This is a genomic window from Vibrio fluminensis, assembly GCF_015278125.1.
Classification (GTDB): domain Bacteria; phylum Pseudomonadota; class Gammaproteobacteria; order Enterobacterales; family Vibrionaceae; genus Vibrio; species Vibrio fluminensis.
Genome location: NZ_JADILO010000031.1, coordinates 1 through 53,625, shown reverse-complemented (window position 1 = coordinate 53,625; position 53,625 = coordinate 1). Strand labels below are relative to the sequence as shown.

The following is a 53,625-nucleotide window of genomic DNA, read 5'->3' as shown; positions in this document are numbered from 1 at the left end:
TTTTACCATTTGCTTCCTTCAGATTTCACCTCACGGTGAACACCCTTGCATAGGCTAACGGTTCTCGCTCGACTGAGCCCGTAGAGGACTTTCACCTCCTAGATCAACGCCATGCTCGGCGCACGCAAAAAAAAGCCAGTCATCATGACTGGCTTCAATTATGCAACTATTGCATTATAGATTTGGACCCGTTGATGGTCGGTGCGGTTTGTTCGATTTAAGTTGCTGCATGCCTTGGAACATACGCATAAACCAAACAAGAATCGCTAAGATAGCAAATACGCCACCAATCACTGGAATTGCGTAAGCAACTTTATCCAGCAGTGTATTGTGGAACCAGTAACGTTCGATACCCTCTAATACACCATTGGTTGTCGCGACAGTCACAATAAGCACAACGAAGAATGTGAAGTACAAGAAAAACGTACGAATTATTCCGTAGTAATGTGAGGTAACAACATCATCATCTTCGCCCTTATCCAGACGGTAACCTGCATATATAATTGCGATTACACCTGAAATAAGGAATGTGAAAGGCGTAAAGCAGCTTAGGATGTACGCAACCCAAATACCATTATGAGGTTTGTTCATCAGCTTTTACTCCTTTTTGCACTGTTTCGCTCGGCTCAGCCTCGCCCATCGCTTCTTTCGCTTTAACTTCTTCATACCACAAGTCGTGGTGTTCTTTTGCCCAAGTCTCGTCAACTTCACCGGTTACCATACCTTCAAGCGCACCTTCCATACCGAATAGACCGATATAGATGTGGAAGATAAAGCCACAGATCAGGATCAATGCTGAGAACATGTGCACTAAGTTAGAGATTTCCATGTCGCGACGGGTTTGACCAAAGATTGGGAAGTCAAGGATCAAGCCACTTACCGCAGCGATAGCACCAAAACCGATTAGTAACCAGTAAATTGCTTTTTCACCACCGTTAGAGAAACCTGCAGAAGGATGCGTACCCTTGTGCTTACCAACCATACCACCCATTTTCATAAACCAACGAACGTCAGTCATGGTTGGGATAGATTTGCGCCACCATTTCAGTAGAACGAAAGCAAGTAAAACAAAGAACAGTGGGCCTACGTAATTGTGATATTGCTTGGCTAGCATAATCACAAAGCCCCAAAACTCACTTGGTACATAAGGCTTTAAGAAGTGCTTACCATAAACCAGCATCAGGCCACTGAACGCAAGCGTTAGGAATGTAAACGCCATACTCCAGTGAAGTGCTCGGTCCCAACGTGACCAACGCTTCATCTTCTTACCGGTACGTGGTTTGCTAAGCATTAGCGGACCAACAAATACGTACGCCATGATTACCATCGCGATACTACCGAAAATCGCGACTGCACCAGCCGGAGACATCCATTTCTCTTTTAGTACATACCAAGTCTCGCCTGGTGTACTAATTAGAACACCGTGCTCAGGGAACTTAGACGTTGTATAGCCAGACTCACCTTCACGTACTTCTTTCCAAAATTCAGTACCAGCAAGCTGTGCCATCTCTTTCTGTGCAGTTGGCACTGACTCTTGCGCTGCCGCTGGCAGAGAAAGAGCCATTGCCAGTGCTGCCAAAAATGGCAGCACTGCAAGAGAGAGACGTTTAAACAGATGTGTCATATCTCTCTCCAAACCTTAGCTTTTAGTTGCGTCGAAAGACAGATCTTCACCGTTTGTCCAACCTGCGTTTTCAGCACCACGCTGAACAACACGTTGACGGAAGATGTCTGATACTTTCTCTGCGTCACCCGCTAATAGCGATTTCGTTGAACATAGAGATGCACACATAGGCAGTTTACCTTCCGCGATACGGTTAGCACCGTATTTCTCCTGCTCTTCAATTGAGCCAGGTTCGGTGTTAGGACCACCTGCACAGAATGTACATTTGTCCATTTTGCCGCGTTCACCAAACGAAGCTTGTTTAGGGAACTGAGGCGCACCAAATGGACAAGCGAATAGGCAGTAGCCACAACCGATACATAGATCTTTATTGTGCAGTACGATGCCATCTTCAGTGTGTTCGAAACAGTCTGCAGGACAAACGGCCATACAAGGCGCGTCTGTACAGTGCATACAAGCTACCGAGATTGAGTTTTCACCCGGCTCACCATCATTTAGAGTAACAACGCGACGACGTTGAATGCCCCACTCTAGTGCCGAATCATTTGCGTTTTTACATGCGGTCACACAGCCGTTACATTCGATACAGCGTTTGGTGTCACATAGGAATTTCATTCGTGCCATTAGTCAGACTCCTTACGCTTTACGAATGTTACATAGGGTTACTTTAGTTTCCTGCATCAAAGTAACAGGGTCGTAACCGTAAGTGGTTGCAGTGTTTGCTGCTTCACCAATCACGTATGGGTCAGTACCTTCTGGGTACTTGTGACGAAGATCTTCACCTTCGAACTTACCGCCAAAGTGGAATGGGATGAACGCAAGACCAGGTTTAACACGACGAGTAACCATCGCTTTAACCTTGATGCGACCTTTCTCAGCACCTTCAACCCAAACGTCATCACCATCTTTAAAGCCAAGATCGTTCGCGTCTTTCGGGTTCACTTCTACAAACATCTCTTGTTGAAGTTCAGCCAACCATGGGTTTGAACGCGTTTCTTCACCACCACCTTCGTACTCAACCAGACGACCAGAAGTAAGGATAATTGGGTATTCACCTGACTTATCTTCTTGCTGAATTGTCTTGTACAAAGTTGGTACACGGAAGATCGCTTCTTTGTCATCCCAAGTTGGGTAATCAGCGACAAGATCACGACGCGGCGTGTACAGTGGTTCACGGTGTAGCGGTACGCGGTCTGGGAACGTCCAAACAATGGCACGTGCTTTAGCGTTACCAAATGGGATACAACCGTGCTTAATCGCAACACGCTGAATACCGCCAGAAAGGTCAGTTTTCCAGTTTTTACCTTCAGCTGATGCTTTTTCTTCAGCCGTTAGATCATCCCACCAACCAAGTTGTTTTAGTAGCTTGTCAGTGAACTCTGGGTAACCATCTTGGATCTCACAACCTTTTGAGTAGCTGTCTTCTGCAAGTAGGCTTTGACCTTCAAATTCAACACCGAAACGAGTACGGAAGTTACCGCCACCCTCAGCAACCGTCTTAGACGTATCGTAAAGGATGTGGGTACCTGGGTGTTTCATCTCAGGCGTACCCCAACATGGCCAAGGAAGACCGTAAGTCTCACCATTTGCAGGACCACCTTCCGCTTCAAGCGTTGTTTTGTGGAATGTGTGCCAGTTTTGTTGGTGCTCTTTAATACGCTCAGGGCTTTGACCGGTATAACCGATTGTCCACATACCTTTGTTAAACTCGCGGGTAATGTCTTCAATCACTGGTTGGTTGTTTTCAACTTTGATATTTTTGAAAAGCTGATCAGAAATACCTAGTTTTTGAGACAGTAGGTACATGATTTCATGGTCAGGTTTTGAATCAAATAGCGGCTGAATAACTTGATCGCGCCACTGAAGTGAACGGTTTGATGCTGTTACACTTCCGTAAGTCTCAAACTGAGTGGTCGCTGGCAATAAGTACACGCCGTCAGTACGGTCGTTCATTACTGCTGCCACTGTTGGGTATGGGTCAACAATTACCATCATATCCAACTTCTGCATCGCTTTTTTCATCTCAGGACCACGAGTCTGAGAGTTCACTGCGTGACCCCAGTAGAACATGGCACGGATGTTTTCGCGTTGACGAATCTTATCTTTGTCCTCAAGTACGCCATCCACCCAACGAGATACAGGAATACCTGCACTGTGCATTGGTTTTTGACCGCCGTATTCATTATTGTCGAAACGGTTTTGAACCCAATCAAACTCTAGGTCCCATACTTTAGACCAGTGACGCCATGCACCTTCAGAAAGACCGTAGTAACCAGGTAGTGTATCAGACAGTACGCCAAGGTCAGTTGCACCTTGTACGTTATCGTGACCACGGAAAATGTTTGCACCGCCACCTGATTTACCCATGTTACCTAGCGCAAGTTCAAGTACGCAGTAAGCACGTGTGTTGTTGTTACCAGTAGTATGTTGAGTACCACCCATACACCAAACAACACAACCAGGACGGTTTTCAGAAAGAAGCTTCGCAGTTTCGTATACGTCTGCTTCACTAACGCCAGTTACACGCTCAACTTCGGCTGGGTTCCATTTAGCAACTTCTGTACGGATTTCATCCATACCAAATACACGCTGTTGGATAAACTCTTTGTCTTCCCAATTGTTAGCGAATACGTGCCATAGAACACCCCAGATAAACGCAACGTCTGAACCTGGGCGAAGTGATACATAATGGTCAGATTTCGCAGCAGTGCGAGTACGACGAGGGTCTGCTACAACAATCTTACAGTTGCTTTTCTCTTTCGCGATAAGGATATGTTGCATCGCTACAGGGTGCGCTTCTGCTGGGTTTGAGCCGATAAATAGCATCGACTTACAGTTATGCATATCGTTAAAAGAGTTCGTCATCGCACCGTAACCCCAAGTGTTCGCTACACCGGCTACTGTGGTTGAGTGACAGATACGTGCTTGGTGGTCAACGTTGTTGGTACCCCATAGCGACGCCATTTTACGATATAGGTAAGCTTGCTCGTTGCTGTGCTTTGCACTGCCCAAGAAAAAGACAGCATCAGGACCCGACTGCTCGCGAATCTCTAGTGTTTTCTTACTGATCTCTTCTAGTGCTTGATCCCATGAAAGCTTTTTCCACTTACCGTTTTCAAGCTTCATTGGGTATTTTAGACGACGCTCACCGTGACCATGTTCACGGAGTGCCGCACCTTTCGCACAGTGGCCACCAGCATTAAATGGGTGATCATATGCAGGTTCTTGACCTGTCCAAACACCATTTTGAACTTCAGCGTAAACACCACAACCCACAGAACAGTGAGAACAGATAGTACGTTTTACTTCTGTTTTTGCATCTGGGTCTACAGGTTTTGCCTGCGCTTTTTTCATCATACCTGGTGCAAATAGACTTGCGCCAACTACCGCGCCACCAGCTGCTAATGAAGAATTCTTCATAAACGTACGGCGAGATACACCAAGTTGATTTTGCTCTTTGCTCACAGAATCAGAGCGTTTCACTAATTTCATGCGTTAAGCTCCAAATTACAGTGAGTCGTAATAATCGCGAACATGCTGAGTTTCACGATAGCCAGTCTTCTTTACGTCAGGTTTAATTTCTGCTGTTTCTGCAGCGGTTGCCACTTTGCTTGTACCAGCGACAACGGCACCAGCAACGGCAGCAGTTGTTAAGCCTTTCAGGAGATCCCTGCGGCTTGTATTTACTTCATTATTATCTTTCATGGTTGCTTCCTTACCCTCTTAAGGTAGTATTTTGGAGGCTTTTCGCCCCTCTTATCGATGCTATTACTCGTACTCAGTTACGTTTTTCACATCAATTTTTAAATGGGTTTTACTCTTCGTGTTTTTGCTAAATTGCACTTGCTCGATCGTACCAAAAGCACGTAATAGCTGAGCAACTGCCAAATAAAACTTTGCACTTTTCGCCTGTTCAATCTGCTTTGCTAATGACTCGTACCAAGGTGCAATGTGTTTATTGAAAAACACTTGTTGCGTGCACTCTTGCTCGCTCGTTAGCATCGACATGACTTCACACAGTGCTGCAATATGATCTTCTGGCTCTTTTACATTCTCTTCACGCTCAAAACCTAGAATATCTAGATCGTTGCGGATCTCAGCCAAAGGCTTCTCCATCAGCGCACCGGCCATATGCCACGAGCCAAATGGAACCACTTCACCACGACCAATACCAATAAATAGATCTTGGTATTCATCTTCTAATGCTTCTGCCTCACTTTCCTGAGCCGCAAGTCTTAATGATTGCCATGCTTGTTGCATCGCGCTTTCTGTTGATTCAATTTCAAGTTCAGAAAGAAACTCGATCAGCTCATGCGATGGCAATTGGCGAAACAGAGAAGCCAGAAGTAAATAGATCTCTTGGCGTAGTGTTGCTTGTTCGTTATTATTTTCCACACCTGACTCCTAGTATTTCAGTTGTTTCATTGGGTCATCAGCCATTGCTTCGAACATGTCGATAACACGGCAGTCTTCACACATCGCAATACGGTTAATCGCAGCTTCATCAGAGAAGTGAGAGTGACCGCGTAACTTAGATTGCAACATATCAATCATAGACTGTGGTGCGAAAGGTTTGTGACAACGGATACATTCCGCTGCTTTTTCTTCATGAATTACTCGAGCATCTTGACGAGAATCTTTGTCCCAGTTCATGCGTGGCGTTAGTGTTAGAACCTTTTCAGGGCACGCTTTCACACACAAACCACATTGAACACAGTCTTGTTCAACAAACTTTAATGACGGAGATTCACCATCCGTATGCAGAGCACGTGTCGGACAAACCGCGACACAACTCATACAAAGCGTACAATCACTCGATTTGCACTCAACGTTACCGTATGGCGCGTTAGTCGCGAGTTCTACCGCGTTCTCAACCGGAATTCGGGAAATTGCCAACGCATCTAAAGCAGTAAACAGACGTTGACGCTTATTACCTTCAAGATCGCCAAGAGCAAGATCGAATGAATCTGTACAAAGCGTAGGAGGACCTTCACGTAGTGACTCTAGGTAAAGGATATCGATACACTCTTTTTGGATACCAAGTTGACTTAATAGCTCTTGAGCAATTGCCACTTCGTTATTCAAAATGCGGATAATCGTTGCTGGCATAAATCGGCTAGCAGCAAAAAGCACTTGAGTCGCGCCATTAACCAGTGCTGCAAACCAAGTATCAATACCTACCGATGGAAGTTCTTCTACCACGACAGGAATAACATTCTCTGGCAATGCTTTTAGTGCCATCACGTTGTAACTTTCATGACGAGAGCTACAAATTAGAACGATAGGATCTAGACCACCCGCTTTCTCATAGTTAGCTAGCGTACGCTCAATGAATTTTTGTGTATCTTGTGGATTAGGCAGAGCGTAATGAATCGCTTCTGTTGGGCATGCTGTCGCACAAGTACCGACACCTTGACATAGGTATGGATTGATCTCGATACGGTGACCGGTTTTGTCGCTACCTTGACTTGATAGCGCACCAGCTGGACATGCATCTACACAACGCTCACAACCTTTCACGCCACGAGAGCTATGCGCACATAAATCCGTATCTAGGCGGAAGAACTTAGGCTTATCAAATGTACCCATCAGAGTCGGAATTTCTTCTAGAGCATCCGCCAGTTTGGGATAACCACGCCCTACTGGGTAATAACCAGGAACTGGAACTTCTTCAGTCATACAACTGTTAAGACATAGGTCTAAAACCACATCAAAACAATCATGACCTATTGCTACTTCCGCGAGGTTACTGCGAATTAGGTTATTTACTGTTTGAACTTCGAAAGCGCCAAGAAAACCTGATACTTCAACTGAATTAGCAAAGTAAAGCTTAGCATGAGTGCCCTTCTCACCATCTGTTGATAGCAGAGTTAAGCTATTCATCTGTTCTAGTTGTTGTGCTGCACTTTCAATAATCGCAGTCGGGCCAACAATTAGTGTATTACCGCCACTTTCATAGCTTACTGTTGGTGGGATTAAGTTAGTAAGCTCAACTGTATTTTCAAACGCGTAAAGTCTTGCTTTACCATTGTTTGATGTTGCTTCTTGTAGTAATTGTTTAAGCATTGCTCTATTCCGTTTGCAACCGGATAATTTATCTATACACCGTATTGCAAAAGGCGTACCAACTTTTATTTATCGATATATCAATCACTTGGAATAACGACAAGCGAAACATCGAGACAAAAAAACCGACTGAGACAAATTGTCGCAATCGGTATCTTCGTCATTTAGTCAAAATGTACCTAATTATTGTGTGGTATATTTTGTCTCATCTCCTTCGCTGTCAGACATTTCAGCCGAAACATTCTGATCAGCTTCGTTGCCCTCACTTTCTAGAGCAATTTCGTCACTCTCTACTGCTTCAGCTTCAGCTTCGTCTTTGGTATTTTCGGTATCGCTCTCTTGTGGCGATGAAGCCGCAGCTACAGGCTCAGCGTTTTCTGGTTGCTCTTCTGATTTGTCTTTTACCCAATCGCGAAGAGTTTCCGCCACACTTTGTGAGAGTGTTTTCAGGTTACTGTAATCTTCATCGTAATCATCCAAGCCATCACGAACATTGAATTCCTCTGATAAGAACAGTTTTCGCAACGCTGCTTTTTTAACACTCTGCTCCGCTTCTGAGGCAAGCAAATTTGCAATTGACATTTCTTGAGGTTGCTCTGACTCAACAGCCTCAGATTGCGTTGCTTCTGTCGTCTCTAATGCTTCTTCGCTCGAACTAGAAAGTTGTGAAGTTTCTTGCAGAGCTTCATCGCTGTTAACGCTATCTTCTAGTTTTTCGTCAACAACTTGAGTTTGCTCTGTCGCCAAAAGCTCTTTGGTTTTTTCGTCTAGCTTACGCTTAGACCAACGGCTAATAAAACTAGTTACCATTTGATCGACCCGCTCCTGCGCGTTTCTTACGTCTTACTTCTAAAAGTTCACCATGTCGGCCAATGAAGGCTTCCATCCAAGCATGGATAGCCAAAGGCATGTCATCAGATAGTACTAAATAGTCACCATCCATATAACGCGATGCGACACTCTGAGAAGCGGTTAACGCCACTATCTTTGGGTTGTCTTCGCCTTCAAAGGTATCCAGCACTAGAAAAAGCTTAGGTTGTTGTGAGCTCAAATTAAAGCGGTACTCGGTACGCTCGTCTTTGTGTAACTGTAGTAACACCAGACGAGCACTTTGCTGTTCAGGTTTAAGATTGAAACCGGTTAATTGCTGTTGAATCGTCGTCCATTTCCCCATAGACACTTCTTTTGCCGTCAGTTCACACTCTATCGGCCAATGTTGCTCAGTTTTCTCAAGCGTTATAGTAGACATAATTCACCATGCTGTTCGAATTTTGGTTCTGGTTGGATAGTTACTCTGCTGGGTATTAAGCAATATTCATTCCCTAATTGTAATACCTTTACGTTCCTTTGGCATTTCTCTCTTGATCAGGAACAGTTATTGCTTGTATATAATAACAGAAACTTCATTCCCTCATCGCTTGTCAGATGAACGCACAACAATAGGAATAAACGTGGTTAAACCAAATATAATTAAAACCAGTGAGAATCCATTACAAACTATCGAAGTTGAGGTATACGACGAATACGGCGAAGTGCTAACCAAAGAGGTTGCGTGTGAACGCCCTCTTACAGTGATGCTTAACTGGAAAGAAGTGGTCACCTTAATGACTTTAGGTTCACGCCCTGAGTCTTTGGTTTTAGGTTATTTGAAAAACCAAAGCTTCCTATCTGATCCAACTTCGATTGAGTCGGTGATTATCGATTGGGAAACAAGTAGTGCAGCAGTCGTTACCAACGAAAATACTGAACATGTAGAAAGCGCGCTTAAAAAGAAAACCGTTACTTCAGGCTGTGGTCAAGGCACCATGTACGGTAATGTGATGAAGCAACTTGAGAATTACCAAGTACCGCAAACGCCGCTCAAACAATCAGAAATCTATACTGCGCTTGAAGCATTAACCCATTACAACGATACCTACAAAAAAGCCGGTGCAGTTCACGGCTGTGCGGTGTGTAAAGGCGATCAAGTATTGTCATTTGTAGAAGATGTCGGTCGTCATAATGCAGTCGATACCTTAGCCGGTGAAATGTGGATTAACGAAGAAAGCGGCGAAGATAAGATTTTCTACACTACGGGTCGCCTAACCTCTGAAATGGTGATCAAAGTGGCACAAATGGGCATTCCTGTACTGCTTTCACGCTCTGGCGTGACACAAATGGGATTAGATTTAGCTCGTAAGTTCGGGATTACCACGATTGCTCGAGCGAAAGGCTTACGCTTCCAAGTCTTTACGGGCGCTGAAAAAATCACTTTTGACGTCAAAGGCGAACAAGCCGAATAAGCGCAAAGCCCCTGAATCATCAGGGGCTTTTCATTTCACACTATGGTTGCAAAACCCCTCTCTAATGCTATTAGTTTAATATCCGCGATCACAAAAACTACTCTACGCGGCCTTTAAACGTCAGTCTCTAGGGAGAAGTTATGTTCCAAGGCACTCAATCTCAACCCGTTCCATCTAATGAAACTAAACCATCAACTCTACTTGACCGCTTTAGTATCAAAGCCAAGTTACTCACGATAAACGTCATCCTTTTGATCGGTGTTGTCTGCTATGGATTTTTCGAACAGTACAGTCTTAATAACATGCACGAGTTAGAGTTGGCATCGGTTGAAAATGCCGAAGCGGAAATCGATCTGCTCACATTAAGGCGTCATGAAAAAGACTTTATCGCTCGTCACGATATCAAGTATCAGCAGCGTTTTGACCAAACTTTTCTACAACTGACGGAGCGACTCAAACAACTCGATGAACGTATTACCACTCACGGGCTTCCTCTTGATGGGCGTATGAGTACTATCAGTCAAACGCTTGAACAGTACGGTATAAAGTTCCAACAACTCGTGACGCAGATTGAGTTGATTGACTCAAAGACTAGTGGTGAATCTTTAATTGATAAACTAACCGCCTCTCGCAGCGAATTGCGTCAAAGTGTGATTAGTCTTGATAATTTAGAAGCGAAAGTGGCGCTGTCTGAACTGATGGAAAAAGACTTTCACTATCTTGCTTATCCTTCTGAACAAACTGAACTGGAACTATCCCAATCTCTACAAACTTTTTATCAGCAGTTCGCCTACCTATCCCGTCTACAAAGTGCGTTTAACAGTTACCAATCTGATCTTGTTAACCTATTTAAAGCCAATACCCAACTTGGCTTAACGCCTAACCTCGGGATCCGTGGAGATTTAAGGAGCACCGTACACACAACAGAGCAAGAAATACTATCTCTACAAGGTGATATCGAGTCCTCTATTCTGCTGGCCGCTGACAAAGTAAAAATGCAATTGCACATTTTTGGGGGCTTACTCGCGCTTATCCTGTCGGGATTATTGATGCTAATAGGTCGCAATATTCTAGGCCGTATCCAAAGCATCAAATCCATGATGCACGATATTGCGCAAGGGAATGGGGATTTAACGGCACGAATGAATGCCTCTGGTAACGATGAACTGGCACAATTGGCGAATTCATTTGATACCTTTACTTGTAAGTTGCATAACTTAATTAAAGATGTTTCTTCGGCTAAGGATGTCCTCGACCAAAGTGCATCAATGAGTACTCAAGCGGCGAGTAAAAGTATGGAAAATGCCGAGCAACAAAAAATCGAGTCAGAGTCCGTGGCGACTGCGATTAACGAACTGGTACACACCAGCAATGAGATTACGTCGAATATTGAACAGGCTGCTGTTAGTGCGGCAAATATGAAAGACGCGTCTCAGCTCGCTAGAGACATTACCCAACAAGCCAGTGCAAGTATGCAGACCCTTTCCGGTGACATTGCCAACTCTCAACAGTTAATCGAACAACTGGAAGAGCAGAGTCGTCAAATCAACTCGGTAATATCAACTATCCAAGGAATTGCAGAGCAAACTAACCTACTAGCGCTAAACGCAGCGATAGAAGCCGCTCGTGCCGGAGAACATGGCAGAGGATTTGCGGTCGTCGCTGATGAGGTGCGAGATCTCTCGATGAAGACAGATAATTCAACTCGCCAGATTGAGTCAACTATCACCAATCTTTCTAGTCAAATCCATACCACTGTTTCAATTATGGCGGCTAGCCAAGAGCAAGCGGAAGCAACCATGCAAGACACACAGCAAGTGGTGGATGCTATCGATAGCGTGAATCAGCAGATAGAAGAGTTGTTCAATATGAACACGCAAATTGCAACCGCTTCGGAAGAGCAGTCCATGGTGTCCGGTGAGATTGACCGTAATATTACCCACATCGCCTCACTCGCCAGCGATACCTACAATGAAGTGCAAGATTCAGTGAAATACAGTAGCCAAGTGCAAGAGGTGAATCAGAAACTGGGTAGTCTGGTTGGGCAGTTCCGAGCTAAAGCATCTGGCATTTAAGAGAAGCGTAAAAAAGGGCTAGTTATTGAACTAGCCCTTTCGAATTGTGCGTTACTAATTTAAACGTTAACTAAGTAAGTAACCTTGAATAACTAACCTTGAATACCGCGTGCTTGCAGAAATTCTGCGTATGTACCACGGAAATCGTGGATCTTACCATCACGGATCTCAAGGATACGAGTAGCTAGTGAGTCTACGAATACACGGTCATGCGATACGAAGAATAGCGTACCTTTGTACTGCTCTAACGCAGTGTTCAGTGATTCGATAGATTCCATATCCATGTGGTTAGTTGGTTCGTCCATTAGCAGCATGTTTGGTTTTTTCATCATTAGCTTACCAAGCAGCATACGACCTTGCTCACCACCAGACAGAACTTTTACTGACTTCTTAATGTCGTCTTGACCAAATAGCATACGACCTAGGAAGCTGCGTAGAACTTGCTCGTCGTCGCCTTCTTGACGCCATTGACCCATCCAATCCATCAGTTTCAAGTCTTCTTCAAAATCATGTGCGTGATCTTGAGCGTAGTAACCGATGTTTGAGTTTTCAGACCATTTGTATGCGCCTGTACGTGGCTCTAGTACACCTGCAAGGGTGTTAAGTAGTGTTGTCTTACCAACACCGTTCTCACCGATGATAGCAACGCGCTCACCTACTTCAAAAATTGCATTGAAGTTTGCAAACAAATCATCTTCAAAACCTTGGCTTAGGTTTTCAACTTCTAGTGCATTTCGGAATAGTTCTTTAGACTGTTCGAAACGAATGAACGGGTTTTGACGGCTAGACGCTTTTACTTCGTCAAGTTGGATCTTGTCGATCTGCTTAGCACGTGAAGTCGCTTGTTTTGCTTTTGATGCGTTTGCCGAGAAACGCGCTACGAATGTTTGTAGCTCAGCAATTTGCGCTTTCTTCTTCGCATTGTCAGAAAGTAGACGTTCACGCGCTTGGCTTGCCGCAGTCATGTACTCGTCGTAGTTACCAGGGTAAAGGCGCAGTTCACCGTAGTCTAAGTCAGCCATGTGTGTACATACTGAGTTAAGGAAGTGACGGTCGTGCGAGATGATGATCATGGTACAGTTACGCTGGTTTAGCGTCTCTTCCAACCAGCGGATAGTGTCCATATCCAAGTTGTTGGTTGGTTCGTCTAGTAGCATGATATGTGGGTCAGCGAAAAGAACCTGCGCAAGTAGCACACGAAGTTTCCAGCCTGGAGCCACTTCGCTCATTAGACCGTAGTGCTGCTCTAGAGGAATACCTACTGCTAGTAGTAGTTCGCCGGCTTTAGATTCAGCCATGTAACCGTCCATCTCTGCGAACTCAACTTCAAGATCCGCAACCTTCATGCCGTCTTCTTCGCTCATTTCAGCTAGAGAATAAATACGGTCACGTTCCTGTTTCACTTCCCACAGTTCTTTATAACCCATAATTACAGTATCGATTACTGTGTACTGCTCGTACGCAAACTGATCCTGGTTTAGCTTAGCAACACGTTCATTTGGATCGTAGCTAACGTTACCGCCACTTGGCTCTAGCTCGCCACTAAGGATTTTCATAAACGTTGACTTACCACAGCCATTCGCACCGATTAGACCGTAACGGTTACCTTCGCCGAATTTAACTGAGATATTTTCAAATAGTGGCTTAGCGCCAAATTGTTGCGTGATATTAGCAGTAGAGATCAAAACCTGTACCTTAGCTTAAAATGAATAAAGGGGTAAAAACCGCGCAACGTTACTGATAAAGCGCCTCTACTGCAAGCGTTGTTTTCAATAGAAAACCATTAACTTAAAGATTTCGACCCGAAATACTCTTTATGATCGGTAGTACTATCCTCTTTTCATCTCGCTCATTTTTAGATTCATTGTCAGAAAAATCACTCAATTGAATAGTGTTTTTTTAACACGCCCCTGACATTGCGCAACATCTAGTCTCTAGAATTCGACGCCCATCCTTGGGTACGGAACAACCACTTCCGTCAAAACAACTACACTAAACCAAGTAGCCTCGACATTAGTGTGAGGTCACATGGGTATAAATCTAAATAACTAAAATTAAGAGTGTTCTATGCGTTATTACTTGCGCGACTTTTATTTGCGCGTATTGGTCCTTGCTAGCTTGCTTATTGCAACGCCAAGTTTGGCTAACGAGTATGGCTTTCAATCGCTACCTCAGAGCTCACCTGAAGCGGTTAAAATTGCTCAACAAATTTCCGAATTACCGGAACCCTTATTCATGACGACAAAAGATAAACGACAAGTGAATCTTTTGTTGGCGCGCGTACTGCGTATTCAGCGTGAGCAAATCACCAGCTTTTCAGACCACCTTGACGCCTATCGCGCAAACAATGCCGATCAGGAGTGGAATCAAGTTCAGAGTGTTTATTTCACTCTAACCAGCTTAAACCAGAGCAAACAAGTTCTACTGGATTTAACCAATCCAGCCAATCGCGACCGTTTGACGGGCTTTGGGCCTTATGGTGTCACACAATTCAAGCAAGAATTGCAGTTAGCGAAGTTAAACGTCGAGTATCTGGTTTACTTCCAAATCCGCAGCTTTAAATCACTTGTCGGTGAAATCTTTATTTCACCGATTCCAGTTATTTGGGCAGCAACCAAAGTGCTATTCATTTACTTTGGCTTGGTATGGTGGTTGGCAAACAGCAAACGTCTAATTGACCTATTCCGCGTAAGCCAATTAGAAAGCAAATCTAACCCACCATTATGGGTTAGATTAGTTTGGTATATCAGTCGAGCTCACCGCGCTATTGCGTGGCTAATCGCGATTACCCTATCGCTCCGCGTGCTTTCGCAGATTCCAAGCTTGCAGCATTTGATCCTGCTGGAAATCTTTACTTGGTGGGTATTGGGTGGCTCGATTGCGATTAGCTTTATTCTCGAGTTTGCTTACCGCAATAGCCGCAGTTCATCTCGTGCTGTCATTGCTCTACGCTTATCGACAATTCGTCGCTACGTTTGGAGCATTATTATTGCCGGTGTAATTCTGCAAATATCCATCCGTACGCTGGGTAAAGGCACTATTTACAGCTGGATCTACAGTGCGCTATTTTTCTGGTTTGTCCTCGTTACCGTGTCGGTATTGCGTCTATGGCGTGAAAAAGTATTCGAGTCATTAGCAACGCACACCGAACGTCCTGTATGGGTGAGCTGGGCCATAAACCGCCAAAACACATTTCTGTTAAATATTCCTGCAACCGCGCTGGGCATTGTTTGGCTCAGCTTAGACAGCGCGAAACATCAATTAATGGGACTGTTGTCGCGTTCTACATTGTTTAGCCAAGCATTGGCTTACCTATTCCGTATTGAAGTGGCTAAGCAATCTGATATTGATAAATGTCAGCATAACCTAGTGCGTATTAAAGGCGAGCAGGTATTTGACTATGTATTACCGGGTAATATTGACAGTACACTAATTGGTTACGCCAGTGATGAACTTAAGCAGCTTTCACGTTACTTAATGTCTGATAGCCCAGCGATTTGTGTGGTGTCAGGTGAACGTGGTATTGGCGCGACAACGCTATTAAATACCATGCTTAATAAGGTATCTAATGCCGAGCCGATTTATCTAAACTGCCCATATGCGGGTTATAGTGAGTTATTGTCACAGCTCGCCTTAAGTATCGGTTTAGACGAAGAAGCCAGTGAAATTCAAGTTCTTGCTCATCTTCGCAAGAGCGAAACCCCGTACTTGATCGCGATTGATAATGCCCATCGCTTAGTCAAACCAATGGTTGGTGGTTTGAGTGATCTCATGCGTATTACTAACTTGCTCCGTCGCTCGAAGAAAAACCACCGAATCGTGCTCTCGATTGTGAAATCAAGCTGGCGTTTCGTCGATCGTGCCCGCGGTGAACGTCTGCTGTTTGATCTAGTGTGTTTCCTACCCCGTTGGAGTGAGAAACAGATTGCCGAGTTGCTTGATAGCCGAATCAACAAAGAACTAGAGAAGCCACTTTCATTTGAAGGTTTAGTGGTACCAAAACAATGGGATCAAGATGATTTAAGTGAAGAAGAACGCGCGAAACTCGGTTTTTACCGTATTCTTTGGCACTACTCTGACGGTAACCCGACCGTGGCACTGCGCTTTTTCCGCTTGTCGATCAATCGCAACAAAGAGACCGATCAAGCTGTAGTGCGTCTATTCCATGTTCCTGAGTCTCAAGAACTGGAAAATATGCCTAAACCAATGTTGGCAGTATTACGCTCTATTATTCAATTGGAGATCGCTTCGCCAGAGATTCTTTCTGACTGCACCCAATTAAGTCTTGCTGAGATTACTGGCATCCTGCGCTATTTCCAAAGCCGTGGGTACATCGAATGGACAGAAGACCAAGCTCGCGTTTCAGACCATTGGTTCCGACACATTACAAACGTTCTTGATCGTCAACATTTATTGGTGAAGTAGTATGAAAACAATAATAACCTTACTATTCCTGTCGCTTTTTGCCTTACCAGCGATGGCGACAGAAGAGATAGCCAACGTCGAGAACATCTCAAAAATAGCCAGTTTAGTTCGCTGGAGTGGTGTGTTCTTTTCATTGTTCGTCATTGCCGGCACTTGGATTCTACTAAAATTCATCAATTCAATGGTTGAGAGCTTTGGTAGCCAGTTTGTTCAGTACCGCATGCTGCTACAAAAGCTGCAATCATTTATGCAATTTTTCATCTACATGACCACGGGTGTGGTGGTGTTTATGATGAGCTTTCGTATCAATGACCAAATCCTTGCGCTTATTGGTGGTACGCTCGCAGTTTCGGTCGGTTTTGCACTGAAAGACCTTGCGGCTTCGTTTATCGCTGGCATAACTGTCATGGTTGACCGACCATTCCAAGTTGGTGACCGCGTCACGTTTGAAGGGAACTATGGCGATATCATTACCATTGGTTTGCGTTCAGTGCGTATGCGCACTTTGAACGATGACATCATTACTATCCCAAACAACAAATTCTTGAATGAAGTTGTGGTAAGTGGCAACTATGGTGCACTGGATATGCAGGTAGTGATTCCGTTTTATGTCAGTATGGATGAAGATATTACCCTCGCCCGCGATCTAATTCAGGAAGCCGCATCATCAAGCCGTTACATTCATCTACCTAAGCCGGTTACGGTTCTCGTTAAACAGACTATGGCGGATAACTACTTAGCGATTCAGTTGACCTGCAAAGCTTACGTGGTGGATACCGCCTATGAAAAACTGTTTGAAACCGACATCACTCTTCGCGTAATGAAAGAGTTTCGTAAACACGGTATCAAACCGCCTAAGATTGCGGTTAACGCAGGTTAAGTAATTAGGTTTTATCTGTGGCCGTTGAGATAGATAGCAAAACGCCTTCACTTGGAAGGCGTTTTTTATGCGAGTCGATCTAATATTAAGAACTCACTGATTAAGCTTTGGTTGAAAACAACAAATCAATTTCTGCTTTTTTCGGTAAGCGGATAGTAAAACAACTGCCATGTCCATATTCCGACTCTACAGTTAACTCACCACCCGTCTGGCTCAAAATACTCTGCGATACCGACAGACCTAAGCCTGTACCGTCACGTTTAGTGGTATAGAACGGTGAGAAAATACGTTTAATGTTTTCCGGCTTAATACCGGTACCTTCATCTTGAATGTGAATCAACGCACCGCGTTCTTGTCCATCTTCCAGCCAGTCCTCACTGCGAATGGTTAACTTACCTTTACCTTGCATCGCATGGATACCATTCATTTGTAAGTTCACCAGGATTTGCAGCAACTGGTGACGGTTAATTTCCACCGAACTGTGAGCTTTAAGATCGGTCACGAATTCGATATCACGCTTTTTACTGCCTGTTTTCACTAGCGTAATGCTCTCTTCGACGATTGGGTTAACGTGTTGCCAGGTAATTTCATCCTGAACCCCGCCCTGACGGCTATATTGCAGCAAGCTACGAGTAATGTTACGTATCCGGTCAATTTGAGCGTGAATCGCGTCCAGCTCTTCCTGAACGCGCTGTGCGTCTTCACCAAGTTCAAACTGAATCAGTTCCACGTTACCCAGTATTACTGCACTCGGATTGTTGATCTCATGAGCAATCCCCGCGGTTAGCTCTCCGAGCGCGGATAGTTTTTCATGCACCACCAGCTTGTCGCGCGTCTGATTTAAGAGTTGAATATGCAGCTCTAATTCAGCGGTTTTTTCTTCGAGGCTAGCAGTACGTTGCTGAACTTTGCCTTCTAATTCAATTGCAGCGTATTTAAGCTCATTTTTCCGCTGTCTGAGCAAATCCAACATATTGTCAAATTGCTTAGCCAGTTGGGCAAGCTCATGCTCATCATCGAGCCCTAAAGGCCCGATGCGCGTTTCCTTGCCTAATTGGATCATTTTCACTACGCGATAGATATGTTCAATCGGATTAAACAAATCTCTTGAACCGCGATACACCATCACACCAGAGATAATCAGCAGTACAATGGTGGTAATACTGATTTCAGCAATATTGGTGACATAGGCTTTTAAAAATGGCCACATCAGATAACCGGTATACAGCATACCGATCACATGGTCATTCTTATCACGAATAGGTTGATAAGCACTAATATACCAAGCGTCATACACATAGGCTCTATCAACCCATTGTTGACCCTCATTGAGCACCGCTTGACGCACTTCATCAGACACACGAGTACCAATCGCTCTTCCGACATGTCCGGCACTATCTAGCGGCACATTGGTACTGACACGCAAATCGCCCAAGAATAGAGTTAGTGTGCCTAACGGGCGCAGATGATCGCGCTGACTTGGGTAAATCAGATCACGAATTTGATCGACTAAGATCGTACTGTTGTTAAGCAGTAAGCCCCCATCCATATAGCCGACAAGTATATTTTCATTGTTATAAACCGGAATAACAGTACGACTAACTAGGCCTCTATTTTCTACTTCTTCTCCGTTAAGGATCGGAACTTGCGCCCGACTTGCGAGGTTAACGTCAAGCGCTGCAAGATCTTGATTACTCAAAAGGTCAAAAAACGATTCCTGTTTTGTCAAACGAGGATAATCAAATCCTGACTCTAACTCGCCAATACGATGAAAACAGAGAAAATCGAGGTTGTAGCGTTGTTTTTGCTCAGCGACCCAACGTTTGATCTCTGCTTGCGGCTGATTACTTTCAAGGCGAACACGAAAGTCATAAGACTCAGTGAAGGCTTCAACATGGTTAGCTTGCTTTTGTTGAATCAATTCGATGCTATTGTTGGCTACTTCTAAACGCTCCGAAACGTCAATCAGAGTACTTTGCCAAGTGTAGTGAATCGACCAATAGATGGTGATACCAATCAAAGCTAATAGAGTAAGGAAAATAGGTGCCGAGGTTAAAATCATCAAACGATAACGCACCATTGTCTTAAAACGATAACGCCATTTAGCAATTAAACTTTGATGATCATAATTGCCATTATTCGGCATAATCTGAATCCTCTGAATCCCACTCTTTGTATTTTCGCTCTAATGTTTTGCGTGCGACACCAAGGTCGCGTGATGCCGCTGATTTATTGCCATCATGGAAGTCCACTAACTGCTGGATATGGGATTTTTCCACTTCTTTAAGCGTCCATGAATTTGGATATCCATGACCGGATACGCGTGGTTGAGCCTCAACATCGATCAACTGCGAACCCGTTGTAACGGTCATTGAGATGTTTGTTTGCGCCTGATTAATATTAAGCTCACGCCAATAATGTGCAGGCGGTTTGCCCAGTAAAATACAACGCTCTATCAAGTTTTTTAACTCACGGATGTTGCCAGGCCAGTCATAATTGTTGAGCGCTTCAATATCCTCATGTGCCCAGTTTGGGTCCGCTACACCCAATTCCACTGAAAGCATTTTGGTAAAAAACGGGACGAGCTCATTGAGATCTTGCTTACGCTCACGCAGCGGAGTGACATCAATTTTTAACACGTTTAAACGATAGAATAAGTCCTCGCGGAAATTCCCTTTTGTTACCTCTTGCTGCAAATTTCGGTTGGTTGCCGCTACCACACGCACATCAACACTGATCTCCTTTTCACTACCAACAGGGCGAATCGCTCGCTGCTCTAATACGCGCAACAATGCAGATTGCATTGAAAGTGGCATTTCGCCAATCTCATCAAGAAATAGTGTTCCACCATTGGCAACACGAAATAGACCTTCTCTGCCTTTTTTGGCACCAGTAAATGCCCCCGATGTATGACCAAATAGTTCACTTTCTAAAAGCTCTGGAGCAATGGCTCCACAGTTAACGGGAATAAAAGGCCCACTGCGGCCACTGGCTTCGTGAACACCACGTGCGACCAGCTCTTTACCTGTTCCAGACTCACCTTCAATCAATACTGACGCTCGCGATGGGGCAAATTGGCCAATTAAGTGACGCAATTGCTGAGTTTTTTCTGAACTGCCCGCGATCTCTGTAACAATATGTCGCTTAACATCACGACGCAGGGCAAACTGCAAACGTTCGTTAAGTCGTTTGTCCATACAGCGTTGCACCGATTGCAGCATTTGACTGAGATTAAATGGCTTAAGAATAAAGTCCGTCGCGCCAAGCTTTAGTGCTGAAATTGCGGTTTCTAGATCGGCATAGCCAGTCATAAAGATCACATCGGCTTTGCGTTCTTCATCATTAAATGCCTCTTCCCACTCAATACCTGAGCGTCCCGGCAAGTTAATGTCTAAAATTATAAGATCATAGTGATTGGCGAGGCGCAGTGTTTCAGCTTGCTCAATGCTGCCTGCGGTATCTACTTTTGAGAACCATTTGCTTAGCGCTTTTTGCAAAATTGCCTGCATCCCCGCCTCATCGTCTACCACAAGGACGGAAAATGCTTGGTATTGAAGTAATTTGCTGGCGTCTAAAGATGAAGACATATCTTTTCTCAGTCGATTTTCGGTTATTGGGTCAGAGTGTACCAAGGTTTTCTTATTGGGATCGAGTAATAGTGCGACAAATTGTCGCAAAGCCCCTTTTTGTCCACAATTTCAATCAGAATTGCTTGATATTTAGGCTAAAAAGTTGGCATTTAGTTTGCTAATGGCAACAGACCATTTTTTTGGTTCATGCCATCCCCTACGAGGCGAAATATTAAAAAGCCTTTTTGGCCCACTATATGGAAACTATAACAATGAAAGCATCATTTACTATGAAAGCAACGGTTAGTTACACGATTGCAGCAGCGTCTATTGCGCTGTTTAGCTACTCAGCTCACGCAGAAGAGCAATCACGAGTGCGTCTTGCTACCACGACCAGTACTTACCACTCTGGCCTACTTGATTACCTATTGCCAGAATTTGAAAAAGACACTGGCTACAAAGTGGATGTTATTGCTGCAGGTACCGGCAAATCACTTAAAATGGGTGAAAACGGTGACGTTGATTTGGTTATGACTCACGCACCAAAAGCAGAAGCAAACTTCGTTGAAAACGGATATGGCGTTCTTCCACGCAAACTGATGTATAATGACTTTGTCCTTGTTGGCCCACAAGCTGACCCTGCAACAGTTGGCGACGACAAAACCGTTTCAGAAGCGTTTAAAGATATCGCAGGTGTTAACGCAACATTTATCTCTCGCGGTGATGATTCAGGTACTCACAAAAAAGAACTGGGCATCTGGGCGCAAACTAAAATGGAGCCAAACTTCACTGGTTACCGCTCTGTAGGCCAAGGTATGGGTCCAACTCTTAATATGGCGTCTGAAATGCAAGGTTATACGTTGACTGACCGCGGTACTTGGTTGGCATACAACAACAAACTTGACCTTAAAATTCTTCTTCAAGGCGACAAAAACCTATTTAACCCGTACCAAGTTATCTTGGTTAACCCAGAGCGTTACCCAACTATCAACTACCAAGGTGCAAAAGTATTTAGTGACTGGCTAGTAAACCCTCGCGGCCAAGAACTGATCAACAGCTTTAAACTAAATGGTCAACAACTGTTTGTTGCCAACGCGAACGAGAAATAATCGCCCATGAGCCTTTGGCAGACAACACTAGAAGCACTAGCATTATTAGTAGCATTAGACCCCGACTTATTAGCGATTGTCGGTGTGTCATTTAGCGTTTCTTTAACCGCGATTTCTCTGGTGTTGCTGCCAGCGATTCTATTTTCGTTCATACTTGCCTACACAGATTTTCGTGGCAAATGGATGTTTTTATCCATTATCAATACTCTGCAGGCCGTACCTACCGTGGTTATCGGCTTGTTGCTTTACATGCTACTGTCTCGTGCAGGTCCTTTGGGTGATTGGCAAATGCTTTTCACCCAAAAGGCAATGGTATTGGGTCAAATGCTGATTTGCTTCCCTGTTTTGGTGGCAATGATGCATGGCGCACTTCAATCAAGCGATCGACGCGCTGTCGAAACCGCAATTACATTGGGCGCTTCCATGCCTCGCCTTGCCGCAACCATGATTTGGGAGACACGTTTCCCGCTACTTGCTGCCGCGATTACTGCTTTTTCGCGTATCGTTACAGAGGTGGGATGTTCAATGATGGTCGGCGGTAACATCATGGGTTTAACCCGTAATATTCCAACTGCAATTTCAATGGAAAGCCATAAAGGCGCTTTTGCGCAAGGTGTTGCACTTGGAATCGTATTATTATCTTTAGCCTTGCTACTAAATTTCTTTCTTAGCAGCATGCGCGGACGTGGTTATTTGAGAACTTAAGGGCAAATTATGACTATAAAATTAACTGCTCAGCAAGTCTCTATGAGGTTCAAAGACCGGGTATTGTTCCATATACCTGAGTTATCTATCGGTCCTAATGACGCGATCTATTTAAGAGGCGATAACGGTGTGGGTAAAACCACCCTACTGAAGATTATTTCCGGTTTGTTGAAACCAACGACGGGTAAAGTCTGTGCGCCTAACGATAATTTCCTCCAACGCTTATTTCCTCGCAGCGGTCGTCGTAATGTGGTTTACCTCCACCAATCTCCTTATCTTTTTGATGGCACTGTGTATGAAAATGTCGCGTATGGCATTCGTTTCCAAAAGATCTCTGCGCAAGACAAACGCGCAAAAGTGATCAATGCACTGCGACGTGTTGGGCTAGAAACCTTAGCTGACGAGCATATCTCAGTACTTTCAGGTGGCGAAAAGCAACGGGTTGCTATGGCGAGAGCATGGATTTTAACGCCTTCGATCTTGTTAATGGATGAGCCAAGCGCGTCCCTCGATCAAGAATCGATTGATCGTTTAGTGACTCTCGCAAAAGACCTGCTGCAAAAAGGCTCAAGTATCGTCATTACTAGCCACCAAAAGAATGCGTTAACCGATTTATGTCGCAAACAGTGGTGGATAAAAGAATCAACTCTGATAGAGTCTCCACTGTTACAAATCATTTCTGATAAAGAACAAGAGAATTCCTATGCTAAATCCAACGCAAACTAGTTGGGTCATATTGGCTGGCGGCCAAGCCAGCCGCATGGGCGGCAAAGACAAAGGTCTTATCGAATTAAACCATAAGCCGCTCATTCAGCACGTTATTGAACGCTTGTCGCCACAAACACCGCAAATTTTGATCAACGCGAACCGCAACCAAGAAGCCTACGCTCAGTTCGGGCGCGTGTTTAGTGACCATTTTTCTGACTACCCTGGTCCTATGGGTGGCATTCACGCCGGTTTAGTCCACGCAGAAACAGATTGGGTTGGTTTTGTGCCGTGTGATAGTCCGCAAATCAGCACAGATTTGGTAGAACGCTTTTGCAACCAAGTAAACGCAGACAGCGATATTTTGGTTGCGCACGACGGTGACCATCAACAGCCCGTATTTACCCTGTATCACAAACGCGTGTTGCCAAAACTTACCGCCTTTTTAGAGCGCGGTGACCGAAAAATCATCCTACTATACAAAGAGTGTAATACCTCTTACGTTGACTTTAGCGATGAGCCTAACTGCTTTGTAAATCTAAATACTCCTGAAGAGTTGGCACAATTTGGAATATTAGAATCATGAAATCACGCCATTTAGTCCCTATTCTTGGTTTCGCAGCCTACTCTGGCACGGGCAAAACAACGCTTATCGAAGCGCTGTTACCAAAACTAACCGAAGCAGGTTTACGCATCGGTATGTTAAAACATGCGCATCACAATTTTGATGTTGATAAGCCAGGTAAAGATAGCTACCGCCTACGTAAAGCGGGCGCAAGCCAGATGTTGATTTCTTCACGCAATCGCTATGCTTTGATGACAGAGACGCCAGAAGAAGAGTCTGAGTTTCATTACCTATTGACCCGATTTGACCAACAAAAATTGGATGTTATTTTGGTTGAAGGCTGTAAAAACATCGCCTTCCCGAAAATTGAATTACATCGCGAAGAAGTGGGCAAACCATGGTTATACCCAAATGATGACAATATTGTCGCCATTGCCGCAGACACAAAAGTAGACGATACCGAACTGCCACAAATCGACATTAACGATTTGGAGTCAATCAAGCAGTTCGTCTTAGACTTTGTTGCACGTAAAGGTGAAATCGGCAACGAGATCACTGGAGCCGCATGTTGTGACACCCTGTCTCCTGCTTTCTTGTCTGTAGCTCAAGGTCAGGAAAAGATCTTGTCGCTAGTTAACACCGTCGCAGAGACAGAAGCTTGTCCAATGCAGCAAAGTTACTACCGCGTATTGGCAGACAACATCGTCTCTCCAGTGAATGTACCGCAGTATACTAACTCTGCGATGGACGGCTTCGCTATTCGTGGTGACGATCTCGACCGTGACAACTACCAAGTCGTTGCCGAAGTGCTGGCTGGTCACGCCTATGGACAAGAAGTACAACCGGGCCAAGCAGTAAAAATCATGACAGGTGCACCACTTCCACAAAGTGCCGATACTGTGATTATGCGTGAGCAATCCAATCATGAAGGTGACAACGTGACTTTTGCAGGTGCGAGCATCAAGGCTGGTCAAAACGTTCGTCAGGCAGGTGAAGATCTGTCGCTTGGCGCCGATGTCTTTACTCAAGGGACACGTATCGAGTCCGCTGAGATGGGCATGTTAGCATCACTCGGTTTTGGTGACGCTGCTGTTTATCGCAAGCTAAAAGTTGCTCTATTCTCTACTGGTGATGAAGTGCAAGCACCGGGCAGTGAACAAAAAGCAAATACCATCTACGATTCAAACCGCTTCACAATCATGGGTCTACTTGAGAAGCTAGGCTGTGAAATCATCGATTTCGGTATCTTAGAAGATAACGAGCAAGTGATGATTGATGCGATTGAAAAAGCCAGCCAACAAGCTGACGTCGTGATCACCTCTGGTGGTGTCTCGGTTGGTGATGCGGATTACATCAAACTCGCACTGGATAAGCTTGGTCAAATTGATTTTTGGCGTATCAACATGCGCCCGGGGCGCCCTCTAGCGTTTGGCCAAATCAACAATAAACCATTCTTTGGCTTACCGGGTAATCCTGTGGCGGTCATGGTTTCGTTCGTCAACTTTGTTGAGCCTGCACTACGTAAGATGCAAGGGGAAGTGAACTGGCAGCCATTGAAAGTAAATGCGATTGCGACCGAAGATTTGCGTTCTAAACAAGGACGTACCGAGTTTAGCCGCGGCGTATACCAATTAGATAGCGCTGGTCGCCTGACTGTGCGCACAACGGGTAAACAAGGCTCTGGTATTCTGCGTTCAATGAGCGAAGCAAACTGTTTAATTGAGATTTCTCCTGCTGTAGATACAGTAAAAGTTGGAGAAAGCGTGACAATTATCCCACTTCAAGGCAGAATCTAACCCATTCTAGGCCAGCTTGTTCGCTGGCCTTTCATTTGATAGTAAAGCAAATAAGTAACCTATTATGGCTCGTACAATTCTTTATACGTACAAAGACGTTGAGAAAGAACTGCTGTTCTCTTACCAACAACATCGCAATATTCATGAAGCGGTAGCAGAAGCGGAAGGTATCGACATTACTGAGTTTCTAAAAATGGAGCTTCAGCTAGAACTGATCTCTGACACTAAAGCGGTACGCAATTACCGTGATAACCACTTCAAAAAACTTGGCTTTGGTAAAATCACATTAAAACCTAAAGAAAATTTAGGTGTGGGCAAAAAGAACAAGTAAATCGCTGGTTACGATAAGCAGTAGCGCGAACCGTTACCTACACAAAGGGCTTCCAGATGGAAGCCCTTTGTTTTTAATTCAAACTTAGCCGTTATACCAATCAGGATAAGTAAGTGGTCAGAAAATTGCGCAAGGAAAATCGCTTAGAACTAGGCGCAGATTGCTGATAACTAGTTATTCTAATTACAAAATCTGCAACAACGTTATCAGCGATTTTAATCAGCAAGAATGATCAAAGACTTATGCTGATTGGTATTATTTAATATTCAGGAACGCCGCACCGCGTACACCACCTGAATCGCCATGTTTAGCTTTTACGATCTTCGGACATTTCGCAACAGAAAGCAGATGCTTAGGAATACGTTTTGGCATCTCTTCATAGATCAGATCATAGTTAGATAGACCACCACCTAGCACCACCACGTGTGGGTCATTAGCGGTAAAGAGGTTGGCAAAACAAATCGCCAGTAATTCCATGAAACGTTCAACATGTTCAACCGCTTTAGGTTCACCCTCTGCTTGCGCTTTGATGATATCAATCGCTTTCTTCTCTTCACCATAGTAGTGAGCATACAAAAGCTCAAAACCACGACCAGATAGGTAGTTATCGATACATCCTTTCTTATCGCAACCACAACTCAACAGCGGCGCATTGTCACCTAGATGGAACCACGCATCGATAGGTAGGCGCATATGTCCCATTTCACCAGCGACGTTATTTCGTCCAGAGAATGGCTTACCCTCGTAAATTAGACCGCCACCAAAACCTGTCCCCAAAATCAGTCCCATCACCGATGGTGAATCTTTCAATTCATCATCCCAAGCTTCAGATAACGCAAAACAGTTAGCGTCGTTATCAATTCGCACCGAACGACCAATTTTTGCTTCTAAATCTTTACGTAGAGGCATGCCCTTCGCTGCAGGGATATTTACGGTTAAGATCGTACCATCATCCGCATCTTCCATACCAGGAAGACCAAGACCAATTTTGCCTTCACACTTAAACTCTTGGTCATACTTGCTTACCAAGCCCGCAATCACATCAAGTAGCTCTTGATAATCACTCGTTGGCGTCGGAACTCGCTCGGTAGCAACACGCTCTAATTTCTCGTTGAAAGCACCAAACTCAATCTTAGTGCCGCCAACATCAAAGCCATAGTACATCTTATTCTCTCCCAGAATGTAATTCATAAAATCCAAATCAATCTTGCGCTATTATCTACAACACCTTAGTAATAATCCGTGACCTAGCTAGCCAAATAACGCCAAGATGTTGAAATACGAGCAATTTATACAAATACTAATCATGTAATTATCAGTAAAACAATCGCAATTGCTCGCCGTTTCTTTGAATGTAATGCGCTGAATCTGATTATTGAAGCGAGTTTATTCGATAATATCAATGACTAGATTATCAATCTTCGAGCTGATAGCGCTTTAATTCTGGACGGGTTTGGTCTGGCTTAATCTGTGTTTTACTCATCATATAAGCTTCTCGAAATACTCGAAACCAACTATCTAGCTTTTTAGATGCACGTGTATCACCCAATTGCTCAAGCACTAAAATTGCCACTTCGGCGGTGGCTAGGTGTTGCTCGTTGTCTGATTTTCGCATCATATACTGCGATATTGCCTGTGGCTCAATTGAAACAACCGGCAGGTGTTCAAGATATCGCGATTTACGAAAAATTCTTCTCGCCTCACGCCAGCTACCATCAAGCAGTATGATCAGTGGTTTTTTGTCTCCACAAAACGTAGGTAACGCACTTTGCACAACGCGAGTTTGATCCTCAACGTAATCCGCAGGAAACACCAACAGCGGCTGGTAGGCTGGGTTATTTAATAGCGCCAGCATTTGCGGGTCAGGCTCGGTACGATTCCATTGAAACGCATAGCCCTCTTTCAACGTATCAAGAATAAGTCGCCCAGTGTTGCTAGGTTTAAACACTTCGTTATCGGAAACGATCAGCATCACCGCGACATCGCTATCGATATTCGGTTGAAAGTCACAAATACAGTTTTTGCTTGCAACTTGGCAGTAAATACAACGGTCTACTTTACTGCCGCGCGCATTAAACGCCTTGGTCGAAAGTGCCTGACGTTGTTGATATAAGTGATGAAAAGCGTGGATTCTCATGCCGATTCAATGATAATAGTGTCGAAGGCGACTGATTCTACTCACCTAAGCCTAGGTTGCAAGGTCAAACAGTAAGGAGACTGAATGCAAAACCCAGATATGATCCGCTTGAGCTTTTTTATCTCGGTGCTCGTTCTATGTGCCATCTGGGAATGGGTTACGCCACGTAAAACGCTGACACAAAGCAAAACGACACGCTGGTTAAACAACCTCGGTCTCGTTGGCTTTAACTCTGTGTGCTTAGCGCTATTAATGCCTTATCTCGCCATTGAGTCTGCAATATGGGCTACGCAGCATCAAATCGGATTGTTTAACTCGATAGCACTGCCGAGTCTCGTCGAAATCATTATCGCCGTGCTAATACTTGATTTGGCTATTTACGCCCAGCATCTGGTGTTTCACCGCATTCCTTGGCTATGGCGACTGCACCGTATGCATCATGCCGATCAAGATATTGATGTCACTACCGGCGCGCGCTTTCACCCAATCGAAATCCTACTTTCGATGTGGATTAAGATTGCTATTGTGGTGAGTTTCGGTATTTCACCCGTCGCAGTATTAATTTTTGAAATCATCCTCAATGCCAGCGCAATGTTCAATCATAGTAACGCTAAGCTGCCACTTAAACTGGATGCAGTCTTACGAAAGCTAATCGTCACGCCTGACATGCACCGCGTGCATCACTCTATCATCGCCAAAGAAACCCACTCTAACTTTGGCTTTTTCCTCTCTATTTGGGACCGCTTTTTTAGCACCTACCGCGCCCAACCAAAACTCGGGCATGACAAAGTACAAATCGGTATTCCGCTGTTTAGAACATCAAGGGAACAATGGCTTGATAAAATGTTGAGTCAACCGTTTAGAAAGGAGTAGCCTCGCCGTCAATCGGCACTCGTCTCTAAATAAATCATTCCGGATGACAAAATAATTAGGCGCGATAAACGCGCCTAATTCTAACTATCGTGTTTGATTACAACACTAAGCCGCCGTCGATTTTAAGTACTTGCCCTGTAATAAAACTCGATTTATCACTGGCTAAAAATTCCACCCCATTTGCAATGTCGTCTGGTGTTCCCATTCGACCAAGTGGCGTTTTCCCTTTCATCATATCCAGCACTTTTTCGGGTAGGTCTGCGGTCATAGGGGTTTCAACAAAACCTGGCGCGACGCAGTTTGCCCGGACCTTCGCACCTTTTCGAGCAAACTCTTTCGCCCACGTTTTAGTCATGGCGATAACACCACCCTTAGTCGCGGCATAGTTGGTTTGCCCAATGTTGCCGTCCGTGCCGACCACAGAAGACATCGTCACGATTGACCCATAATTGTTTTCTATCATCAGTGGCGCTATCGCTTGCGTAACGTTAAACACCCCTTTCAGATTAACGTCGATCACTAAGTCCCATTCTTGCTCGGTCATTTTGCCAATTAAGGCATCACGCGTAATACCGGCATTATTGACTAACACGTCCACTCGCCCATAATCACTTTGTATCTGGCTGACCAAATCCGTCACTGCTGTGCGATCGCAGATATTGACCACTATGGGTTTAACATTATCTGTCCCCATAAATGCCTTAGATAGCACTTCCTCATTCATATCTAAGGCGTAAACCATGGAGGCACCATTTTGGGCAAATCTTTCTACAACTGTACGACCAATTCCTTGAGCTGCGCCTGTCACTACGCAGATTTTGTTGCTAAACATATCTGTTTCCTTGTTGGGCTATGCAAAATTAAGTCATTACAACGTCTACATCACGTTGGTTGTCAGTGTTAAATCAAACTGATTATTAAATAGTTTTTTGTCCATCAATTTGAGCGACGGACTAATTATTGGTACAAATTCCATCTGACAGATCACATCCCGCTCTAGATCCACGCCAGGTGCAATTTCTATCAGTTCCAATCCATAAGGTTGGAGTTTAAAGACCGCACGCTCGGTGATATACATCACTGGCTGACGCTGTTTGTTTGCTTGTAATGAGCTGAACGTAATTTGTTCTACTTGTTCAATAAATTTATGTTGCTGACCTTCACTTACTATCTCGAGCGCACCGTCAACACCTCGCACATGTAATCCTCGCGCGGTAAATGTTCCGCAAAAATAGACATTTTTGGCGTTTTGAGTAATGTTGATAAATCCACCGCATCCTGCGATTTTGCTGCCAAATCGGGAAACATTGATATCGCCTTGACTATCACACTGTGCTAGCCCTAGAAACGCTTGGTCAACGCCGCCACCATCGTAAAAGTCGAACATCTGATCCTGACTAATAATAGCTTGTGGTAGACGAGATGCACCGAAATCTAAGCCACTTTGTGGTTCGCCGCCAACGGCGCCTGGTTCAACCGTTAAAGTAAACTGTTCTAGAACAGCAGCTTGGCGAGCAACCTGAGCGATATATTCTGGAGCGCCAATACCTAAATTTAATATTGAATTAGGAATAAGCTCCATAGCCGCTCGGCGCGCAATTATGGTTTTAGCATCTGGTGCTTTGGATTCCTCAGTATTCGTGACATTGTCACTTAAAGCTATTCCTCGCCCAACAAACTCCGGGTTCATCATAGTGGCGAATGTCTGCATGTGTTGCTCCGGCTTAGGGCACACCACTATGGCATCAACGAATATGCCGGGAATTTTAACCGCGTGAGGATCTAAACTGCCGCTCTTCACCACTTGCTTTACTTGTACAATAACGCGGCCACCGCTGTTTCTTGCTGCTTGTGCTGCCGCTAAGCTCTCCGCTATCAGGCATTCATCTTCCATGGTGATGTTGCCGTTTTCATCGGCCGTTGTACCGCGCAGAATCGCTACCGATACGGGAAGTTTATGATAAAAAAGATACTCCTCTCCTGCTAATTCAATCACTTGAACCAAATCCTTTTCGGTTACAGCATTGACTTTGCCACCTTCAATACGAGGATCGACAAAGGTGCCCAAACCGACTTTACTTATCGTGCCCGGTTTACCTGCTGCAGTATCGCGCAATAGATGAGAAATAATACCTTGTGGGAGGTTATAAGCTTCGATGAGATTATCAACGGCGAGCTGTTGTAGCTTCGGCACCAGTCCCCAATGACCCCCAATTGCTCGTTTCACTAGTCCTTGTTGAGCTAAGTGATTAATTGCACGGGATTTTCCATCTCCCTGCCCTGCAGCGAATAGCAAAGTGAGATCTTTGGGAGATTGGGTTTGGGCGTATCGATCACCAAGCGCACTTTCAATGGCTTCAGGGACAACCGCACCGATAAAACCACCTAATAGAACTGAATCGCCATCCTCTATCCACTTCGCCGCCTCTACTGGTGTTAACTGAACCACCACAATCCACCTTCCTTAGTTATCGTTAGTGTTTGTTCTTTAAGTTAGAAATAGCTTAGGCGTTGAAATGGAGATTGTTAATTACGTATATAGAGATTATGTATTTCAAATATGAAATTATTGCGTCATTTCTGCCACACGTTGAAAAAGAAACTGTTTAAATCGACCACATCTCTCAGGCATCGGGGCTTGCGGTCGGTAGTAGAGGTCAATGTCAAAGGTTGCGCATTGATATTCCGGTAACAGGTGCACGAGATCACCGCGACTTAGTAATTGATGGACCAATGAATGTGGCAGATAGGCAATACCCGCATCTTCTAGCGCAAGATCAAGCAACATTTCACTGTTATCACATTCTAAGGTGTCTTTAATGGTGACAATTTCATGCTTATTGTCCTTCTCGAAGCTCCAGCGATTTCCTCCCAGTAAGGTTTTTGCGAAGAGACAGCGATGATGATTAAGATCTTCTGGTGAGGCAGGTGTGCCTTGCACTTGCAGATAGGCTGGAGAAGCGCATAAGTAGAGCGGTTCTTGCAACAAACAGCGACGGACCAATAACGAATCTGGCGTAGGTCTTTGGTCAAAACCACCGCTAGCACGAAACGCAAAATCAATACTGAGCGGGTCAAAATCCCCAGCTTCTATGAATATGCGGAATTTCACATTCGGGTACATCTGCATGTATTCCGCCACTATCTTAGTGAGATATTGCCGAGCAAATAATGGTGTCGACGAGATACGAATTTCACCGAATTGGTTCTGCGCTAAGTTTTGTACTTCCTCACAAACGCCATTGATGTCGACTAATAACGGTGAGAACCGTTCGAACAACAACTGCCCTGCTTGAGTCGCCACCAGCTGGCGGGTACTACGCTTAATCAACTCCACCGACATCACATCTTCCAGCTCTTTCACCCAACGACTTCCTGCAGCGGGTGAAATTCCCTGTTGAGTCGATGCCTCGCGAAAAGATCCCGTTTGGATCACCGCACAGAAGAAAACTATCTTGTCTAAAATGGGCTGGCGGCTAGAAAGCAAGCTATTACCCATTAGCTCACCAAACCTTTTTGCAATGCCAACTTAACTAAGCCTGCTGTTGATGTCGCGCCCAGTTTTTTCTTAATTCTTAAGCGATGTGTTTCCACTGTTCGCACACTAATATGCAAGGTATCAGCGATATCTTTATTACATGCACCGTTAACGATCGCTTTTAGTACGTCTGATTCTCGCTTTGATAGCGTATCGTCTTCTGGCTCAGGTTGCTCAGTCAATTGTTCCAGTAGTCGATCTGATGCTTGTGGACAGAGGTAAGAGCGCCCTTCAGCCACTTGATTGATTGCCATGACTAACTCTTCTGACCCAACATCTTTAAGTACATATCCTTTCGCTCCGGCTTTTACCGAGCGCACGACATAATCACGAGTATCATGCATCGACAGCATAATCACTGCGGTTTTAGAGCGGCTTTTCTCTAGTTTCTCCAATACCTCAATACCATTTAGATTCGGCATATTGATATCGAGTAACAGTACATCCGGCTTGTGCGTTAGCGTACTTTCTAGAGCATCACTCCCCGTGCCGACACAATCGACAATATCGAGATTGTCTTCCATTTCCAGACGCGACTTTAAACCGTCTTGCATGAGACGGTGATCATCAGCTAATACCAATCTAATCATATAAACTCCATGTTCAAACTCACGCGAACCTCAGTCCCTTCGCCACGCTCACTTGTTACGCTAAACGTCCCACCGATCGCTTGGATACGTTCCCGCATATTTTGTAGCCCCATTTTCTCCTGCACTAACATTGCTGATTTGGCATGATTGGCTGGAAAGCCAATCCCATCATCACTAATTGTTAATAGCAGTGTTCGGCCTTCACGCTGCAATATAACGTCCACGCCTTGCGCATTGGCGTGCTTCTCAACGTTGTGCAGTGATTCTTGCACGACTCGATATAAGGTTGTTTCCACTTCCGGCATGAACTCTTCGCCGTCAATGTCATGCTCAAACACCAACTCTAATTGAGTTCGTTCTTTTAATCCTTTTACATACGCATCTATGGCAGCAACCAAACCTAAATCGTCTAACTGAGGCGGTCGAAGATCTTGGGAGATCCTACGTAATTCAACGATAGCTTGCTCCATCGCAACTTTACTCGCATCAAGCTCAACGTGTTTTTTGCTACTATTTTGTTCTTTTTTGACATTATCGAGGCGGTATTTAGCCGCCACTAACAGTTGATTTACCCCATCATGCAACTCTCGCGACACGCGCTGACGTTCATTTTCCTGTGAATCGATGATTTGCTGATTCAAAACGCTAAGCTGTTCATTTGCCAAACGCCTCACATTGAAATTCAATGAGGCACCAAGCGCAGCAATAACCGATACCGCAACAAACATCACGCCAAATAACGCGGTGCTGGTTTTATCAATATTTTGATTAAAACCATTTTGCATATGGGATATTTGTCGCTCAATATCATCGAGATAAACGCCTGTCCCAATCATCCATTGCCACTTGTCTAAAGAAATCGCATAACTTAGTTTTGGCAGAGGCTCTTGAGCAGAAGGCTTTTGCCATAAATAATCAACAAAACCGCCACCTTGACGGCTTACATTGATCAATTCTTGCAACAGCTTTTTACCCTGTACATCTTCTACCCCCCACCAGTTTTTGCCGATACGATCTGGCTGGTATGGCAAAACCAGCGCGTCGCCTTTCCAGGTATAGGCAAAGAAGTAACCATCCTTTCCGTACGTGAGCTGGCTCAATTTTTGAACAACTATTTGCTGGGCTAGTTCAGGGGTTAATGTGTTATCTGAGTAATATGGTTCAATACTTTTGACTGCCATTTCTACGTACTGCTGAAGTTCTTGCTTTTTTACTGCCATAACATTACTTCGGGTTAAGGAAACCTGATCGCTAAGCAGCTGTTTTGCTTGACTAAACAATATACTTGCAACGATTAAGACAACAATTATCAGCGGTACTATAGAGAGCAAAATGATATTGATCGTCAGCCTTCTGTTGCTTACAAATCCCATAACACATCCCTGTTCTTTACGTAGTATTACTCAATATTCGCGTCGCTATTTGCGCAGACTACTGACACAATTTGCGCAATTCTCCCAATAGAGAGTCTCAATACTGATCTCTAGACTCAAGCTTAAATGTAACATCGCATTAACAATAATTACTTCGCGACGTTCACATTTATTGACATTCAAAAGGACCAGCCTGATAAGGAGATATCCAATGAAACTGAACAAAGTCGCCCTTGCTTCTACTCTCGCACTCGCTACAACTTGTATCACATTTACTGCCCAAGCGGCGGATAAGAAGATTCTGCTCAAAACGCCGATTGCATTTGGTAGCCACCTTCCAGCGCTTGGCACACCAATTCAATGGTACGCTGACCACATTACACAAACCTCTGGCGGTACGATCAAAATGAAGATCTATGAGCCGGGCAAGCTAGTAAACCCTGCAGAGATCTTAGATGCCGTATCTACGGGTAAAGTTAACTCTGGTTACGCGACTGCGGGTTATTGGCAAGGCAAATTACCGGCTTCAGCGCTATTTTCAGCGGTACCATTTGGTCCTGAAGCGGGCGAATACATGGCTTGGCTATTCTTTGGCAATGGCTTAAAGCTTTATCAAGAGATGTACGATCAAGGCGGCTACAACGTCAAAGTGATTCCATGTGCGATTATCTCACCTGAAACTTCCGGATGGTTCCGTAAACCCATTGAAAAACCCGAGGATCTAGAAGGTCTGAACATGCGTTTCTTCGGACTTGGCGCGTCGGTAATGGAAAAACTGGGTGTGGGTACTGTTCAACTGCCTGGTGGTGAAATTTTTGGCGCGCTAGAAAAAGGGGCCATCGATGCATCTGAGTTCTCCCAACCAGCGATTGATGAGCGCCTTGGTTTCCACAAAGTGGCCAAGTACAACTACTTCCCTGGTTGGCACCAACAATCAACCGTATTTGAACTTCTAATCAACAAGGACACTTGGGGGCAAATGAGCGAAGCTCAACAATCTGCTGTCTCTACTACCTGTATGGCGACCATGACCTACTCTATCGCTGAAGGTGAAGCAATGCAGTATGCAGCAATGGAGAAAGCAAAAGAAAATGGCGTAGAAATTCGTTACTGGAACGATGAAATGCTAACTCTATTTGAGAACACTTGGATGGAAGTAGTTGATGAGAAGAAAAAAGCCGACCCATTCTTTGACAAAGTTTGGAGTGATCTGACTGAATTCCGTAACGGTTATGCACTTTGGGAAGCCAATGCTTTCTTACCTCGTGCAACTCAAAATCAATAATCCCTTTTAAGTGAAATGGTCAATGTCGTTGTGTAGGCATTGACCATGAATAGTAAGGAGTTGCCAATGAGTAAGGTGTTATATTCAACCCCTACGTCACCATTCTATCTGCACATAGAAAAGATTATTGAATCTGCAAGTAAAGTCTTAGCGTGGACTAATCTTGCTCTAGTCGCAGTTATCATTATTCAAGTTGTACTTCGTAAAGTGTTCTCCAATGGACAAATAGCCTTAGAAGAGTTGCAATGGCACCTCTACGCTACCGCCGTTATGTTCGGAACTGCGTATGCACAAGTATCCAATTTACACGTTCGTGTCGACATTCTATTTCACAAATTTAGCGCACGTAAAAAAGCCATTGTTGATTCATTTGGCTTAGTGTTTTTAGCCATGCCTTTTGTGATTGTGGTTATTCTTCATTCTTATGATTTTGCTTATGAATCATGGCGGGTTAATGAGAGTTCTGCCTCTCCTTCTGGTTTACCCTATCGCTGGTTAATTAAAAGTGTCATTCCTTTAAGTTTTACCATGCTGCTGTTTGCCATGCTGGCGACGCTACTTAAGAACATTCATACCATCACAAAAGGAGCACAACATGGAACCAAATGAGTGGATCGTTATCGCCATGTTTGGCTCTTTCATCGTGTTGCTGTTTACAGGAATTCCCGTAGCTTATGTGCTCGGAGGCATCGGCGTCGTATTTGCCGCAGTTGGCTACTATGCAGATCTCTATCTTGATACCTTTACTGGTCTGGATTACACCAGTCTTGGCTTAGTAGTAAACCGCATTTTTAAGATCATGGATAACTGGATCTTAGTCGCCCTACCAATGTTTATATTTATGGGCAATATGTTGGATAAGTCCGGCATTGCTGAAAAGCTGATGTCTTCAATGCAAGCGTTGTTTGGCAAAGTACATGGTGGCCTAGCAATCACGGTAATGGCAATTGGGATTATTCTCGCAGCCTCAACGGGGATCATTGGAGCCTCTGTCGTTCTACTGACGGTAATGTCGCTCCCTAGCATGATGCGTCAAGGCTACCACTTACCACTTGCGCTTGGTACGGTCGCATCCGCCGGTACTTTAGGTATTCTGCTGCCGCCATCTATTATGCTGGTGATCATGGCCGATCAACTTGGCCTCTCGGTGGGTGACTTATTTATGGGTGCTATCATGCCTGGTTTGCTGCTCGGTAGCTTGTACATTGGCTATATCTTGGTCGTGGGAAAAATGAACCCAGATAAAGCGCCAGTGCCAGAGAATGTTGAACCTGTCGATTGGAGCCTAATCCTACAAGTATTCAAAGACATCACACCAACCGTAATTTTAATCTTCTGCGTGTTAGGCTCAATTTTTGCCGGAGTTGCTACACCAACGGAAGCATCAGGAATTGGTGCTTTAGGTGCGACCTTGCTGGCCGCTTATAACCGCAAGCTGAGTCTCAAAGTACTAAAAGAGGTGTTAGTTTCATCCTACGGTACCACTGCCTACATCTTTATGATTTTCTTGGGGGCTTCGTGTTTTGCCTTGGTACTTCGCGAACTCGGTGGTGATGAACTGATTGAGTCATTCTTAAGTGGTTTACCGTTTGGCCCTTACGGCATCATTGCGTTTATTTTGCTGATCGTCTTTTTACTTGGTTTCTTCCTTGATTGGATTGAGATCACGCTAATTGCATTGCCTCTATTGGCACCAGTAATCGCGAGTCTTGGAATTGAGTTAGATGGTCACGGCGTGGTGGATAACCCAAGCCTAGTTTGGTTTGTCATGCTAGTTGCGATGGCGTTACAAACTAGCTTCTTAACTCCTCCGGTGGGCTTTGCGCTGTTTTATCTCAAAGGTGTTTGCCCGGACGGCGTCGCGCTAAAGGATATTTATCGCGGTGTCATTCCATTTATTATCATTCAATTAGTTGCTCTCGTTGCACTGGTAATGTGGCCACAGTTAGTTCTTTGGTTCCCGAGCGTCGCCTACGGCTAAATCCCCCACAACAAATCATGTTCTACCACGAGCATAGAAGATCTTAAGTCTTCTATGCTCCTTGCTACCAAGCGTCAGTTTTACTTGTCTCATGTTGAAAACCTAAAAGGTATTACTTGCACAGCGTTTCTAAGTTGCATAGTCTTTGAATAAAACAATCCGCGCCTAACAAAGATATGAATCATAAGGAAGTTGTCGCATTTTGCTGTAAAAGCGTGATGCCTATAGTATTGATGCTTGGACTGAGTGCATGCAGCAGTTCACCCTCCGTCACTGATAGCAACTACGCTAAACCTCTCTCTAAGGTAGAGCAGAATCAACGCAGCGCATTTTTGGGGTTTTACCATACTTGGCAAGGCGTTCCGTACCGGTTAGGCGGCACTTCATTAAATGGTATTGATTGTTCAGCACTAGTCCAACTCGCTTATCAAGAGGCTGCGATGTTGAACTTGCCTAGAACTACGGCGCTACAATCTAAAATAGGTTATGAAGTCGATTATAAAGATGCGATTGTCGGCGATCTGTTTTTCTTTAAAACATCCCGTACAACAAGACACGTTGGCGTTTACTTGGGCAACAAGCAGTTTATGCATGCTTCTACCTCAAAAGGCGTGATCATCTCTAGAGTCGACAATCCATATTGGGCGGGCGTATTTTGGCAAATTAGGCGAGTTGATACTCGCCTTTAGTAGATTCGAAATGAACTAATCGTATTTAGCCACTGCGGTATCAAATAAATTCTTAACCAGCGCTACATATTCATCAAGAAATGCAATTTGTTCATTGGTGGCATGTCGCCCCCATACTCCGGCCAGTACTTCGCCTAAATCCGCAACGACAGAATCCGCTTCTTTGAGTAACTTAAAACGGACGCTAGAATGCATTTCAGGATTTTGTTCAAATATCGCCATGATGTTTGATGCAACCATATCGGTCACGACATCTTCGATACTCTCGTCACCTGTATCGCCGTCTTCATTAGAAAAAACATCGAGATTGGATGCTAGATACTCGATTAGAGCCAAGTATCCCTCTGTCTCAACAACCATTTTCTCTCCAAAAATCAAATGTGTTATTAGCAATCGCTATACTAAAGTATCTAAGTAACGAATAACAATAGTTACACGCTAAAGTCATGATTATTGTCGTCTAGTCGACAATTTAATTAACAAACGTTCAGATCTCCATCTAAGAATTGATTTACCTAGCGTGAAAATGATTGGTTGGGAATGCTTTACCCATCGTTTTACCAACCCATACGCTACAACCCAGCAACGATTAGCGTCACAAAATTAGCATTTTAGCCAACAAGCCCGGTCAAATGATTGAATTCTTTGCTGTATGAGTCGGAATTAAACCGTTCTATCTCCTACAATGAAACAAGCGATGGGCAAAGCGAGGAGTTGGTTTATGTGGCAAGCGATATCAGAGCAATTGTCAGAGACACTCATGTTCTCTTTCGTGATAAAAGAAAAAGTCAAACTCACTGGTGGTGACATTAGCGAAAGCTACATGATTAGCGACGGTGAGCAACGCTATTTTGTCAAAATAAACAGCCGAGACTTTTTGCCCAACTTTGAGATTGAATCAGACAACATTCGCACGTTACGTGCAACACGCACAATATACGTTCCAGAACTGGTGGACATTGGACACTCAAAGCACAATTCATTTTTGATCCTCAACTATCTATCAACCAAGCCACTCGAAAGCAGTGACGCAAGTTATACTTTCGGGCGTCAATTAGCAGAGTTGCATCAATGGGGAGAGCAAAAGGAGTTTGGTTTTGATCAGGATAATTTCATTGGCAATACCATTCAACCTAACCATTGGGATAGAAAATGGGCACGATTCTTTGCTGAACAAAGAATTGGCTGGCAGTTGCAACTGATCAAAGAGAAAGGCGTAACGCTGGTGGATATCACAGACTTTATCCATTTGGTTCAAGATTTACTGACTTCCCATCAACCACGCCCTTCGCTACTGCATGGTGATTTATGGCATGGTAACGTCGCTAATACGGCGTTTGGACCTATTTGTTACGACCCATCTTGCTATTGGGGCGATCGAGAATGTGATATTGCAATGACCGAACTTTTTGGCGGTTTTCAACCAGAGTTCTACCAAGGTTATGAAAGTATCGCACCATTAGATTTAGGCTATAGCGATCGCAAACACATATACAACCTATACCACATATTAAATCACTATAATCTGTTTGGCGGCCACTATTTGGATGAAGCCCAACAGTTAATAGAAAGAATCCAAGCTTACTAATAATTTCTTACAGTAGCCGCATGATTTGAAAGGAAAACGGTAAGAATTCGCGTGATAATGAGATGGCAGACATTGATTTTTGTCTTTGTTGCGCTTTGTTTAATTGAAATTTGGTTTTTAATCAAACTTTGTACTTAATTTACAACCATTAGTAACTTATACCCCTAATATTTACTTGAGTGACGTTATATTGCGGTTGTCGCACACAGTAGTAAACGAGGTAAAAGTCTATGCGTAATTTTAAGGATAAAATGGTTTCTTGCCCTCATTGTGGGCACTCCATCGGCATTACCCTCGACGCATCTAATGGTGATCAAAATTTTTATGATGATTGCCCCGCTTGCTGTAACGCCATACATTTCAATATGGTGGTTAACGAGCAGATGGACACCATCGAGTTAACAATCGATGCGGATGACGAACAAATTTTTTAGTTTGTTCTTAAAGTAAAAGAGCGTAAGAACGCTCTTTTTATTGGTACTGTATTGCAAGTTAGTGCTCTAACTATGCAAGGTTTTTTGCGGCTAGAACTCGCTCAACGGTATCAACGATTGCCTGAGTTTGTGGATCAAACTCAACGTTAATAAGATCACCCGCCTTTCGCTCACCAAATAGAGTTCGTTGCAGTGTCTCTGGTATTAAATGTACATTGAAACGGTTGTCTTTAACCTCACCTATCGTTAGCGAACAGCCATCTAAACCAATGTAGCCTTTAGCTAACACATACTTCATCGCTTCTTCTGGTAGTTCAAACCAAATGGTACGGTTATTTTCTGTCGCAATCACTTGGTGCACTTTGGCCATCAGAGCAATATGCCCAGACATATTGTGTCCTCCGATTTCGTCACCAAACTTCGCAGCTCGCTCGATATTGACAAAATCACCTTCCACTAGGCGACCCAAGTTAGTTAAACGAAGCGTCTCTTGCATTAGATCGAAGCTGACTTTATTGCTTTCGATTTTCGTCACGGTTAAGCAACAACCATTGTGGGCAACCGAAGCACCAATAGCCAAATTCTCACCAAGCGTGCCTTCAAGTTCGACCACATGAGTTTGGAAATTCTGCTTTTTCTCAATCGATACGACTTTTGCCATTCCAGCAACAATCCCAGTAAACATGGCTTCTCCTCTTGTCTATTTCTAGTTATACCCAAGCAACTCAAGCTAGTTGGGTATATATACTGAACTACGCCTAAACTAGCTCAAAATAACAGACGATTCGAATAGTTTCTGTATAATGCGCTGTCTTTCGCTCCTACTGATGAAAGAAATAGTTGTACTTTTCCCTTTTTGGAGTTCCTTTTCGTGCATCGTTACAAACAAGAAGCCAATACTTTAATTAAGTTGGCGACCCCCGTGTTGATCGCTTCCGTCGCGCAAACGGGCATGAGTTTTGTTGATACTGTTATGGCGGGTGGCGTAAGCGCAACCGATATGGCAGCGGTTTCTATCGCATCAAGCATTTGGCTGCCATCTATTCTTTTTGGTGTTGGCTTGTTAATGGCGCTTGTTCCTGTTGTTGCTCAGCTAAATGGCTCTGGCAAGTACCAAAGTATTCCTTATGAGGTGCAACAAGGCATTTGCATGGCTTTGTTAATCTCAATACCAATTATTGGGGTATTTTTCCAAACTCAGTACATCCTACAAATGATGGATGTTGAGCCAACCATGGGTAATAAAACCATCGGCTATATGAACGCCGTTATGTTTGCTGTGCCTGCATATTTACTGTTCCAAGCTCTCCGCTGTTTTACCGATGGTTTATCATTGACTAAACCTGCCATGTTTATCGGTTTTATCGGTCTGCTATGTAACATCCCGCTCAACTGGATTTTTGTATACGGTAAGTTTGGCGCACCTGCATTAGGTGGCGTTGGCTGTGGCGTGGCAACGGCTATCGTCTATTGGCTAATGTTCAGTATGATGCTGCTCTATGTGCTCACCGCAAAACGGGTTGCTTACGTAAAGTTATTTGCTACCTTCCATAAACCAGAGTTGAAAGCACAGATTCGCTTGTTTAAGCTTGGTTTCCCTGTTGCGGCTGCTCTGTTTTTTGAAGTAACTCTGTTTGCAGTAGTGGCGCTCCTGATCGCACCTCTTGGCCCTATGATTGTTGCCGCACACCAGATTGCAATTAACTTCTCATCATTGGTATTTATGTTACCAATGAGTATTGGGGTCGCAACCAGTATTCGCGTTGGCTATCGCTTGGGTGAGCATGATATTGATAAAGCACGTGTCGCCTCTCGCGTGGGACTTTTTGTAGCACTTGGCATGGCGCTTATTACCGCAGTGTTTACCATTGTGATGCGTCAGCATATTGCTGAGCTATACACCGACAATACCGAAGTAATCAACATCGCATTACAACTGCTACTACTTGCGGCAATTTACCAATGTACTGACGCACTGCAAGTCGTTGGGGCAGCTGCACTACGTGGCTATAAAGATATGGCTGCAATCTTTAAACGTACATTCATTGCTTATTGGATCATTGGTTTGCCAAGTGGCTATATCTTAGGGATGACTGATTGGATTGTTGAACCACTAGGCGTGCACGGCTTTTGGTATGGTTTCTTAACTGGATTAACCGCTGCCGCAATCATGCTGTGCACTCGTTTAAGCTGGATGCATAAACAACCAGCTGAGTTTCAGTTGAGTTCACTAGAGCGATAGTTTTATCTTAGAGAAAACTCTTAAAAGGTCAGCACTGCTGACCTTTTTTGTACCTGTTGCGTATACTTGTTTATAACTTTCAAGAGGATGGTCAATTTAAACCTAGTTGGATATGAGATATTACTTATTGCTGTTATTTGGGGCTCTCAGTGGATGCGACTTCAACCAACATCCGGTTGATAACATGTTTGAAGACTACATTGAACGAATCGCAAATGTTCAGGATGAAGAACCTTTTAGCCTTCCAGGTAATCAGATCTCTCAATTGCCCGATAAAAGTTCACTCACTCTAACAATAGAGCCCGTAACCATCGGTCTGCTCGATAGTTATGAATTAAGAAAATGTGGTTTGTTCAACATCATCGCGGAGCGAAACTCGGTGCTTGGTAAAGTGCAGGACCAATTTCGTGAATTTGACTTCCAACTCGACTTGTCTTCAGGACTACAGCAATGTATCGCCAATGATCAAATATCCGCGGAATTAAAAGAGACATTAGCGACAATCTACGCGACAAAGCAAACTCAGTTACCACTCTATTTTGGCAACTTGCTCTTTACCAGTGAAGCGATGCGCGCTCAACTCACCAGTAATCGTTGGTTAGAGATAGACAACCAAGTCACTAATAGCGAGCTATTACGAAGCCTCCATACCCTGAAAATCGCTTATGAGCGCGAAACTATCATCGATGGATTGAATTTAGCCTCTTATCAGGAAGTACTCGAAAAAAACAATTTGTTGGGAGAACTTTGGTTTTCAATGGTCAATACCATAGAAAAGTTGGACATAATTACTGAGCAACTAAAACAGTATGATGACAAAGTTATTTGCCAACCGGGACGTGATACGACCCGCTTCCGCTATCTTAACAATGTGTTCAACCACGTCTATATTGAACAGATTCAACCTTATCTGGCTCGTATTGACGCTCACTACTTTAACCTTCAGCCGTATATCACCTTGTTAGAAAATGCCCATCCGGCCTACTCTTATCCGATTAGAGCCGTACACAAGGAGTTTCGTCAAGCAACGTTGACACATATCAGTTACTGGCAAAATCTGTTTCAGCGATGTGGCAAGACAGTCAGTCGTTAAATTCAAGACGCAATTTAGTAAATAAAGCCTCCAATTTGATTCTCAAAACGAGAAACAGCTTTATCAATAATAATAGTGTTGCATAAATTAAACTCATTACATTGAAATTATTAGCTATTTTTAAATGGCATAGAAAATGAAATAGATAGTGTTATGAGGTGCTATTTCCAAATTAGGCCCAGTAGACATATGAAGGAGGGAGTATGTCAGCACAAGCAGCGCAACTTATCACTCATCGTAACCAAACAAGTAAAAATACACTCAGAATCGAGCTATTGTACGGCTACGGGAACGTGTTACCAGCTCCAATGATCAATAGAAGCAAACGTATCCGACGTAAAGTTATTCAAAATAACTCTCTGTTCTCTACTGCATGCAGTGTGTCGCCTTTGGCTGTGATTATTGGAGGACTATAGATGCGTGACTTAGTTCTGTTCATTGATAGTAAAAGAGATATATCCCATAATCTTCTTCAAATAGTAGAAAGCCTAAAGAGCATAAACCAAGTAATTTGGGTGTGCCTGGACTACATAGATTCAGAGATTCAGTCGTCTTCATGCTTGACCGATACCAAACATTTAAATGTTGTGAATCGACTAGCACATAACCGACACACGCAGCATATCTGCATCGAGATAACTCACGTCCCTTCGCATTTTACTGACCTCAACCGACATACCACAGTGAACCGAGTTCTTGACACTCTGCGCCCTATCTTGGACTCAAAAAAAATTACCAATCCAACTATATGGACATCTGAGTTTATAGCCGCTGACATTTGTGAGCACCTGCAAAGTTCTTCCCTCATCTATCTATGTGACAAAGAGCATCCGAGCAGCGACCCCGTTGCAGAAAAGCAAGAGCAATATCTGATTAACCATAGTGATGTTATTTTCGGAACGAGTGATGATATTTGCTCTCGATTTCCAGCCAACAAAACGTATCTGTTACAACAAGGCGTAGACCTCAAACTCTTTTGTCGCCCCGCAGATAGAGCTAGCGACTTTCCCAATAATGGCAGGCCTACAGCGGGGTTCTACGGCAATTTAGATAACAGCGTGGACTATCAATTGTTGATGATAGTTGCACTTCACTTACCTCACTGGAACTTTGTGGTGCTCGGTTACAACAGTCTACCGTTCTACCCTTTGCCAAAGTTAGACAATGTGTATTATCTTGGCCCCAAAAATCACCAAACCCTACCCCGCTATAGCCAGCATTGGCAGGCAAGTATATTGCCCACACTTCCGAGTAAACACTACTCGGCAGCCAAGCACGCGACCTTACTAGAGTACCTCGCCGTAGGTGCACCCATTATTGCAACAGACCACAATGTTGCAGGACGTTTTTCTAAATACGTCAACATTGTAGAAAATGCGCGAGAAATGAGTGAAGCACTGGTTCATGCCGCTTACGAGCCAAAATGCTCAGCAGATATTGTTTTTAGTGACAGCTGGCAAGTGCGTAGCCGATATGTAGATAACATTTTACAAGTGATTCCCAAATAGCGCCCATGGGTCGGTAACGCCGTTTTTGTCAAAATGCAATTTAGTGAAATGCTTGCGGTTATTTTGAGCAGCATAAAATGCGACATCAAGCACGTTTCAAAACTCATATAGAATAAAATTCAAGCAAACCGTTCATTTGAGCGGCAAACAGTTAAAAAACCAAGAATTTATCCTTGCACCCTATCTAAACTCTGGGTAATATCCATCTCGTTCTCAAGGTATGGGTCCGTAGCTCAGTTGGTTAGAGTACTACCTTGACATGGTAGGGGTCACCAGTTCGAATCTGGTCGGACCCACCATCCCTTCTAGCTTGGCTAGATTTATCGAGAACAAAAATTTGGGTCTATAGCTCAGTTGGTTAGAGTACTACCTTGACATGGTAGGGGTCGGCGATTCGAGTTCGCCTAGACCCACCAAATTAGTTCTTCTGAACAAACAACAAAGCCCGCGAAAGCGGGCTTTGTTGTTTCTGCGCGAATATAAACCGCAATCTATCTTCCTTCTAAATCGCGACCAAGCACATAATTCAATTGATATTAGCTCACACCTATAATTATTCTCGCCTGACAGATAAACGAACCGCTCCAATCAATTGTAGATAAATGGCATACGCCCGTTGCTTTGAAAGAAGTAATTATGTAACCAACAGCATTACACCGAGATCATTTCCTAACAAGCTAAATGTATTCACGAAAACAGAGAAGGCACCTTAAGGGTGCCTTCTCTGTATATTACTAATTAGTACCGTGATTGTTGATGATGATCGACGTTGCTTGGGGTTGTTGTAATGGCTGCGCATATTGTTGTGACTGTACTCGCTGCTCTAAGCTCATGAATACCTCATCATCTTCCAAGGTCCAAGCACCATCAGCAAGTAATCCTAACCATGGGAACAAGAAGAAAAATCCACCTACTGCATCGAGTGCACCTGTGGCACTAAGTTGCGTGTCGACATTTTTGTGCGCGGTATAGTAACCATCGGCACGACAAGAAACTGCTACTTTATCCCCTTTGTCAACAGAGACGCTAACCGACTCTTGGCGGTAACGTTGCCCATCAACGGTAATAACCGGATTTGGAGCATCACATGTTACTACCAAATCATCATCAGCCGCAGAGTTTACAATAGAGCATCCAGAAACAGATAGCATCGACGTCAAAGATAGCGCAACAATTGATTTTTTCATTATTAGTTCCGGTAATAGATTTTAGGTTCTCCTGATCTTTAGAGAAACCTAAAAACTGTGAAAGAATTTGTTTGCCAAAAGGCCTCAAGGGGCGCGGATATTACGTCAGGTTACGCTTTGTAATCGAATTATATCTACAAACATTAATATAAACCCCATTATTTCAGTTAGTTAGAAGCCTAAAATGCAACTCAAAGGAACTAACTTACAAAACCTAAAGCATGAAATGACAATCGTATTTTAAGTTTCTAACTGTTTTCGTGTGGTTCTAATCGATTAAACTCATTAAAAACCACAATCAAATGTTTATTATGTCGAATATCTATGTAGTCAATCAGGACATCACCACTGCTAACGTCGATGCCATAGTTAATGCCGCTAATCCTAAACTGCTCGGAGGCGGTGGTGTTGATGGCGCAATTCATCGCGCTGCTGGAAGTGAACTTCTACAGGCTTGTTCTGCTATCAACGAAGTGAATGGCAAACGCTGTGGATACGGTGACGCAAAAATAACGCCGGCTGGAAACCTTAATGCTCGCTATGTGATCCACGCTGTTGGTCCAATTTATGCGAAGTTTTCTGATCCCAAAGTGGTTTTGGAATCCACTTATCAGCAGGCCCTGAATCTTGCTTTACAGTATGGATGCGCAAAAATCGCGTTACCTGCAATATCTTGCGGAATCTATGGTTATCCCCCTCATGAAGCCGCAGAGATCGCCATTAATATTTGTCAAAGAAAAGAGTATAAAAACCTAGAGATGACGTTCTACCTTTTGGGTGAAGATATGTTGTCAATTTGGCAAAATGAGTTGGCAAAACAAAAATAAAATCTTACCAACACATCAGGGTTGATCACCTATTCATAAACCCTGATGTGCTTGTAGTTCATGCAACTTATCTTCCGCTAACATGCACTTTAGCAAGTTAACTAATGTCATTAATTCGTTAACCCCCAATATTCACATCCCCAGAACCGGTGGCTACGACTCCGCCACAACCGATGGCGTCGCCTACTCTCGCAGCTGGAATGCCGTTAATGAACACGGTTCCTGAACCTGCGGCTATTGCACGTCCGTGAAAACCATGTGGTGTTTTTGGGCAAGGGCAACCGTGTGGCGCAGCTGCATCACCTAGTCTTGCTGCTGGCTTACCATTAATGAACACATTTCCGCTACCGGCAATGATAGGTGTGGGTGGAAAACATCCGTGTGCTGAGGCGATATCGCCCAGTCTTGCTGCTGATGGCATGTAATTAGTCCTTTGTTAATCTATCCTATTCGGAGGCTATTTTGATTCATGAAAGGTGCTGTAAATCCATACAACCACTTACTAGTTTGTATTATTGATCACTCGCATTTATTTCTTGCCCTAATTCCTTGATAACATCCGCGAGAGTTTGCATTTTATCGTATTTTCTGTCGAACCAAACTTTGTTAACTTTATCCCAAGGAACTGGCTTATTTTCTGCCTTTTTACCAGAATCCTCCGGCACAGACTTCGCTGGCTGATATGTACCTATATAAGTATAAATACCACATCCTCTTAACCATAATTTAGCTCTGCCATCAGGTAGTAACCCAAATAGAAACCTCGTTTGATAACACCGCTGACCTTCGAAACCAACATCTTGATCTACGTATGGCCTTGTCATTGCTAATTTTATTTCTTCTGTAATTTTAACGACAGTAGCATAATTAACACGACTATTAGCCACCTGCCAATAAATGTATAATTCATCTGGTAAAGCTTTATATCTTGGCCCCATCTGAGCCTGCTCTAAGTTAACAATAGGATGTAACAAAAGCTCATTTCCAGAGTAGTCTGGATAGGACCTTTTTCTCATTGATTCTAAAGAATATCTCCGTGGGTTAAACAATTGACCATACGGGAGCATAATACTAGTCCAGTCTTCTGTATAATTTACACCATAAGCCTGCTCAACAAGCGCCGGGAAGTTATGAGATATAGCAACACCAAGTCTCCAGGCTTTAAATTTTTCATCATCCATGAAACTTTTTTGTTTATTATTGAAATCAAAACACCCACTCAAAGAAACAACAATTAAAAAAAATACAAACTTATAACCACGCATAATCATCTTCACAAAATTAAAACCAACCAAATACAACACTGGAAACATAGAATAAATTCATTCAGCCTTATTAATCTAATCCAACGCATTCCCACACTGCCCTTTTATATTCTCCATTCACAAAATTCGGCTTATTGGACTCAACCACTTGATTTTTTCTGAAATATTCAACATCTGAAGAATGATGTATCAATCCCAATTCATAAAATATTTTAATGCGTCTATCCGAACTTAATTCTGCGACCAATTCATTTTCATCCCCCTCTAATGCAAGTCGCAAAATATGATCACAAAAATATCGAAAAGGGTATTTATTAGTCCTTAACTTGCTTTCTATTTTCAAAGGGACAGAGTAATATCTATTATATGGGTTAATATCATGCCATACCACTCCGTTACCTATAGTATCAGTCAAAGGAACACCTGAATGAACTGCCAAACCATACATGAGCCTTAGATACAACCTTGATAAATCACCACTTGTAGCCGTCCTATAATACAAAGGTGCGTATACTAAAGAGTTTTTATCGAACTTAGGCACAACAACATAATCTGCCCTCAACCATCCATGTTCTATTTCATTCTTCAACTCTTTAGATGAGTAAACATCTTGGTATACTGTTTCCCTATATTTTTTCTCAGAGACAAATGGGTGTAATTTCTTATTGTCACTATGTCTAAGAATAAGTTTATTTTCCAATATTGGCAATTTATAATCATCATATTCGAAAGACATAGAAGAAAAATACCCTCCTCCGATATCGGAATGCGCACCGGGGACACTTATTTCAAAAAAATGAGGCGCCTCATTGATTTTATTTAAACTAAAATTATATCTATATTCAGTACTCTCATTTGCGGTTATATGGACTGCTCTCTTTACTCGTTCTGGATCTAACCACAGCCTTACACCACTCAGATCATCATCATGAGTAGAAAAATCCAACTCTTCGAAATCCGCCATAGCAGCAACGGTGTCAAACACGCCCACAAATGTAATTTCTAAGTTTCTATTATTACTACAATCAAAGTTACAAGCTAATGTAATATTCTTACTCTCAATTTCCTTTAAAAAACTAGAAAGTAAATCATTATGCTCTCCATCAAGAATTGAGTTAACAAAATTCCTAGCGGCGGCAGCACCTCTACTAAAGCCAAACACGTCAAACTCAAGTTTATGAAAACCATCAAATAAACCAATTTCGCGAGATATATTTTTCAACATATTATCAAGGTCGTTTTTCAATTGATGAATTGCCGTTTCTGTTTTATCCACTACACCAAACTTACCGACCCCCCTAGCTTGAGCTTGGTAAATATTAGTTTCAGCCTTTCCTATCTCCTTGTTATTACCAGTACCTATCCCTGTAATATACTGCGAGTGATAAAATGTTTGTCTTGACTCATCAAAAACATTTAGCTCATATAAATCATACAACTTTTGAATATTGGTAATTTCATTGGTAGAACAATCATTGACACCAGGTGGCATTTCGAAGCAATCATTGATTAAATCTACAGCTTTGCTCTCTCCCTGTATACCGGAGATATTCTTTGACGCATCATACAATGCCTTCCATTTTGGATAGTATTCGTCAATTTGTTTTTTACCCCACAATGCGCTGTATGTATTATTGCCCGTCCCATCAAAAAACATTCCCAAACGAAGCGTTATAAACCTCGCTCCCTGAATAACCACAACATGACTTTTATCTGTTGCTAGTTTTGGTTCCCCTAGTTGTTTTAACTGATGTCGTGTCGGTAGCGATTTATTTTTCTCTTCATCAAGAAAATCGCCATAGGTCAATTTATGTAGTTCTCTCCTCGCGCCGTTATATCCAATTGGATTATTCCCTAGCCACACTTCAGTCGGTGCTTCTTCACCATCAAATGGTGTTCTTGTCTCTGCTTGAGAAGTCCAAGGTTCACCATCTAATTTGATGGTTACGCGTCCTGCACCTAAGCCAGTCAGTAATATAGGCGCCTCACCAACCGTTATCGAGAATTCTTGGCAGCACCCGTCTATCAATGTTCCTTTTACGTTGTCAAACGGTTGGTTATGCTCATCTCGTATTAAAACCTCAATCCAGTGATCGGTTTTCTCACACGGAGCGCAATTACTATTTGTTCCTATAATACTCATACTACTGTTCCCCCAAGAAACGCTCGAATTGCTGTTGTTCCGTGCTTGATAATCTGAATTCTTTGAATATATCTTCACCATCACTCGGGTTGTTTCGCGCGATGGTTGCCAGTACTAACAAATCTCGGATACTGTCCTTGAAGCTATTCTCATCTGCATAAATCAGTGCGTTTTTGATCGTTTCCGTTGGATTATCTAGTGCGTTCATCAAAATGGGGATTTTTGCCCATAGCCGTCTTTCAATATGCCACGCTAACTGCTCAAGATTCATCGAATCATCCAGGTGTTCAGGCTTTATCACCCACCAAGGATCAGGTGGGATTTCACAAAGGTTCGGAGCCGGATTCACCATAGTCTTTACGGCGTTTCCCTCCTGATATGAAATACTACTCAAGTTTCCGAGAAATTTTTTAAGAGCGTCCTGATTCATTCGCTTGAGCATGGGTGTAATGACTTTGAGATCATAGTATCGAAATAGAACCATTTCTCCTTCCAAACCAGCCATTAAAAGGCTGCGCAAATGTGCCAACACATCCGCACTATCGTACTTTGAGACTAGAAATAATCCCCTACTCAATTCCTCATCACTATAAGGACAGCTTGCAGAAATTGGCACAAACCATGGTGACAACTCCATCACATCAGAAAACGCGTCCCCGTCAAAAAGTGGGCGCGCACCATCTAGACAAAAACTCTTCGCCACTGTCGTATAATATTCCTTGGCACATACCAGCCAATATATAGGGTGCTGTTGCTGAGCTAACCAACTCTTCATTTTTCACCCTCATCTTTTAACGGGCAGGCTTTTACCGCCGGAACATGCGAGAGTTCTGCATTTGCTAAAACGCTAGGTGCAATCTTGTAATAGTTGACTAAAGGCGCCGGTGGCGACTCAACCCCCAAAGGCAAGGCCGCCATTTGTCCACCAAATCCGCTGCCACTGCCTGCGCTACCGCCTGAGTTAAGATTAATCACTGAACCGACAAAATGAACGCCTCCGGCGTCAATACGGACAAAGTTACCGCCAACTTTCAAGGTGATTTCACTGCCAGCTTCAATCACCGTTTTCGCCCCGCTTTTGATGTGGACTTCGTTGCCTGATTTTAGCGCGTACAGTTTGCCTACTTTTTGGTGAGCACTACCTTCTATTACTTCCGTCTGATCTTTCGCGACTTTTGCGCGGCTTTCGCCGGTCACCACTAGGTGCTGGTTGTTGTCTACTTGAGTAAAGCGGTCGTTTTCAACGATTAAGTGCTTGTCACGCTTAATGTGGGTACTGTGGTCATTAAGAATATCGGCCGCAAAGTCCTTTTGCGCATGCAGGTAGACTTTCTCTGTGTTGGCTTGATCTTCAAAGCTCAGTTCGTTAAATCCTTCGCCTTGGTGGGTTTCACTGCGCAGCACCGTTTTCGTTTTGTGCTCTGGTAGAGCATAAGGCGGCGTATTGGTGGCGTGGTAGGTACGGCCAGTGATGATCGGTTGATCAGGGTCGCCATTTAGAAATGATACGATCACCTCATGCCCAATACGCGGTACGGCCATAAAGCCGTATTGCGCTCCAGCCCAACCTTGTGACACGCGCACCCAACAAGAGCTTTGCTCATTACCGGCGGAGTAACGATCCCAAGGAAAATGAAGTTTCACTCGTCCATGCTCGTCACAATAGATTTCTTCGCCTTCAGGGCCGACAACAATCGCAATCATTGGGCCATCAACCTGTGGTTTAGGTTGTGGCTCTGCACGCCATGTTTTATCGGCGGGGAGCACTTTAAATTGGTTGTTGTAAGTGGTTGCGCCGCTGCCACCCTCTTCTTCGAGCGCTTGCGGCTGAGTGCCTTGATGGCTCACTTCTACCACCAGCCAGTCTCGGTTCGCTGCGAGCTCTAAGTTCTCAATCAAATCAAACTTCACCCCTGCGTGTAGAGCTGGATGATTACTCTTACCGAGTGCGGTATGAGAGTCGCGCCTTAAGTATTCTAGCCTGTATTGGCTAAATGCTTTACCGCTCTCATCGTCTTTATAGCGCCCTGGAAAATCGTAGTGTTCGTATTGGCTATGTTGAAAACTTAAATCACTGCCAGTTTGAGTTTGAGCAAAGCCGTAGCTGGGCTTTTTAAAGCTGTAATCTTTAAGCTCTAAGTGGCTTGGCTCGGTTTGGTGGGTAATCGCAAAGTGCGAGATATACGGCTCATTCATCACGCCACTTGCCATGCTATTGTGTGTAACAGGTTGGGCGTATTTAGCAATCAATGCGCTGTCATCAACAAAAATCACCGAGTGTTTCGAGTCGGTTTGTTCAATGTAATAACTGATCCCTTCTTCTGCCGCCAGCCGCTGTAGAAACTCTAAATCGGTCTCTCGGTATTGCACGCAAAACTCACGCGAAGCCGGCGTTCCCGTGAGGGCAAAACTGAAATCTTCGATCCCCATTTCTTGCAATAAGGTGGTGATGATTTCTGGCACAGTCTTGAGTTGGAAGATACGGCTATTCTGGCGTAAAGAGAGGCGTTCAAGTGCGGGCACCAACACTAGGGAATACAAGGTATGGTGATGGCCAATCTCACCCTGAGCAAACTGGCGCACAATCCCGTGGACATGCTGCACGGCCTCGCCATCGATACTCATCATCAGGTGAGCGGGTTTATCCACTACGTCCTGCACCGCAATGCTGGATTGTCGACTCGCAAGCTCGATTTTGTAGCGAAAACCAAAATAGGGTTCAGCGCCATCCCATAATGAT

At 43.8% G+C, this 53,625-nt stretch carries 48 protein-coding genes and 2 tRNA genes; 23 read left to right on the top strand and 27 right to left on the bottom strand.

Annotation, left to right across the window (positions count from 1 at the left end; genetic code table 11):
* Nucleotides 1–174 precede the first annotated feature (174 nt).
* The 9 genes from IRQ95_RS17725 to IRQ95_RS17685 form a co-directional block, all read right to left on the bottom strand.
* On the bottom strand, nt 175–591 hold the full coding sequence (locus tag IRQ95_RS17725) for a hypothetical protein (RefSeq protein ID WP_194438391.1): 417 nt from the start codon (nt 589–591) through the stop codon (nt 175–177).
* Complete coding sequence (locus IRQ95_RS17720; RefSeq protein ID WP_194438390.1) at nt 575–1,624, bottom strand: formate dehydrogenase subunit gamma; 1,050 nt, start codon at nt 1,622–1,624, stop codon at nt 575–577. Before IRQ95_RS17720 ends, IRQ95_RS17725 begins: the two co-directional genes overlap by 17 nt.
* A gap of 15 nt (nt 1,625–1,639) precedes the next feature.
* On the bottom strand, nt 1,640–2,248 hold the full coding sequence (gene fdh3B, locus IRQ95_RS17715; RefSeq protein WP_194438388.1) for a formate dehydrogenase FDH3 subunit beta: 609 nt from the start codon (nt 2,246–2,248) through the stop codon (nt 1,640–1,642).
* A 12-nt stretch (nt 2,249–2,260) separates the two neighbouring features.
* On the bottom strand, nt 2,261–5,116 hold the full coding sequence (locus tag IRQ95_RS17710) for a formate dehydrogenase subunit alpha (protein WP_194438386.1): 2,856 nt from the start codon (nt 5,114–5,116) through the stop codon (nt 2,261–2,263).
* Nucleotides 5,117–5,131: 15 nt separating this feature from the next.
* Nucleotides 5,132–5,329, bottom strand: a complete 198-nt coding sequence (locus IRQ95_RS17705) for a twin-arginine translocation signal domain-containing protein (RefSeq protein ID WP_194438384.1) — start codon at nt 5,327–5,329, stop codon at nt 5,132–5,134.
* 63 nt (nt 5,330–5,392) lie between these two features.
* Nucleotides 5,393–6,019 (bottom strand): molecular chaperone TorD family protein, encoded by a 627-nt coding sequence (locus IRQ95_RS17700; RefSeq protein ID WP_194438382.1) that lies wholly within the window; start codon nt 6,017–6,019, stop codon nt 5,393–5,395.
* Nucleotides 6,020–6,028: 9 nt separating this feature from the next.
* On the bottom strand, nt 6,029–7,690 hold the full coding sequence (locus IRQ95_RS17695) for a 4Fe-4S dicluster domain-containing protein (RefSeq protein ID WP_194438380.1): 1,662 nt from the start codon (nt 7,688–7,690) through the stop codon (nt 6,029–6,031).
* Between the two features lie 183 nt (nt 7,691–7,873).
* The gene (locus IRQ95_RS17690; RefSeq protein WP_228481487.1) at nt 7,874–8,500 is read right to left on the bottom strand and encodes a DUF3306 domain-containing protein; all 627 of its coding nucleotides are present in this window, start codon (nt 8,498–8,500) and stop codon (nt 7,874–7,876) included.
* Entirely contained in the window at nt 8,490–8,939 is a 450-nt protein-coding gene (locus tag IRQ95_RS17685; RefSeq protein WP_194438378.1) for a DUF3305 domain-containing protein, read from the bottom strand. The genes IRQ95_RS17690 and IRQ95_RS17685 overlap by 11 nt, the downstream gene beginning before the upstream one ends.
* 202 nt (nt 8,940–9,141) lie before the next feature.
* On the opposite strand from IRQ95_RS17685, the gene fdhD reads away from it, so the two are divergent.
* Together fdhD and IRQ95_RS17675 are read left to right on the top strand one after the other, a co-directional pair.
* Nucleotides 9,142–9,972, top strand: a complete 831-nt coding sequence (gene fdhD / locus IRQ95_RS17680) for a formate dehydrogenase accessory sulfurtransferase FdhD (RefSeq protein ID WP_194438376.1) — start codon at nt 9,142–9,144, stop codon at nt 9,970–9,972.
* Nucleotides 9,973–10,112: 140 nt separating this feature from the next.
* A complete protein-coding gene (locus IRQ95_RS17675; RefSeq protein ID WP_194438374.1) occupies nt 10,113–12,047 on the top strand; it encodes a methyl-accepting chemotaxis protein in 1,935 nt (644 codons plus the stop codon).
* Between the two features lie 92 nt (nt 12,048–12,139).
* On the opposite strand, the gene IRQ95_RS17670 is transcribed toward IRQ95_RS17675, so the two are convergent.
* Nucleotides 12,140–13,732, bottom strand: a complete 1,593-nt coding sequence (locus IRQ95_RS17670; protein WP_194438366.1) for an ABC-F family ATPase — start codon at nt 13,730–13,732, stop codon at nt 12,140–12,142.
* A gap of 382 nt (nt 13,733–14,114) precedes the next feature.
* Between IRQ95_RS17670 and IRQ95_RS17665 the strand changes: the two genes are divergently transcribed.
* Complete coding sequence (locus IRQ95_RS17665) at nt 14,115–16,472, top strand: ATP-binding protein (RefSeq protein WP_194438365.1); 2,358 nt, start codon at nt 14,115–14,117, stop codon at nt 16,470–16,472.
* 1 nt (nt 16,473) lies between these two features.
* The gene (locus IRQ95_RS17660) at nt 16,474–17,352 is read left to right on the top strand and encodes a mechanosensitive ion channel family protein (RefSeq protein WP_075647924.1); all 879 of its coding nucleotides are present in this window, start codon (nt 16,474–16,476) and stop codon (nt 17,350–17,352) included.
* A gap of 100 nt (nt 17,353–17,452) precedes the next feature.
* Here IRQ95_RS17660 and IRQ95_RS17655 read toward each other — a convergent pair whose 3' ends face one another.
* Together IRQ95_RS17655 and IRQ95_RS17650 are read right to left on the bottom strand one after the other, a co-directional pair.
* Nucleotides 17,453–19,498, bottom strand: coding sequence for a sensor histidine kinase (locus IRQ95_RS17655; protein WP_194438363.1), 2,046 nt, complete (start codon nt 19,496–19,498; stop codon nt 17,453–17,455).
* Complete coding sequence (locus IRQ95_RS17650) at nt 19,488–20,939, bottom strand: sigma-54-dependent transcriptional regulator (protein ID WP_194438361.1); 1,452 nt, start codon at nt 20,937–20,939, stop codon at nt 19,488–19,490. The genes IRQ95_RS17655 and IRQ95_RS17650 overlap by 11 nt, the downstream gene beginning before the upstream one ends.
* 272 nt (nt 20,940–21,211) lie before the next feature.
* Between IRQ95_RS17650 and IRQ95_RS17645 the strand changes: the two genes are divergently transcribed.
* From IRQ95_RS17645 to IRQ95_RS17620, 6 genes are all read left to right on the top strand, one after another.
* A complete protein-coding gene (locus tag IRQ95_RS17645) occupies nt 21,212–22,030 on the top strand; it encodes an ABC transporter substrate-binding protein (RefSeq protein ID WP_194438394.1) in 819 nt (272 codons plus the stop codon).
* Nucleotides 22,031–22,036: 6 nt separating this feature from the next.
* The gene (locus tag IRQ95_RS17640; RefSeq protein WP_075647921.1) at nt 22,037–22,735 is read left to right on the top strand and encodes an ABC transporter permease; all 699 of its coding nucleotides are present in this window, start codon (nt 22,037–22,039) and stop codon (nt 22,733–22,735) included.
* A 9-nt stretch (nt 22,736–22,744) separates the two neighbouring features.
* Nucleotides 22,745–23,461, top strand: a complete 717-nt coding sequence (locus tag IRQ95_RS17635; RefSeq protein ID WP_194438359.1) for an energy-coupling factor ABC transporter ATP-binding protein — start codon at nt 22,745–22,747, stop codon at nt 23,459–23,461.
* Nucleotides 23,439–24,026, top strand: a complete 588-nt coding sequence (mobA, locus tag IRQ95_RS17630; protein ID WP_194438357.1) for a molybdenum cofactor guanylyltransferase MobA — start codon at nt 23,439–23,441, stop codon at nt 24,024–24,026. Before IRQ95_RS17635 ends, mobA begins: the two co-directional genes overlap by 23 nt.
* Nucleotides 24,023–25,801, top strand: coding sequence for a bifunctional molybdopterin-guanine dinucleotide biosynthesis adaptor protein MobB/molybdopterin molybdotransferase MoeA (locus tag IRQ95_RS17625; RefSeq protein WP_194438355.1), 1,779 nt, complete (start codon nt 24,023–24,025; stop codon nt 25,799–25,801). The genes mobA and IRQ95_RS17625 overlap by 4 nt, the downstream gene beginning before the upstream one ends.
* 64 nt (nt 25,802–25,865) lie before the next feature.
* Nucleotides 25,866–26,132 carry a DUF2960 domain-containing protein gene (locus IRQ95_RS17620; RefSeq protein WP_194438353.1) on the top strand — a complete coding sequence of 89 codons (267 nt, stop codon included), beginning with the start codon at nt 25,866–25,868 and terminating at the stop codon, nt 26,130–26,132.
* Between the two features lie 255 nt (nt 26,133–26,387).
* Here IRQ95_RS17620 and nagK read toward each other — a convergent pair whose 3' ends face one another.
* A complete protein-coding gene (gene nagK / locus IRQ95_RS17615) occupies nt 26,388–27,296 on the bottom strand; it encodes an N-acetylglucosamine kinase (RefSeq protein WP_194438392.1) in 909 nt (302 codons plus the stop codon).
* A 250-nt stretch (nt 27,297–27,546) separates the two neighbouring features.
* On the bottom strand, nt 27,547–28,269 hold the full coding sequence (locus IRQ95_RS17610) for a tRNA-uridine aminocarboxypropyltransferase (protein ID WP_194438351.1): 723 nt from the start codon (nt 28,267–28,269) through the stop codon (nt 27,547–27,549).
* Nucleotides 28,270–28,353: 84 nt separating this feature from the next.
* On the opposite strand from IRQ95_RS17610, the gene IRQ95_RS17605 reads away from it, so the two are divergent.
* The gene (locus IRQ95_RS17605; RefSeq protein ID WP_194438349.1) at nt 28,354–29,142 is read left to right on the top strand and encodes a sterol desaturase family protein; all 789 of its coding nucleotides are present in this window, start codon (nt 28,354–28,356) and stop codon (nt 29,140–29,142) included.
* A gap of 97 nt (nt 29,143–29,239) precedes the next feature.
* Here the strand turns inward: IRQ95_RS17605 and IRQ95_RS17600 are convergent, their stop codons facing one another.
* The 5 genes from IRQ95_RS17600 to IRQ95_RS17580 all read right to left on the bottom strand — a co-directional run bounded on the left by IRQ95_RS17600 (nt 29,240) and on the right by IRQ95_RS17580 (nt 34,643).
* Nucleotides 29,240–29,974, bottom strand: a complete 735-nt coding sequence (locus IRQ95_RS17600; RefSeq protein WP_194438347.1) for a beta-ketoacyl-ACP reductase — start codon at nt 29,972–29,974, stop codon at nt 29,240–29,242.
* A gap of 45 nt (nt 29,975–30,019) precedes the next feature.
* Nucleotides 30,020–31,594: a CoA-transferase gene (locus IRQ95_RS17595; RefSeq protein WP_194438345.1), complete on the bottom strand. Its 1,575-nt coding sequence runs from the start codon at nt 31,592–31,594 to the stop codon at nt 30,020–30,022.
* A gap of 114 nt (nt 31,595–31,708) precedes the next feature.
* Entirely contained in the window at nt 31,709–32,641 is a 933-nt protein-coding gene (locus IRQ95_RS17590) for a LysR family transcriptional regulator (protein WP_194438344.1), read from the bottom strand.
* On the bottom strand, nt 32,641–33,270 hold the full coding sequence (locus tag IRQ95_RS17585) for a response regulator (RefSeq protein ID WP_075647910.1): 630 nt from the start codon (nt 33,268–33,270) through the stop codon (nt 32,641–32,643). Before IRQ95_RS17585 ends, IRQ95_RS17590 begins: the two co-directional genes overlap by 1 nt.
* Nucleotides 33,267–34,643, bottom strand: a complete 1,377-nt coding sequence (locus IRQ95_RS17580; protein WP_194438342.1) for a cache domain-containing protein — start codon at nt 34,641–34,643, stop codon at nt 33,267–33,269. The genes IRQ95_RS17585 and IRQ95_RS17580 overlap by 4 nt, the downstream gene beginning before the upstream one ends.
* A gap of 211 nt (nt 34,644–34,854) precedes the next feature.
* Here IRQ95_RS17580 and IRQ95_RS17575 point away from each other — a divergent pair, with 211 nt between their 5' ends.
* The 4 genes from IRQ95_RS17575 to IRQ95_RS17560 all read left to right on the top strand — a co-directional run bounded on the left by IRQ95_RS17575 (nt 34,855) and on the right by IRQ95_RS17560 (nt 38,598).
* Nucleotides 34,855–35,928 (top strand): TRAP transporter substrate-binding protein, encoded by a 1,074-nt coding sequence (locus tag IRQ95_RS17575; protein ID WP_194438332.1) that lies wholly within the window; start codon nt 34,855–34,857, stop codon nt 35,926–35,928.
* Nucleotides 35,929–35,994: 66 nt separating this feature from the next.
* Entirely contained in the window at nt 35,995–36,537 is a 543-nt protein-coding gene (locus IRQ95_RS17570; protein ID WP_194438330.1) for a TRAP transporter small permease subunit, read from the top strand.
* Complete coding sequence (locus tag IRQ95_RS17565; RefSeq protein ID WP_194438327.1) at nt 36,524–37,909, top strand: TRAP transporter large permease; 1,386 nt, start codon at nt 36,524–36,526, stop codon at nt 37,907–37,909. The genes IRQ95_RS17570 and IRQ95_RS17565 overlap by 14 nt, the downstream gene beginning before the upstream one ends.
* 218 nt (nt 37,910–38,127) lie before the next feature.
* Entirely contained in the window at nt 38,128–38,598 is a 471-nt protein-coding gene (locus IRQ95_RS17560; protein WP_194438325.1) for an NlpC/P60 family protein, read from the top strand.
* Nucleotides 38,599–38,613: 15 nt separating this feature from the next.
* Here IRQ95_RS17560 and IRQ95_RS17555 read toward each other — a convergent pair whose 3' ends face one another.
* Nucleotides 38,614–38,958, bottom strand: a complete 345-nt coding sequence (locus IRQ95_RS17555) for a DUF3802 family protein (protein ID WP_194438323.1) — start codon at nt 38,956–38,958, stop codon at nt 38,614–38,616.
* Between the two features lie 361 nt (nt 38,959–39,319).
* Here IRQ95_RS17555 and IRQ95_RS17550 point away from each other — a divergent pair, with 361 nt between their 5' ends.
* Entirely contained in the window at nt 39,320–40,186 is an 867-nt protein-coding gene (locus IRQ95_RS17550; RefSeq protein WP_194438321.1) for a fructosamine kinase family protein, read from the top strand.
* Nucleotides 40,187–40,416: 230 nt separating this feature from the next.
* Nucleotides 40,417–40,620, top strand: a complete 204-nt coding sequence (locus IRQ95_RS17545; RefSeq protein WP_075647902.1) for a CPXCG motif-containing cysteine-rich protein — start codon at nt 40,417–40,419, stop codon at nt 40,618–40,620.
* A gap of 70 nt (nt 40,621–40,690) precedes the next feature.
* Here IRQ95_RS17545 and IRQ95_RS17540 read toward each other — a convergent pair whose 3' ends face one another.
* Nucleotides 40,691–41,305, bottom strand: coding sequence for a riboflavin synthase subunit alpha (locus IRQ95_RS17540; protein ID WP_194438318.1), 615 nt, complete (start codon nt 41,303–41,305; stop codon nt 40,691–40,693).
* Nucleotides 41,306–41,491: 186 nt separating this feature from the next.
* Here IRQ95_RS17540 and IRQ95_RS17535 point away from each other — a divergent pair, with 186 nt between their 5' ends.
* From IRQ95_RS17535 to IRQ95_RS17515, 5 genes are all read left to right on the top strand, one after another.
* The gene (locus IRQ95_RS17535) at nt 41,492–42,862 is read left to right on the top strand and encodes an MATE family efflux transporter (RefSeq protein ID WP_194438316.1); all 1,371 of its coding nucleotides are present in this window, start codon (nt 41,492–41,494) and stop codon (nt 42,860–42,862) included.
* Nucleotides 42,863–43,046: 184 nt separating this feature from the next.
* Nucleotides 43,047–43,955 (top strand): DUF3080 domain-containing protein, encoded by a 909-nt coding sequence (locus tag IRQ95_RS17530; RefSeq protein ID WP_228481486.1) that lies wholly within the window; start codon nt 43,047–43,049, stop codon nt 43,953–43,955.
* A 416-nt stretch (nt 43,956–44,371) separates the two neighbouring features.
* Nucleotides 44,372–45,463: a glycosyltransferase family protein gene (locus IRQ95_RS17525; RefSeq protein WP_194438311.1), complete on the top strand. Its 1,092-nt coding sequence runs from the start codon at nt 44,372–44,374 to the stop codon at nt 45,461–45,463.
* A gap of 222 nt (nt 45,464–45,685) precedes the next feature.
* A tRNA-Val gene (locus tag IRQ95_RS17520) sits at nt 45,686–45,762 on the top strand.
* Between the two features lie 40 nt (nt 45,763–45,802).
* Nucleotides 45,803–45,879: transfer RNA gene (locus tag IRQ95_RS17515), tRNA-Val, on the top strand.
* Between the two features lie 318 nt (nt 45,880–46,197).
* Here IRQ95_RS17515 and IRQ95_RS17510 read toward each other — a convergent pair.
* Nucleotides 46,198–46,650: a hypothetical protein gene (locus tag IRQ95_RS17510; protein ID WP_194438309.1), complete on the bottom strand. Its 453-nt coding sequence runs from the start codon at nt 46,648–46,650 to the stop codon at nt 46,198–46,200.
* Nucleotides 46,651–46,961: 311 nt separating this feature from the next.
* Between IRQ95_RS17510 and IRQ95_RS17505 the strand changes: the two genes are divergently transcribed.
* The gene (locus IRQ95_RS17505; RefSeq protein WP_194438307.1) at nt 46,962–47,477 is read left to right on the top strand and encodes a macro domain-containing protein; all 516 of its coding nucleotides are present in this window, start codon (nt 46,962–46,964) and stop codon (nt 47,475–47,477) included.
* A gap of 118 nt (nt 47,478–47,595) precedes the next feature.
* Here the strand turns inward: IRQ95_RS17505 and IRQ95_RS17500 are convergent, their stop codons facing one another.
* From IRQ95_RS17500 to IRQ95_RS17480, 5 genes are all read right to left on the bottom strand, one after another.
* The gene (locus tag IRQ95_RS17500; RefSeq protein WP_123783924.1) at nt 47,596–47,898 is read right to left on the bottom strand and encodes a type VI secretion system PAAR protein; all 303 of its coding nucleotides are present in this window, start codon (nt 47,896–47,898) and stop codon (nt 47,596–47,598) included.
* A gap of 91 nt (nt 47,899–47,989) precedes the next feature.
* On the bottom strand, nt 47,990–48,790 hold the full coding sequence (locus IRQ95_RS17495) for a DUF2931 family protein (RefSeq protein WP_194438305.1): 801 nt from the start codon (nt 48,788–48,790) through the stop codon (nt 47,990–47,992).
* A 22-nt stretch (nt 48,791–48,812) separates the two neighbouring features.
* Nucleotides 48,813–50,885, bottom strand: coding sequence for a phospholipase effector Tle1 domain-containing protein (locus IRQ95_RS17490; protein ID WP_194438303.1), 2,073 nt, complete (start codon nt 50,883–50,885; stop codon nt 48,813–48,815).
* A gap of 1 nt (nt 50,886) precedes the next feature.
* Complete coding sequence (locus IRQ95_RS17485; RefSeq protein ID WP_194438301.1) at nt 50,887–51,660, bottom strand: DUF4123 domain-containing protein; 774 nt, start codon at nt 51,658–51,660, stop codon at nt 50,887–50,889.
* A partial coding sequence (locus IRQ95_RS17480) for a type VI secretion system Vgr family protein (RefSeq protein ID WP_194438299.1) occupies nt 51,657–53,625 on the bottom strand: 1,969 nt, incomplete at its 5' end. The genes IRQ95_RS17480 and IRQ95_RS17485, both read right to left, overlap by 4 nt.

Bases quoted from the DNA above. Each gene is read 5' to 3' on its own strand.
- IRQ95_RS17725 (WP_194438391.1), bottom strand. From the start codon at position 591: ATGAACAAACCTCATAATGGTATTTGGGTTGCGTACATCCTAAGCTGC.
- IRQ95_RS17720 (WP_194438390.1), bottom strand. From the start codon at position 1,624: ATGACACATCTGTTTAAACGTCTCTCTCTTGCAGTGCTGCCATTTTTG.
- fdh3B (WP_194438388.1), bottom strand. From the start codon at position 2,248: ATGGCACGAATGAAATTCCTATGTGACACCAAACGCTGTATCGAATGT.
- IRQ95_RS17710 (WP_194438386.1), bottom strand. From the start codon at position 5,116: ATGAAATTAGTGAAACGCTCTGATTCTGTGAGCAAAGAGCAAAATCAA.
- IRQ95_RS17705 (WP_194438384.1), bottom strand. From the start codon at position 5,329: ATGAAAGATAATAATGAAGTAAATACAAGCCGCAGGGATCTCCTGAAA.
- IRQ95_RS17695 (WP_194438380.1), bottom strand. From the start codon at position 7,690: ATGCTTAAACAATTACTACAAGAAGCAACATCAAACAATGGTAAAGCA.
- IRQ95_RS17690 (WP_228481487.1), bottom strand. From the start codon at position 8,500: ATGGTAACTAGTTTTATTAGCCGTTGGTCTAAGCGTAAGCTAGACGAA.
- IRQ95_RS17685 (WP_194438378.1), bottom strand. From the start codon at position 8,939: ATGTCTACTATAACGCTTGAGAAAACTGAGCAACATTGGCCGATAGAG.
- IRQ95_RS17675 (WP_194438374.1), top strand. From the start codon at position 10,113: ATGTTCCAAGGCACTCAATCTCAACCCGTTCCATCTAATGAAACTAAA.
- IRQ95_RS17665 (WP_194438365.1), top strand. From the start codon at position 14,115: ATGCGTTATTACTTGCGCGACTTTTATTTGCGCGTATTGGTCCTTGCT.
- IRQ95_RS17660 (WP_075647924.1), top strand. From the start codon at position 16,474: ATGAAAACAATAATAACCTTACTATTCCTGTCGCTTTTTGCCTTACCA.
- IRQ95_RS17655 (WP_194438363.1), bottom strand. From the start codon at position 19,498: ATGCCGAATAATGGCAATTATGATCATCAAAGTTTAATTGCTAAATGG.
- IRQ95_RS17650 (WP_194438361.1), bottom strand. From the start codon at position 20,939: ATGTCTTCATCTTTAGACGCCAGCAAATTACTTCAATACCAAGCATTT.
- IRQ95_RS17645 (WP_194438394.1), top strand. From the start codon at position 21,212: ATGAAAGCAACGGTTAGTTACACGATTGCAGCAGCGTCTATTGCGCTG.
- IRQ95_RS17640 (WP_075647921.1), top strand. From the start codon at position 22,037: ATGAGCCTTTGGCAGACAACACTAGAAGCACTAGCATTATTAGTAGCA.
- IRQ95_RS17635 (WP_194438359.1), top strand. From the start codon at position 22,745: ATGACTATAAAATTAACTGCTCAGCAAGTCTCTATGAGGTTCAAAGAC.
- mobA (WP_194438357.1), top strand. From the start codon at position 23,439: ATGCTAAATCCAACGCAAACTAGTTGGGTCATATTGGCTGGCGGCCAA.
- IRQ95_RS17625 (WP_194438355.1), top strand. From the start codon at position 24,023: ATGAAATCACGCCATTTAGTCCCTATTCTTGGTTTCGCAGCCTACTCT.
- IRQ95_RS17620 (WP_194438353.1), top strand. From the start codon at position 25,866: ATGGCTCGTACAATTCTTTATACGTACAAAGACGTTGAGAAAGAACTG.
- nagK (WP_194438392.1), bottom strand. From the start codon at position 27,296: ATGTACTATGGCTTTGATGTTGGCGGCACTAAGATTGAGTTTGGTGCT.
- IRQ95_RS17610 (WP_194438351.1), bottom strand. From the start codon at position 28,269: ATGAGAATCCACGCTTTTCATCACTTATATCAACAACGTCAGGCACTT.
- IRQ95_RS17605 (WP_194438349.1), top strand. From the start codon at position 28,354: ATGCAAAACCCAGATATGATCCGCTTGAGCTTTTTTATCTCGGTGCTC.
- IRQ95_RS17600 (WP_194438347.1), bottom strand. From the start codon at position 29,974: ATGTTTAGCAACAAAATCTGCGTAGTGACAGGCGCAGCTCAAGGAATT.
- IRQ95_RS17590 (WP_194438344.1), bottom strand. From the start codon at position 32,641: ATGGGTAATAGCTTGCTTTCTAGCCGCCAGCCCATTTTAGACAAGATA.
- IRQ95_RS17585 (WP_075647910.1), bottom strand. From the start codon at position 33,270: ATGATTAGATTGGTATTAGCTGATGATCACCGTCTCATGCAAGACGGT.
- IRQ95_RS17580 (WP_194438342.1), bottom strand. From the start codon at position 34,643: ATGGGATTTGTAAGCAACAGAAGGCTGACGATCAATATCATTTTGCTC.
- IRQ95_RS17575 (WP_194438332.1), top strand. From the start codon at position 34,855: ATGAAACTGAACAAAGTCGCCCTTGCTTCTACTCTCGCACTCGCTACA.
- IRQ95_RS17570 (WP_194438330.1), top strand. From the start codon at position 35,995: ATGAGTAAGGTGTTATATTCAACCCCTACGTCACCATTCTATCTGCAC.
- IRQ95_RS17565 (WP_194438327.1), top strand. From the start codon at position 36,524: ATGGAACCAAATGAGTGGATCGTTATCGCCATGTTTGGCTCTTTCATC.
- IRQ95_RS17560 (WP_194438325.1), top strand. From the start codon at position 38,128: ATGCCTATAGTATTGATGCTTGGACTGAGTGCATGCAGCAGTTCACCC.
- IRQ95_RS17555 (WP_194438323.1), bottom strand. From the start codon at position 38,958: ATGGTTGTTGAGACAGAGGGATACTTGGCTCTAATCGAGTATCTAGCA.
- IRQ95_RS17550 (WP_194438321.1), top strand. From the start codon at position 39,320: ATGTGGCAAGCGATATCAGAGCAATTGTCAGAGACACTCATGTTCTCT.
- IRQ95_RS17545 (WP_075647902.1), top strand. From the start codon at position 40,417: ATGCGTAATTTTAAGGATAAAATGGTTTCTTGCCCTCATTGTGGGCAC.
- IRQ95_RS17540 (WP_194438318.1), bottom strand. From the start codon at position 41,305: ATGTTTACTGGGATTGTTGCTGGAATGGCAAAAGTCGTATCGATTGAG.
- IRQ95_RS17530 (WP_228481486.1), top strand. From the start codon at position 43,047: ATGTTTGAAGACTACATTGAACGAATCGCAAATGTTCAGGATGAAGAA.
- IRQ95_RS17525 (WP_194438311.1), top strand. From the start codon at position 44,372: ATGCGTGACTTAGTTCTGTTCATTGATAGTAAAAGAGATATATCCCAT.
- IRQ95_RS17510 (WP_194438309.1), bottom strand. From the start codon at position 46,650: ATGAAAAAATCAATTGTTGCGCTATCTTTGACGTCGATGCTATCTGTT.
- IRQ95_RS17505 (WP_194438307.1), top strand. From the start codon at position 46,962: ATGTCGAATATCTATGTAGTCAATCAGGACATCACCACTGCTAACGTC.
- IRQ95_RS17500 (WP_123783924.1), bottom strand. From the start codon at position 47,898: ATGCCATCAGCAGCAAGACTGGGCGATATCGCCTCAGCACACGGATGT.
- IRQ95_RS17495 (WP_194438305.1), bottom strand. From the start codon at position 48,790: ATGTTTCCAGTGTTGTATTTGGTTGGTTTTAATTTTGTGAAGATGATT.
- IRQ95_RS17490 (WP_194438303.1), bottom strand. From the start codon at position 50,885: ATGAGTATTATAGGAACAAATAGTAATTGCGCTCCGTGTGAGAAAACC.
- IRQ95_RS17485 (WP_194438301.1), bottom strand. From the start codon at position 51,660: ATGAAGAGTTGGTTAGCTCAGCAACAGCACCCTATATATTGGCTGGTA.